This is a genomic window from Priestia sp. JNUCC 25 (assembly GCF_053667915.1).
Map to the genome: position 1 here is coordinate 1 of NZ_JBSJYE010000006.1, position 57,329 is coordinate 57,329.

Genomic DNA, 57,329 nt, shown 5'->3' on the forward strand with positions numbered 1-57,329 from the left:
ATGACGAGAAAAATTTGGATGTTTGATACGACTTTAAGAGATGGCGAGCAAGTTCCGGGGGCTAAGCTAAATCTGTATGAAAAACTAGAAGTAGCACAGCAACTAAAGAAACTGAAAGTCGATATTATCGAAGCTGGTTTTCCTTCGTCTTCAGCTGGTGATTTTAATGCTGTGAAAGAAATTGCTATGAAAATAGGAAATACAGATGACACAATCATCACAGCGTTAGCAAGAGCAGTAAAGGCTGATATTGATGCTGTTTATAATAGTGTGAAATATGCTAGAAGACCGTTAATCCATATAGTTTTAGGCGCTTCAGACATTCACGTGGAGAAGAAGTTTGGAAAATCGAAAAGTCAAATTTTAGATCTTGGTGTTGATGCAGTAAAATATGCAAAAACACTTCTACCAGAAGTACAATATTCAACGGAGGATGCGTCTCGCTCCGATTTTGAATATTTATGGGCAACGATTGAAGCTGTTGTAAAGGCAGGAGCTACCATTATTAATGTGCCCGATACAGTTGGCTATGCCGAGCCAGAAGAGTTTGGTGAACTAATCTTTAAAATAAATAATCGCTTAAAAAATTTGAATGATAAAGTGCTTTTAAGTGTCCATTGTCATAATGATCTTGGTATGGCAACTGCAAATACGTTAGCTGCAATTAAAAATGGGGCAAACAAAGTTGAGTGTACGATAAATGGCATTGGTGAACGTGCAGGCAATGCTGCACTAGAAGAGGTCGTGATGGCAATTAATACGCGCTCATCAGTTTATAATGCGTACACAAATATTAATACAAAAGAAATCATGAATACATCTAGATTGGTAAGTAGTTTAATGGGACTTGATGTACAAGTAAATAAAGCCATTACAGGTGATAATGCTTTTGCTCATTCTTCAGGTATACACCAAGACGGCTTATTAAAAGCAAGAGATGCTTACGAAATCATTAGCCCAATTGAAGTTGGTTTAGACGATATGGAACTTGTTCTAACTGCCCGTTCTGGACGTCATGCGGTGAAAAATGCCCTTGAATCATTAGGCTTTAATGAGATGACTAACATACAATTTGAAGGGATATTTGAAGCTTTCCTTGCATTGGCAGATGCGAAAAAAGAAGTATATAATCATGACTTATATGTCATCGTTGAGAATTATTATGCGAAAAATGATATTCACAATCAGGATATAATGCACTATAGTAATCATTTTTATGAACTAATCGACTTGCAAGTGATTAGTAATACAAATTTCCCGTCTGCAAGTGTGAAGATTAAAAAGGGTGATCGAATATTGAAAAGCAGTGCCGTCGGTTCTGGCCCAATTGATGCTTTGTATTCTGCTATTACAGAAATTAGTGATTTAGATATTAGATTGATTGAATATAATATCAGCAGTGTATCAAGAGGTAAGGAAGCATTAGGAAAAGTAAAGATTCAAGTGGAATACAAAGGCGAAAAGTATATTGCCAAGGCAACAGATACGGATGTTATGAAAGCAAGTGCATTTGCGTATATCAATGCTGTAAACAGTATCGTGGTTGATACTTTACTTCCGATTGAATAAATAAAAGGTAATATTTAATGGAATGTACTTAGTTTGTTAAAGTATGGACTTGGCAATATTTAATGGATATTAAGTTAGGCTACTATGACGAATGAAAAGAAACATGAATACAAAAACCTTAGAAATCTATGGATTTCTAAGGTTTTTGTATCCTGGGAATATGGATTATGGAAACTAGGCTTTTTTACTGTGTTTACCTTTTGTACCAAAGCAATTTGTTCCTATAACTCCTGCAATAATGATAATGGCCCCGACTAGATGGTAAAGGTGAAATTGTTCTTTTAAAAAAATTACTCCTGCCAAGATTGTAATGAGTGTAGCAAAATTACTGAAGACACTCATTTTAGATGCTTCTATTTTTGATAAAGCGTAATTAGAAAGATAGGAAGTAACTAAAGATGATAATAAACCTAGATAGACAATTGCAATCACAAAATCCAGATGAACAAAAGGCTTCATAAATTGATGGATAGTGTTATTCATTAGATGATTTGTCAGTGCTAAACCATTAAATGTAATAAAACCAAATAAAGTCATTATATATGTGATAGTGAATAAGGAATATCGTTGGGTTAAATTTCTAGCACATACATTGTATAGGGACGATACAAGTGCAGAAATTAAAATCAAACCACTTCCTAGTAGACTAGTATTTTTATTTTCTATATCGTTCATATACATAATATATATCACACCTACCACCGAGAAAAAAATAGCTATCTTTTGACCAGATGTAGATGTTTCTTTTAAAAATATGCTCGCAAAAATTAAGGTGAAAATTGGGATTGTTGCTTGAATAATTCCGGCTTCAGATGATGATACATTTACTAGTCCAAATACCTGAAAAGCAAAAAAGAGAGTGGGGTATAAAATAGCTAACGAAGCAATAATCACTATATCCTTTTTAGTTACTTTTAATGCTTTTCTCGTTAGTACTTTTAAGATTGTAACCCCTACAAAAGCAATAGTAAATCGATGCGCTAAGGCATCAAAAGGTGTAGCAATAGTTAATGCAACTTTGACAAACATAAATGACAATCCGATAATGATGGCATAAGTAAGTGCAGCTATATATGCTTTTTTCTTTTCAATCATGTGAATGACCTCCTTTAGATTTATCCGGCTGGTTATCACTATAGTAAGAGAAACTAACAATATCTACGATATGAAAAATACACATCTGTATCGGTACAGATGTGTATTTGGAGGAATACTATGCTTAAATATGAAACAATTTATCATTCTCTACTTCAAAAGATACAGTCTGGTGACTTTCCAGCAGGGGCAAAATTACCATCAATTAGAGGCTTATCGCTCGAATATATTTGTAGTAAAAGCACCATAATATCTGCCTTAAAACGTTTGGAAGAGCAACATATTATTTATTCGATTCCAAAGAGTGGTTATTATGTTGTAGAACATCAGGTTTTCGAAGAACCTAGATTTACTAAAGGCGTTGATTTTGCAACATCATCTCCAGCATGGCATGCATTTCCCTATAAGGACTTTCAACAGTGTATAAATAAAGCGATTGATACATATCAAGAAGAATTGTTTCGTTATGGAACACCAAAAGGTTTCTCTTTATTAATTGCAGAAGCTAAGAGGCTCTTAGAATCTTATCAAGTATTTACGAAATCTGAACAGATCTTCATCACTTCGGGGGTTCAACAGGCACTCGCTTTACTAAGTATGATGCCTTTTCCAAATAACGGATCTACTATTTTAGTTGAACAACCTAGTTACCATTTGTATATGGATATGCTGAAAACATATGGAATTCGCGCAATAGGTATTCAACGTACAGCGCAAGGTATTGATCTAGAGCAATTAGAAAAAGTATTCAATGAAGAAGAGATTAAATTTTTTTATACAATGCCACGCTTCCATAATCCTTTAGGAACGTCATATAGCAAAAAAGACAAAGCAGCTATTTTACAGTTAGCTTATAAATACAATGTGTATATCATAGAAGATGACTATTTAGCAGATTTTGAATATAACACAAAGAATGATCCTCTTTTTGCAGAGGATATAAAGGAACAGGTTATCTACTTAAAGAGCTTTTCAAAAATCATGTTTCCAGGTTTAAGAATTGGTTTAGCCGTGCTTCCTCCTCCAATTCTTAGTAGCTTTCAAAAATTTAGAATGACCTTAGATATAGATAGCTCTATGATTTCACAAGCTGCCCTATATCTTTACATAAAAAGTGGTATGTTTGAACATAATAAATCAAAAGTAAGTAGTATTTACCATAAACGTGCACAAATTCTTCATCAATCTCTGCAAAAGCATCTGGCTAATTACGAATCATCGTCAGAAATAGTTATGCATGGTCATATTTTGTTACCTAGACAAGTAAATATGAAGTTATTTATTCGTTATTTATACGAACAGGGTGTATATCTGGATTCAGTTGAAAGTAATTATTTAGCCAACTTTCACAAAGAACGGGTTTTAAAGTTAAATGTATCAAATATTGAAAATCACCGAGTTGAAGAAGGAGTCATAAAAATTGCATATGCTTTAAAAAAAAGAGATAACTATTTTTCTTAATTACCTAATGCAATTAAGGTCTTTAACACTGTTTAAGACAAAGAGACTTAAGAGTATTATTCTTGTAATGATATATATTTTTCTCCCGTGTCTTCTATAATTTCTTCCTACTGGTAATAGGTTTTATGGTAACTAAGGTTTTATATCATATATAGTCGGAAAATAGAAAAACCTACTGCTCCTGTACAGTAGGTTTCCCATGTTTAGAATAGGAAATTTGGTGTGATGCCTTACGGCTTCTTGGGTAGTTTGCTCAAGGCATTCTATAATTATCAAAAAAAGAAACAAACTAACAAAAATGTTTCTTGAAACTCCAATCCATCTTATTACTATGTCCACAACAATTTAAATTTCCCCACTATCGGCGAAAACAAGTTTCCCATTGATCTTCAACGATCGGACCCTTTCGGAATAGAGCCTATTCAACTACAGCTAGTGCAAAGTACACGTTTTTATGCGCCTTTAAGTTCACATTTAATCCTGTCATATATCGTTTCTCAATATCCGTCGGGCTTAAATTCTCAAGCAAATTCAATCCGAGTTCTGCCATTTCTTGCTTCATAACAGCTGGATCAAAACCTGTTTTCATTGGCTCTCCTATCTTATTCATCATTTTTTCTTTCTTTTTCAAATCAGTGGAAGTAGTTTCCTCATTAAATTCATCTACACTGAAGTAATCAAATACAATCATGCTCCCAGAGGGAGTCACTTTAGGTATATTAGCCAGTGTTTTATATACTTCTTTTTTGGATAAGTACATTGTAACTCCTTGCCAGCTGAAAAAACTTTTGGATAGGGCAGAGTAGTTTAGTGATGAATTGAGTTTATTTACTATATCCTCTAGAGTGAAGTCAATAGAAATGTAATGTAGGTTTTCTGGATGATCCCAATCCACCTTATCGACACATTGACGTTTAAAACTTTGCGTCGCAGGATGATCTAGTTCAAATACATTAAGACTCTTTAACAAATCAGGATATCTAAATGCAAAAGTATCTAAGCCAGCACCTAAGATTACATACTGTTCTACACCAGTTTCAATCGCCTTCATTAAACAATCTTCTGTGTATCGAGAACGAGTGATAGAGGCTGTAGAATTCATTAAAGCTTCTTTTGGCATAATCTCCTCTATTAATTTTTTTTGCTCTTCAGGAATTAGGTCATATGCCAAAAAGTCATTGAAAATTTTGGGGTTTGCATATTTTGAGTGAATACCTCGAATATAAGCTGTCATCATCGCGGTAAAACTGATTTGATTTTCTTTCATTTATGAATCTCCTTTTGCAATTACATTTGATTTTAACATTCAAATACTGTTTTACCTTTAAAGGGTTATTCCAGAAAATGGACCGTTTTTGGCATAACCTTATATTACTTTTACTATAGGAAACCCCTTCAGATGTAGGATTTAATACAATCTGGTCACCAAGTGCTTCAATTTTTAATTCTATAACTTCTACTTCGCTAGCTACCTTTAAATTCTTCCCCAATTTCTTTTATATGAATACCAATCCTAATCTGTATTTTATTGAAAAAAGATTTAAATACTAGACTGAAAAAAAGTACAAAAATATGGTATTATAGAGGTAGGAAATGAATTATTTTTAATAAAAATAATAAGTTTTAAATAGATATTTTGAAGAGAAATATGAAAAAACCTGTATTTTAAAATACAGGTTTTTTTACTTCTTATAATACCTGTTATGTAAACTGAAAATGAATATAATAGACAAAGGGTAGTTTGTTTAAAACTAAGGAGATCAGTATGAAAAAAAGAATTAAATCTCAATTAGAAATATTAGTAGGGTCTAAGTTAAGCAATATTGGAGGAGCATCTAATCTGTTTTGGCTTGAATTTGGAGAAGCATTATCTGTAACTAGAAGAGGAAGAACTCAAGAATTAGCTGAATATGCTTTAAATATTCAATGTTCATGGCGTATTACCAAAGGCAATAAAATTTTAGTAGCCTCGCGGGATTTCTATTCTCCAAGAACAGGATTAGATGATGGAAACGAGAGATTCGAATGGGATGTGCAAGGAAATAATCGATTTGATGAAAGAATTGAATACTTTATAAAAAGTTTAAAAGAACCATTTACTGTAGAAAGTGTTGATTCAGATGAAATTGGAGGACTAAAAGTTATTTTGTCTAATGGCTTTACATTAGACGTGTTTCCAGATATTTCAGAGGATGATGAATACAGTGAGTTTTGGAGATTCTTTTCTCGTGGTAAGGGTAGTTTCCATTTTGTCGTTGCAGGTGATGGTATTGAGAAGGATTTTAACTAGGAAATACATAAAACAAAAACGGTACATTTACTAAGTGCCGTTTTTGTTTTACTACCTATATAGCACATTATGGTAACTAGATTTGTATGGATAAGATTATAATTGATTTTAAACAAAAATCTTATATAGAGTTGATGAGAATGAATAAGGAAACACGTAAACAAAGAATAGAGGAACTTAAAAGAAAGAATCTAAAAAAACAATTGGAAGAAAAATTCAAATGCCTTTGTGCTCCTATAACTGATTTTGAATTCCTTACATCTAAGGAAATTGAATTGAGGTTTCAAAATGTTTTTTCTAATGATCAAGATCCCCAGATTCGATTCAGACATAATCTAAATAGAATTATGGAGGAAATGTCCTTTTTACAAGAAGAATTCGGCGCATATAGAAATGAATATATATTGCTAGATCAGAAGGAAATACTTCCTTCTTACCGATTGAAATTAAGATTTAGAGATTTTTGGAATAACCTGAATCTAATAGCTGATTTTTTAAACCTTGAAGATGAGTCTTCACTTTTTCTCTTTACCTTACTAGGACATAAAAAGAATTTTGGAATCTTTATTTATGAAGATGAGTATGGACTAGATCATATTCTATTTTGGAAGGAAAACTTTTGATTTCGCTAATTATTGTAAATAAGGGAGTCTTTTTTTCATGAGGTATTATGAATATCAATCAGTAATGAATAACACTAAATGGGCAGAAATTAGAAATGCAATGAACGATTGTTCTATAAATACAATTTGGAGAACAAAGGATGTCAAAACTAAGTATATAAGTGATTGGGATGGAGACTGGTTTTATCATTTCAAAGGTAATTACAAAAATATTCAATGGTTAGAAATAAAGGTAGAAAATTTGGAAGAGAAAAATCAAGTAATAAATACACTTAGAACAATTAACGTACCAGGAGAAACAAAAGGTGATGTTATAAAAGTTTATGGTTACGTTCAAAACAGCAATTCTGTAGACTATTTATAAATAGCTAATGGTTCTTATAATCCGTTTTATGTTAAGTAAGTACAAATCCCCTATATCTTATAATTGGACAATATCTTCTTAACACAGGACAAAATTGTAACTTTTGCTTATGTTACAATCATTAAAGTCCAAAGGGATAAACTGAGATTTTATTAGATGTATCTCGAAATAATAAAAGTATAGGTGATAATAATGGCAACAATTGAGGATTTTTTAAAATTAGATATTCGTGTCGGTACCGTAGTAAAAGCCGAACCATTTCTAGAAGCGAGGAAGCCAGCAATAAAATTAGAAATAGACTTTGGTGAGCTTGGAGTAAAATGTTCTTCAGCTCAGATTACACGACGTTATAAGCCAGAACAATTGATTGGATCTCAAGTAGTTGCTGTGGTGAATCTTCCTCCTATGCGTATTGCTGGCTTTAAATCTGAGGTGCTAGTCATGGGTGGAATTCCAGAAGAAGGAGATGTAATACTATTAAAGCCTAGTGAGTTTGTTAAAAATGGTACACCCATCTCTTAATCATGTTATTATGTTTAGACCTTTCAAAGAAACAGTGCGATATACGTGCAGGAATACATTCGTTTGGAAAAATAATACTGTTGAGAACCCTGTCTTTTATTTTAAAAAGGTTTAAGCTAAAATCAAATAATATATGTTCATGACACTAGATTAAATTTGAGGTGAAATAAATGTTTTTAGCTCCATTATTTGAAAATGATGTACCAGTAGCACTTCTCCGTCCTTAATGGAGTAAAGTGACTACTTCTCTCCGTTAGGGCATACATTGACCTACTTTTTAAATACGGAGGGTACAAAAATGAAAAACACCTTATTAGGTTCTATATATTTAGCTTTAGCTTCCAGCATTTGGGGCGGCATGTATGTTGTCGTTAAAGTTGTTGTAGCGATCATCCCACCATTAGAATTGGTTTGGATACGATATGTAATAGCTATTCTTGCACTTGTCATCATTGGCTTAATAAAAAGACAATCTTGGAGAATTAGTAAACGTCATATTCATTTGATTGTCGCTATTGGTGTAATTGGTAATGCCATTTCAATTGTCACCCAAGAATACGGCACAATGCTATCTTCAGCACAAATGGGAGCCATTATTACATCATCCACACCAGCTTTTATGGTGATTTTTGCTCGGTTAATCCTTAAAGAGAAACTGAATATAAAAAAAGGGATATCTGTTTGTTTGGCTACAATAGGAGTATTACTTATTGTCGGAAATGGACATATAAATATGTCTAGCCAGCTTGGTGGTATTTCACTACTCATGGCGGCTTTAACATGGGCTTTAATGTCTATTCTTATAAAGCGTGTGCCAAGCAATTATTCTCCAGTTGCCGTTACAACTTATTCAATTTTAGTTGCTATTTTGGTATTAACTCCTTTTGTGTATAAAGGGTTAGCTGAAATTCATATTTCCAAGTTGACTGATCCGACTATTGGTGGAGGGCTATTGTATTTAGGTATCATTTCAACAGCTTTAGCATTTATACTTTGGAATCGTGGATTACAGTTATTGAATGCTTCAAGTGGAGGTTTATTTTTCTTTTTTCAACCTCTAGTAGGAACGTTACTTGGCTGGCTTCTCCTAGGTGAAAGTATCGGTGGAACGTTTTGGATAGGTTCATTCTTAATTCTTAGTGGGGTTTTATTAGTTATCAAAGAAAAAACGAACTAATTTATAATTAAAATAAATATAAAAGAGCACTAGTCTTGGGCTAGTGCTTCTTTATTTATGCCGATAATTTTGATTATGTTAATTAAGTTTTTATATCTTAACCACTAACAAAAAGAACCTACTGCTTTAATGTAGTAGGTCTTTTTTGTTAGTTACTTATTTTTTAATTTTTTAACAAGTTTAAAACCTAGGAATCTTATTAAGCCGATAATTATTAAGAATAATAGCAACCCTGTCGGACTAAATGTACCCATAATACCATCCTTAAAATTTCTATAAATTACAATGTTAACATATTTAGATGTTTTGCACATTTCTTCGATAAGGTTTTGGTTACTGGAAAGCACATTATGGTAACTACGTGTGTATAGAGTATACAGAGTTAATATTAATCTATTATTATTACCATAAGTATGTATTTTAAAAGGGAGAGATAAGTTTAATGCACCGTGTTCCATGTCCATGTTGTGGATATTTGACTTTAGAGAATGCCGATGATTACGAAATCTGTATCTTATGTAATTGGGAAGATGATGGACAAGATGACCCTCATGCTGATGAAATTTGGGGAGGCCCCAATGGAGAGTATTCTTTAACCCAAGCAAGAATAAACTTTAAAAAGCATAATTCTATGTATGACATCTCAGAATATAAAATCTCAGTAGAAAAAGAAAATATAAAAATGAAATTAATAAATGCATTTGAAAAATTAAACTTTAATTCATTAACCAATAAGGAAGAAGTGTGGAAAGAGATACATCACTATGAGAATGCCCTACTAAATGAAAAAATATAGCAAAAAATCTAACGCTTTGTATTTACTTCTACCGGTAATGTGTCTTATGTTAATTAGGGTCATATATCATATAAAGTATAAAATTTAATAATAATTTTTCCTATTTTTCATGCAGCATGATAGGGGGGGGAAATGGAAGATAAAAAAAAGCAATATTTATTAAATGAAATTTCTCGTTTGAAGGAAGAGTTAGAAGAAGCAGATAAAACGAATGACATACTTCAACTTGAAAATGATGATTTAAGAACAGAAGTTATGAAAGCTGACCAACGTACTTTTTTAGTAATTGAGGAAATAGGAGAGAAAATTAATCAAGTATTAGAAATAGGTTCAAAGGTTGATAGGCTTTTAGAAATTTTAGACAAGGAGGGGCGAAATGAAGATTAACTCTAATAAGTTAGTCTTTTTTGAGCTACCTAGAACTTCCATTATGGTAACTAGATTTCTATATTATAGACGAGGGGAATTTATAAAATAGATGGCTTATGTATTTTCAGAATGGGAGGACATTATATGCCAATGTTGTCTGCAGTTTGTGATAACTGTAAAAGCTCTTTTCCTTCAGGAATATCTATAGAGGGCTCAAAAATAACTCTTTTGGGAAATACTGCTGGACCATGCCCTAAATGTGGTAGTATAGGCCGTATAATTGATGGTACATTCAATTTTATAGATAACAGTATTGCTAAAAGAGTAAAAAAAGAATAGTTCAGATACTGAAGAATGTAATGTGTTCCTGAAATACGTTTTATGTTAACTAAAGACACATTGCTTAAACAGTAGAAAACTACATAAAAGCCTTTATCATTTTATTGATACGTTTTTTTTGAGGATTTTTCTTTTTATGATTTCACTAATCAATATAATAATTATGGATAGTATAGATCCTATAAGAATAGCAAAATTGATTAATCCGATTCCAAAACCAGTTAATTCTCCATATTTGCCCATGAAAAAAGTAAAGGTTTAACCTTTACTTTTAACAAGATACTTTATCATTCACTTGTAATAGATGATATAGCAGTATGGATTTGGAAAGCATAAAAGTAAATATGGTTCTGGTGTAAAAAAACCGAAGTGCTTGAAAGTAAATTGAAGTTTTTACACCAGAACCAGATAGATGATTAACTTCTTCATACTATTTAAGGTTAGACTTCCCCATTTTTTGTTTGCTTCTAAATAGAAGTACTAAGTTCTCCTTTTTTATTTTTTTCATCCATTAAGCTTTTTGCAGCTCTTAACGCTAAAAGATAGCTGTCAAAGCCAAAACCGCAAATTTGTCCCTGGGCAATTTCCGCAAATACAGAATGATGTCTAAATTCATCTCGGGCATGAATATTAGACATATGAATCTCAATAAACGGGACTTCAAGAATGTCCAAAGCGTCTCTTAATCCATAACTATAGTGGGTCCATGCACCAGCATTAATGATCACTGCATCCACTTTATCAAAATACCCTTGATGAATTCGATCAATCATTTCACCTTCTAAATTTGTTTGAAAAACCTCTAATTCAAGTCTCAGCTCTTTAGCTAGTTGAAACATACTCTCATTAATTTCATCAAGAGTAATAGTTCCATAGATTTTAGGGTTTCTTTTTCCAAACATATTATGGTTTACCCCATGTAACATCAGTACTTTCCCCATCATAATCACTCCAATACTATTCAAAATAGTTAGTCTTCCATCCATGGATATACAGTTAATGCTTCTTCAACGGAACCTTCTTTTGCCTGAATTAGTTCCAGACTTAAACCATCCGGAAGCACCACCCAATTATGTCCTTTAGGTAATTCGGTAACATTCCATTTGTAAACTTCTTCCATAGTAGCCTCTAAATCTTCTACCATGATTCCCAAATGCGCCAGTCTTCCTTCGATACCTGAGAAGTTAGGGTCTGCGATCAGTTGAATTCCACCAATAGTCCATATTTGTCTAGGGTTATCTTTTGCCCCATCTATTTTACGAATCGGCATATTTAATGCCTCTTTAAAAAAACGAATGTACCAATCAATATCCTTTACACGAATAGCTGAATGTTCAAGATATGCTTTTTTCTGATAGGCCAAATTTAGTCATCCTTCCTTATCAAGAATTTATGTATTTTTCCATCCAAGTCTCAATCCCTTTCACGTTCGCAACCAACGCTTTATTAACTGGTGTTGCGACATTACTTTTCTCTCCCCATCGGACAATTGCTCCATTGATATAATCGATTTCTGTTTTTTGGCCTTTTTCCAGACTTTGCAGCATGGATGTTTTAAATTCATATGGTAATCCTGCTGCTGCTTTCAACCAAATATCTTCGGGATCCTCTGTTGATAAAATAACGCCGTTTGCTTTAGCAACATTTATACCCTCTAAAATGGCTTCAAAAGCACAATCTCTAATTTCAGGAAGTTGGTATAAATCTCCATATGGTAATTTCGTAATACCACATAAAGCCCCCGTTGCCACATTAATTAAAAGTTTGTCCCAAATCATTCCTGTGATATTACCACTAACCTCTGTTAATAACCCGCATTTTGTCAATATATCTGCGACTCTCTGAATCCTTTTTGTTTTTTCGCCATTCATCTCACCAATAAAAGTAATCTTTCCCTTTGTTCCGGCAATCACATGTCCTGGTCCAAGTAATACGCCGCCAGCATAAGTTTTTCCACCGATAACACGCTCGTTGCCAATAACCTCGGCAATGGTTTCCTCATTTCCAAGACCATTTTGCAATGACATGACCAATGTATCTTCCCCAATAATGGATAAAGCATTTTCAATCGCACTTCTTGTATGAAAAGACTTCACCAATACTAATACAAGATCTGCTGCTTCAATTCCCTCACAGTTTGTTTGAGCATTTACCCTAACAGCCCTATCATTCGTCCCATCCCTAAGAATCAGCCCCTTTGTATTGATTGCATTCACATGATCGGCCCGTTTATTTATTAAATAAACATCTTGTCCTGCCTCCGCCAGAGTGCCGCCAATGGAACTTCCTAAAGCACCTGCGCCAAGTACACAGATTTTCATTTATCTCACTCCTTTGTATTGCTTAATTTTCAAAAAACTTTAATATATGCTGTGCCACCACGCACAATTCTTTATTTTGATTGTAAATTTCAACCTTGGCACATGACTTTAATGATTCTTGATCAACTTCAGTAATCGTATAAACAGCTGTAACTGTATCGCCAAAATATACTGGTCTTGTAAAACGTAAACGATCGTAGCCATAGGACACACTTGGCATTTCTGCTCTCGCCTGGGTTTGAATTAATGTTGATGCCGTACTTCCGAGTGCAAAAGTTAATACCCCATGTACAATCCGCGTTTTATATGGCGTTGTTTTCATAAATTCTTCATTCATATGCATTTGACTAAAATCGCCGGTAATCCCAGCAAACAAATAAACATCTGATTCACTAATTGTTTTGGTATAAGAAACCGTATCTCCTACTTCAAAAGGGACTTTCTTACTCATAATCTTCCTCCTAGCGATCTTTTAATATTGTATGAACAAATCTCTTATACTTCCATTTTATCCCAATCATTTTTGATTCCCATATCATCTGCAAAAAATAATCTGCTATGCATTTCTTTTAAATCAGCAGAAATTTGAGGTCTAAATGACATTTTCTCAATGATTTGAGTTTCTATATCAATTCCAGGTGCTACTTCACATAATTCCAGTCCGTCTGTTGTTAAGCGGAAAACGGCTCTTTCCGTGATATAGAGAACTTCCTGCCCTCTTTTTAATGCATCCCTTCCATTAAAAGTAAGTTCTTCAAGTTGAGGAAGGAGTTTCTTAAATCGGCCTTCTTGTTCAATTTGTAGCTTACCTTTTTCAATCTTCGTTTTAAGGCCGCCGGCTGTCAGTGTTCCACAAAATACAATCTTTTTTGTATTTTGACAAATATCTATAAACCCTCCTGTGCCCATGATTTTCCCATTAAATTTATGCACATTGACATTTCCTGCTTGGTCCAGTTCTGCAAAGCTTAAGAAGCAGACGTCAAGACCACCGCCATCATAAAAGTCAAACTGTGAAGGCATGTCTAACAATGCATGGGTATTGATACTTGCTCCAAAGAAAATGCCTTGTGCAGTGACACCGCCAATTGGTCCAGTCTCCACCGTTAAGGTAAATTGTTCATCAACACCTTCTTCACGAGCTACACTTCCAATTCCATCGGCAATTCCAACACCAACATTTCCCACATTTCCTGGTTTAACTTCAAACAATGCACGCCGAGCGATCATTTTTCGATGATTAAGCGGAAGCCGGGTAACTTCACTTGTTTCCGCGATATAATCTCCCGACATAAAACGATTAACTCCACCCGTGTACAGCTGTGATTGTTCTTCATCAACAACGACAATATCGACGTTGTAGCCTGGAATTTTTATCGATTTTGGATGAAGAGTATTTGATTTTACTACCCTTTTTACTTGTGCAATGACAAGCCCTCCATTGTTATGAACAGCTTGGGCCATCGCTAAAGTATCCAGATACGCAATTTCATCTTCCATACTGATATATCCTTCACGATCTGCAGTTGTTCCGCGGATAATGGCAACATCAGGTCGAATCACTGGATAGAACAGCCACTCTTCACCGTTAATTTCCATTAATTTAATAAGATCTTCTTTGGTACAATCATTTAGTTTTCCACCCTTTTGCCGTGGGTCTATAAATGAACCTAAGCCAACATGGGTTAATATTCCAGGCTGTCCAGCTGCGGCGGCTCTAAATAATTGACAAAGTACACCTTGCGGGAAATTATATGCTTCAATTTCATTATTTTCAGCCATTTCACAGAGTCTTGGGGATTGTCCCCAATGTCCTCCAACTATTTTTCGTACTAGTCCTTTTTGGGCAAGTGGTGACATTCCTCTGTCCGCCCGGTCGCCTAATCCTGTTGTATGGATAAAAGTTAAATCTTTCGGCAAATGTGTTTCTTCATATCTTTTTGACAATGCTTCTATAAGCTTAGTAGGCTCTAATAGACCCCCACCAGCTCCGCAGATAGCAACTATTGCTTCATTTGGGATATACTTTACAGCCTCTTCAGCACTAAGTACTGTCACTAAATTTCCCTTTTTCTTTGGCTTTTCCAAGATAGTCACTTCCTTTCTGTTTTTTAAAACATTTGTTCCTTTACATAATCAACGGGCATTTCTTGACATGTCCAAAGTTCGAATGCTTTAGCTCCCTGCCATAGCATCATGCCCAATCCATTGATTGCTTTACAGCCAACAGATTCAGCTATTTCAAGCAATTTCGTTTTTCGGGGATTATACTCTGTCCTTCAAGAGGATTCATCCTCCCAGTTGAAAATGTAAATTTTAGATGAACCGTCAATAGCACATTGAATCGCTACAGCGGAGCCAGCACCTCCCGCGCCTATAAGTGTCATTTTCTTTCCTTGAATGTCTACACCACTTTCCTTTAATCCACGTACATACCATCTGTGTTATAGCCAATTAATTTTCCATTTTCATTCACGACGGTGCTTACCGCACCAACAAATCTTGCATCTGGTGCTACCTTATCTAAGTAAGGTGAAATTTTCATTTTGTTAGGCATAGACACGTTAAAACCACGCATGTTTAGTGCACGCAAGCCTGCCAATACATCTTCTATTTATTGATTCGCCACTTCAAAAGCCATATAAACGTAGTTAAGACCTAGTTTACGAAATGACGTATTATGCGTCACCGGTGATAAAGAGGGTCCAATTGGGGTTGCAATTAATCCTATTAATTGCGTTCTTCCATCAATTCGTCCTTGATCTGCCATAAAAAAACTTCCTTATACTATCCATGTTTTTAATACCTAATTTAGATTAATCTAACTTCTTCATAACCAATACCTATGAAAACGATTACAATTTGATCATTTAAAAAACTTAATTAAATATGAACTTACTGCCTTTTGAAATCATTTTATTATACGTTGCAATCAATAATCCAATTGGTAATTATTATTTACTTATAGGTTTTGCCTATAATTTATCAAAACAAAGTGTATTTATTACTAATGAAACAAAGAGAGCTAATTATAACAGTTTATTTTTGTTATAATTAGCTCTCTTTTAATTACTATTTCAATCAAATTTGCTGATTATTATTTTCTATGATAAAGTCTCGAAACCGTTGAACAATTGGAGGCAAATATCTGTTTTTTCTAATTGCCATGTAAATAGACTGCTGATAAATAGGCTCTTTAGTAGGGAGGATTTTTATATCAAAATAGTTCAATGTGGAAACAAGCGGAAGAATCCCAATACCTTGATTTGCTTCGACTAAGCCTATCAATGCATTATCTTCGGCTACCTCACAAGAAATTTCAGGGACAATCCCTGCTTCTGCAAATAATTTATCTAAAATCGGTCGCAGGCCACTGTTTTTATTAAAGCAGACAAGCTTGTAACTTGCTATATCTTTTAATTCAACAAATTCGCGTTCTGTTAGTGGATGATTCTTCTCAGTGATTAACACGATCTCTTGTTTGGCAAGCGGTAGCAATTCAATATCTGGTTCATTTTCAATGTTAGTGCAAAACGCAATATCATAATTTTCTTCCTTGAGACCTTTAATGACCATTTGTGTTGTCCCCTGATAACAGGAAAAAGCAATTTCCGCATTAGAGTTTTCATTTACAAACTGTTGAATCAATGACGGTACAAAATTGGTTCCCAGTGAATAAATAAAGGCAAGGTCGATTACACCAGAGGTTGTACTTATCAATTTTTGAAGGTTTTTCTCCCCCTTTTCAATTTCAGTTAGTCCTTTCTCAACATACGGTAAAAACGATTGTCCAAATTTGGTTAACTTTACATTACGCCCTTTTCTTTCAAAAAGCTTAACACCCAACTCTTTTTCAAGTTCTGAAATAGCTTGGCTAAGACTGGGCTGTGTAATAAATAGCTGCGAAGCTGTCCTTGTAAAATGTTCCGTTTTAGCTAATAATCGAAAATATTGTAATTGTTTAAGATTCAACGTGCCAATCCCTTTCAAAAGGATTAATCTCACAAAGGTATGTTATTAATCACTTTTTATTTTTTCCTTTCTTCTCTTTTTATTATTTTACTATGATGTTTCAAATACAATAAATTTTTACTAGATTGATCTAAAGTGGTCCTTTATTAAGTTAAAAATCAAATCTAAATATGTAATTGAGTATATTTGATTCTATCTGTAAGAACAAAAAAACGCAAACCACTATATATGGCTTGTGTTTTTTTGGCTAAGGAATAGCAATAAAAGAAGAATTGTCTAATAACATAGGAACGATTTAAAGTAAAAATTATTTTTGATTTATAATAATCTACATAGATTAAGTAAATGGTAAATTATTTTATGAACATTTTCATCTTTTTTTCACTATTAAATGATAACTTAAGTGTTAATCATGCTATAAAGCATTTTCTATAGATATTCCCCTTTTCATTTTCAAGCTTACCTAAAAAGGTGAGCTTTTTTTCTTATAACCCTCATTTTGTTTACAAATGTCTCTTTACATAATCCACAAAAGAAAGATGTTCACAATAGACTAGGCCCATAGCAAATTGAGGGGATGCATAAATATTAGTGCGTACTTTCAAACGTTTTTAATAGCTCCGAAATTGTGACACATTCATACCCTTTTTCTTTTAAGGCGGGCAAAATACGTTTGAGAGCTGAAATAGTCTGGCTTTTTCCATTCACATGGTCGTGTAAAAGAATGATGTCTCCATTTTCTATATCATTCAATACATTTTGAACAATATATTCCACCCCAGGTCGATCCCAATCACGCGTATCATGCTTTTGAGACCACAACACAACCTGCAAGTTAGAGTCTTCCACCACGTCCACGAGCTTTTGGTTGTAAAACCCTTGAACGGGTCGAAATAGTGAAGGCTGATACCCACTTATATTAGAAATAGCTTTCTGAGTTAATTCAATTTCCTTGATCAATTGTTTCTCGGAAACGTTGCGAGTCCAAATCAAATGATGAAATGTATGGTTTCCAACTTCATGACCTTCTCGTATTTCCCTTTCAACAATAGGTGCATAACGTTTTACACGAGACCCTACAACGAAGAAAGTCGCTTTTGCATCGTATTCTTTCAAAAGATCTAAGATTTGTACCGTTTCATCTGATGTTGGTCCATCATCAAATGTAAGAGCTATTTTCTTCTTTTGGATAGGAATAGAATGAATGACATGCTCTTGAGGTAGAGAGATAGAAAATAACGGACTCATCAATGAACAGGCATTAACTGTTTTTTCACTCATTACAAACAAGGTAAATAAAGATACCCCAACCAATAAAACCATCCGACTCATAAGCATCCCCTTCTTTAAAACATTATTCGTTAAGATAACCTGTTGAGTCGTTTTTATGTATAAGCCCTCCACCATGAGCTATGAAGGATTCAGCAGCAGAATACCAAATATATGAATGTGCAAGGAAACGCTATCTAAGGAATTTAACTTTGGTTTTACATATTATAAGGGAGGATAATGTGAAGAAGATAAAAGAAACAAATTTGTTAAATGATGTGGCTAAGTCTTTTGCATTAGGTTTACTGGAAAAAGACTCTTAGTTCAATTTCACAAGTATTAGTGTATAATGAGACTACCTTGTAGAAAATTCTTTTTTATCACACAGATGCTCCTGGCAGAGCGTCTTTTTTATTTATCCCAATAAAGATTGTAAAAGGAAATACATAGATGAGTGTAAATGATAAATGGTATTTAGCCAAATATGAACCCGCATCTTACGTAGGTTCATATAACTGGGACTACAAATTTGATAATAGCATTGAAGGAGCAAATTTAGTAAACAGATATCTAATTAAAGAAGATAAGCTTTTCCTATTTTTAAATAGTGAAAATTATTATCTTCATGTTGTAAAGCCTATTGAGGGACATAGTAAAATACAAAAACTGTTCTGTGAAAGAAATCTTCAAAAGAATGGATTTCAAGACCTACATTACTCTTATATAAGGGACGAAAAGAGCTATACACCTTATTATGTATCAGCAGACATTCGAACCATTAATTATTGTTATAAAAGTTTAACTAAGGATGATAATCCATTCACCTTAGATTTATTTGATGGGGATAACAACACAGTCATCTTATTTTCTAAAGAAGAGATTCGTAAAAATTTAATAGTCGATATAAGGCCATTCGTAATTTTAAAGTTGATAAAATGTCCTCTTTTAAAACATTTGCCGAGCTCTGTATTAAGAGACAGATGTTCACCCCAGTTAAAGCAGCTGCTCGTCAAAAATATGGACCTCTAAATACCTATGTTTCCCTATACAAGCCTTTATCATATCAAGAATCAGCTTATATGCTTCTAGATATGATAGCGGAAAAAAATACACCAAATCCAGAATTATTACTTATCAATCAAAAAGAATTCGAAGAAAAGAAACAAAAAATAGCCGAATTAATTAGTAAATTAGAACAAAGAGTATGGGCTTTATATATAAATGACTATTCATATATAGAAATTTTCAAAGCATTAAATATATCTGAAAAGTCTATTGATAATGCTATTCAACGAATAAAAAGAAAAGCAAGACGGTACCTGGAGGTAGAAAAAGCTATGTAATCTTTCTGCCTTAATAAAGGACTTAAATTTACACTATACAAAAAGCCCTTGATAAAAGCATATAGTTGCTGGTAAATTACATTGGGGTAACTAGTTTAATGCTGGTTACTAGAGAAAAATAATCAATAAAAACACCGTTTCAAATAAACGGTGTAATAAAAATTTGTTCTAAGTTATTTTAGCTTGGATCATTTTCGTCTAACGAGAGAGTCGTTACGTTAGTATATTCTCCTTTAGAAATTTCCTCTGGAGTTGCATCTTTTTGCAATTCATCTTCAGTATTCATTCCTTCTGCAATTGTTGGCTTATCAGTTGAATTTTTTTGTTTTTTCATTTAGTACACTCCTTTCGGGTATATTTTTCCCAATGATAAACAGCATTATGTTAACTAATTATGTATAGCGTATACAGCTTAAAAATCGAAAAAACTACTGAACAGGGATCAGTAGTTTTTTTTGTTTCATGAATGGTAATCAAGAGTTAGCTGACGTTGCAGAGCATCTTCGGTAGTTTGCTCAAAATACAAGATTTTATGTATTTAGTCATTAGAGTTAATTTGTTTTTTTAAATCAACCATTCTTTTTTGTCCCCATTCATACATCATTTCTACTATAGGTAACAATGTCATTCCTAGTTCAGTCATTGAGTATTCAACTCGAGGAGGAATTTCAGGAAAAACTTCTCTATGTATGATTCCATCTTCCATTAGTTCACGTAACTGGTTTGATAATATCTTATGAGATATTTTTGGAAAGAGCTTTTGAAGGTCACTAAATCGATGTGGGCCTTCTACTCCTAAGTGCCATAAAATCACAACTTTCCATTTTCCACTAAAGATAGATAAAGTAAGTTCTTTTTCACAATTAAAATCGCCATTTAGTATCTTTTTTCTAATTTCTTCTCGCAATGTATCTGACATCAATCTCATTCTCCTTTTATTCTTACAATAGTAACCTTTTAGTAACCTCCGCACAATAAAGTGCGTTCTTCACAGGCTACAAAGGCCAAGTTAAACTATGTTTAGGTTTTAAATAATTTTTATATTTCAGGAGGAAGACATACAATGAGTAAGAAAGCACTATTTATTATACCACCGGAACGATTCAATGAAGATGAATTATTTCATCCAAAAGAAGCATTAGAAAATGAAGGTATTGAAGTAACAATTGCAAGTACAAAAACAGGTGAAATCATAGGAGATTATCAAGGTAAAGTAGAATCAACTACTCTTTTTACTGATGTTTCATCTAATGATTATGATGCTGTAGCTGTTATTGGAGGTTCTGGCACAAACGATTATTTATGGAATAACCAAGACTTACAAACTTACTTAAAACAAGCTTACAAGCAAAAAGTTCTTGTAACTGGAATTTGTGCAGGTTCAGTTTCTTTAGTTCAAACAGGTCTTCTTGAAGGACGAATAGCAACATGTTATCCAGTAGATGTACAGATTAATCAATTAAAAGATAATAACGTAAAATATGTCTCAGAACATGTTGTCGCATATAACGACATCATTACTGGTGATGGTCCAGATGGTGCAAAAGAATTTGGTCAAAGTTTAGTAAAAGCTTTGAGATAATTTTTAAGTAATAAAGAGATTTTAATTAAGATAGAACTTTCTTAGATAATAACCCCTCCTTTTTTTAAGGAGGGGTTATTATCGTTTAATTCCGATAAATAGTTTTATGTTAACTAAGGGTGTATATACATATTAATTATATCGTTTAAAGAGATTTATTTACTAAAAACCATTTTTGTATATAATTGGATAAAAGGAGGTTTTTTATGACTTATAATAAGAATAAATTAAAACTAGTAGGGGCTACTTTATTTGGAGCTGGAATTGGAGCCATCTTAGGAATACTAGCTTATACGCACAATTGGCTAGGATAAATACATTAAAGAAAAATTAGCAGCAAGGGATGTGAATGTTTACCTTGAAACCAAAGAAAACTGGACCCTCTCACAATACATCTAATTTTTTTGCTAAAGCATTTACTGTTATTTTTATAACTTTAATTGTTATTATTGCTATCTCATTAATGCTAGGAGCATTTGTGTTTGGCTTTATTGGTCTATTTAAAATATTTGGGGTACAATACGACTCATTTCTATCTCTATTAATATTCCTCTTACTGTTTTTTATTATTGGATTTATAGTTGATTTACTATCAATATTTCTTATTAATACATTTTCTCAACAAATTAGAAATTCTAAAAGAAAATTCCTCGTGAGACTGGTCATTGATTGTAGCTTTTCTTGGTTTGCTATACATACTGCTGATGAATTAATTAGAAGCATTACTATTCCCTCTATAACTGAGCTTATAGCTGTCTTTCTCCTCTTTTTGTTAGAAGTGGTAATGGATATGAATAGCAAAGAAGAACGTAATAAGAGTTCACTGGTTCCTTGAAGTCTTTGGGGTTCTGGTGCAAAGATTACTTCAACCTAAAAGAACATCTTTCATAAATATAGTTATAAGAAAAAAAAGGTAATGTATACTATGTTTTATATTTCATAACACTGGCTCCAATTGTTTGTTCAATATTCAAGAGGAGGATGTTAATGAAAAAAAATTCAAAACATCATGATGTCCAACGAAAATACAGAGAAAAAATACAAAACAAACAAGAATCAAAGACATATGCTAGAGGTTGGTTCTTGTTCATTGTATTCGTTGTACTTCTCGTTGTAGTGAGTTATTTTTTTGGCGGAACGTTTATGCCTTATCGAACAATGTAGAAAAATAAACGTTAATATTTTTATAGTATTATAAATTAATTTCATAAAAAGCAGAAAGGGGATAGGCTTTTTTAGTTTTCTGGTATTGAAGTTGTTTAATATTGGTGCTTGAAGGAAATAGTAAATGATTATTCGAGAAATTAAAGTTGAAGATAATAAAAAGATAAAAGAAATCATACATGGTTCATTAAAATTACTTGGTTTAGATATTCCTGGAACAGCTTATTTTGACCCCCAACTTAACAACCTTTACCAGTATTATAATGATCTAAACCATGCGAAATATTGGGTATTGGAAATGGATCAAGAAGTTGTTGGAGGAATTGGCATAGCTCCATTTAATGAACAAGATAAAGTTTGTGAATTACAAAAGCTATACTTAAGTCCAAAAACACAAGGTTTAGGTCTTGCAACAAAGCTAATGGAAACAGCTTTGTTATTTGCTTCTAAACATTATAAAAAGTGTTATTTAGAAACACAGCAAGAATTAAAGGCTGCATGTAAATTGTATGAAAAATTTGGATTTGGACTTTTATTAAAACCACTACCAGGCTCTGAACATTCTGCTATGGATGCATGGTATATAAAAGGCTTGAATTAACCCGCGCAATTCCCTAATTAAGAATATTTTTAACGTTTTACTACGTTAAGTTTTTCTACTTCCAAAACAAAAGAGGAAAGTCTAAACTTTCCTCTTTTGTTGTTCCCAGAATACCTGTTATGTTAAGTAAATCGTAGAGTATTTCATAAAAATAATCAGTTTAACTATTTACTCTTAGTGACGACAAATGGATGAATTTCACCAAAAAGTCGGCTTACCGACCATAAACCAAAGCATAGTCATTAATAGAATGATGTAAATCCAAATAGATCGCTTTAGTTTAGTTGCCAGTTCTTTTTTATTTTGCCCTTCCTCCTTGTACTTTCGAAGTGTTGGTGAAAACGCACGGGCCAGAAAGAACAAGGAGCAAAAGAGGAAAATCAGTGTCATTATAATCCACGGAGTAGTCCACGTCCATGGGCCACACATAACAAGGAGTATCCCTGTTATAACAAGAACATGGCCTGAATGTTTTGCGAGCCTAACAACAGATTGAAATGTGCTCAAATAGGCATTTATTTCTTGTTCTCTTGAACTATGTAGTTTTTTAACGATTGGCAAGAGAATAAAGAAAGGACCAATAGATAAAATGACACTAGAAACATGAATATATACTAATATACGGTACAACAAATCCATTTCTTTTACCTATCAATCGTTAACTGATCTGAACTCATGCACCCATACCCTCATTTGCGGAAGCCAAGGCATTCCAGGATGATAAGATAAAATAGATTGCTTATATTCCTCTACTGTATCATAGCCCTCCTGGCGAGCATTTTCATCTGTTAATTCACCTAGTGATTGAGAATAAACCCGTTCCACTATAAACTTTTTATCCCCTAAGACCATTATCTCTCCTACATCAGCATACCTTCCATTTCGTCGAGTGGCTGTTTTGATGCCTTTGATTACTTTATTTACATCATCCGGCATCGTTACAAGTCGATCGATTGTACATGTTTTTGGTGGTAGTTCATATTGTGCTTCATGATTGCTCATTAAAAAACTCCTTTCATTTCTTGTCTCTTATTCAATGTATCACACTTTCGATAACAAATTTCATTTGAATTTATTAGCTTGAAATTCCCTCTAATAAATCTATTATAATTTATCCCTTTTCTTATTCGATGTTCTAATAACGGAGCCTTTTCTTTAAATAAGTTACTCCTTCACCCCACAGGTGTTCATCCCCCTCGAAATTTCCTTTTTTTGAACAGTCACTTGAATTTTTCATTTGAGTAATCCTTTTTCCTTAAATACTTTTCTTAACGCTTCATTAATTAGTTCAGATTTATAATTTTTAGGAACACTATTTATAATGCTTAATACGTCTTTATCGAAATAAAAACCCTGATACACTCTTTTGGATGGTGGTTTCGTACCTGCCAATAAAACATCTACTACGTCACTAGTGCTATTGCGACCAATTCCTTTCTTTTTATTTTCACCTTTAAGGTGGCTTAAATCCTTACTAATAGTAGGTGTTTTTCTAAATAGGGTACTGAAATCAACATCTAACGGCTGTGGTGATTTTCCTGTATATTTGTAAATAGACTTTTTGTTATCCCATTCATATCCTAGTTTCTTAATTTTTCTTTGGATGGTTTGAGTAGTAACCCTGTACATTGTGGCTAATTCTTTAATTGTCATTTCTTCTTTCATTATTTTAGTAAGCATTTCACCTATTAACATAAATAAAAGTCACCTGCTTTCATTAGGCTTTTAGGTTCATATATTCATGACTCTTAAGCCAATATCCTGCATACATGATTTCTGATAATGCTAATTATGTTAACTAAAAATGAATAACTTATACATCATAAAAATCGAAAAAACTACCTTATGCGAGTAAGATAGTTCTTCTGGTGAATGTCTAAATAGATGTATTTGACACCTTATAGTGTCTTGGGTAGTTTGCTCATTGTATTTAATATTATTCGAAATAGGCAAGTTTAATATAATGAAAAATAGACAGAATATTTTATTAATTACTTTACTTTGTAATCGCTTTCATTTATACTAAGTGTAGGTTGGATGGCATGAGTGGCTGTCATAGTATTTAGCGTAGGTGGGGCTGATACGAGGGAACAGGGCATAAAAGAAATGTCCTTTTTTGCTTAGGAAATTTTATGGAATTCTTTCGAAAGTTTTTATTTTTTCACTTAGTTGATTAATTAGAGAGGTGTTTTATATGAATAAAAATGAAGGCACTAACGTTTTTTTATTAATGTTTTCGGTAATCTTTATTTGTGGAGGATTATTATTAACAAATGTTTTTATTTATTCCCCCATTATTGGTTGGCTTCTAGCAGGATTTTGTTTAATAATGAATTTTATTTATAAAGAGGAACAGTTTAAATATAGAAAAAGAGAAGATTAGGAATATGATCTTCTCTTTTTTTACAGGTTCTTATAACGGTGGTTATCTTAACGAGAATTTTGCTCTTTTTTTTTTAAGGGCCCTTTTGTGGAATAATACTTAATGAGAGAATTAGGGAAATTTTGTTAAAATAAATAAAGAAGATTGTGAAGAAATGTACTTAAGCTAACGGGGCAGGTTAGTTTAATATTGGGACAATTTATTTTTTTAGGTTTTTCTTAAAAATGGATGGTTCTTTTTTAACGTGAAATGGCTCTTTTAAAAAGCCCCTTAAATTTCTCCCTATCTTCAGATGTAAATGGTTTTGGCCCCTTTGTACGCTTTCCGCTTTTTCGAGCCATTGCACTCAAATAACGTGTTTGTAATAATTGGTCAATGTTTTCATTTGTATAGCTAGACCCATTATGGTGAAGTACCGCGCACCCTTTTGCTAAACCTAGCGAAGCAAGACCATAATCTTGCGTAACGATTATATCTCCTTTCCCTGCTAACTTCATAATCCGGTAATCCGCAGCATCTGCTCCAGAATCAACATAAATGGTTTCCACTCCTGATGGTTGTTCCACATTAGAAAAATGAGAAAAGCTAGTAACAAGGATAACAGGAATTTCGGCATTCGTACCTTCAGAGATAATGATATCTTTTACCGGACAAGCATCTGCATCAACATAAATTTTCATCTTTAGCTCTCCCCGTAAATAAGTTTGAGTTGATGATAATGGAAAATTTAGCCTTTGTCAAACAATAAAGATGGTTTACCTAAAATTATTAAAAAACAGTTATTCTATTAAAGGGCGCGTTTAATGCTCTCTTTTTTAAAAGGAGAAGCTAATTTGATCTTACGTAACCTTCTAAAGTATGAAAAAGATGTTATTATCACTTATGAAACCCATAATAATAATGATGTGGTTGCTATTTATTGGGAGTGTGATGATATTTGTTTTTAATTCATTTATGTGAACCTTGTAATGTTGAGGAAATAACAACTCAAATAGATCCGAAATATAAATGCCCTAAGTGTGGGCTATTGACTGAAGATAGATGGATTGATGAAGAAAAGGAGTATGAATCGTGAGTTTTAAGAGGGAGAATTAAATACTTTATACATATAAAATATACGTAACTAAGCGTCCTTAAAGGAGTCATTTAATGAACCTTCCTAATGGAGTAACCGGTTTTCATAGTTCAATAGATAATAAACCGAATGAAATAGATGAGAAACATTTTAAAGATATATGCTTCAATTTAGTTAGAAAAAATCAGGGAAGAATATTAGACATTGATGAATCAAATTATGTTCTTTACAAACTTATTTAATAAGGAAAAATGCAAACATAATACATATAAATTAGAAGCTGATTTCTCCGCAGATCCCATCTGGTGTAATGATTGTGGAGAAAACCTTGATCTTGAAGAATTTCCTTTGTCTGAAAATCTTAAAGGTGAGCTTGAAGAGTGGATTGATGATTATGGAAACTGGATTGATTTTGATACCGATTCTTTAAGAGAAAATGGAATAGAAATGGAAACTGAATATAACCAAAAAGGTCTACAGTTCTTTGGACAAGTAAAAAAACAATTAGGTATAGACTATCCGATTGTTTTTGTTCCTTCTAAATCAGGAGAACTATACAAAGACCTATAAGAAAAATAAGCAGTCCTTAATAAGAGGACTGCTTATTTTTCACGACCGATAACACGTTTTATGGTGCGACAAGAAGTCGCTTTCTTACAGTGTAGCTAACGCTACTCATTTAGACGCAAAGATGATCTCCATCCGAAACGGCATTCTTGGTAACGAGTCTGTCGGTTGCATGAGGAAATGTGGAAACAGAGGACAAATGCATGGTCCAGAATACTGCTAGGAGAAAATAGGTACGGCAAACGAACGTGAAGGTTTGTAAGCTTCGTAAGCGTTAGCTCAAGATAGTGCATAGTTTTTGCTTGGGTCTTGGCAAGAGGAACAGTAGAATCATAAAGCTACTCTGATGCGTCCCGCATCTTGCCCGGAGTAAAGAACCTGCCTTCCCCTATTGCATCTGTAGAAAGTGGAACTTGGTAAGCCCTATGTCATCTGCATAAGCAGTAGGATGACTGCAAAGTCAAACAATGTGACAGAGGGTATGGGATATGAGAAAAAGCGAAAGCCGTTACCCTGAAAAGGAACAGGAAAGCAGAATGATTGTATAACTGGACGGATACTGTCGGCTTTACAGACAATGACAGGCTCGAAAGAGCGCCCACTTCTCATTGGTCTTCAACACGAAAATAAATTTGTGGCTATCTTCTAACGAAAAGGAGCGTGCTGTTATGAATACCTCTCTACGAGCGTCGGCGCACGTCTCGCATAAAGGTTGGTACTCTATTGATTGGAGTATTATACAAAAATATGTAGCGAAGTTACGACAAAGAATTTATCGTGCCGAACAACAAAATAAACAAAGAAAAGTAAGGAAACTTCAACGTTTACTCCTTCGGAGTAAAGCAAATCTACTGCTTTCTATTCGCAGAGTAACACAACAAAATAACGGTAAGCGAACACCTGGTGTGGATGGCTATACGGCCTCAAAACCAAGCGAACGTATCAAACTGTATAAACAACTAGTTAAATGCAATGTCTTTCGACATCGTCCAAAGCCAGCAAAAAGAACGTTTATCCCGAAGAAAAAAGGAAAGCTAAGGCCTTTGGGCATTCCTACGATGCGAGATCGAGTCTATCAAAACATAGTAAAAAACGCACTTGAACCCCAATGGGAGGTTAAGTTTGAGCCTACTTCCTACGGTTTTCGTCCTAAACGAAGCACACACGATGCTATAAGCAACCTTTTTAATAAGCTTAACACCAATAGTAAGAAAAAGTGGGTGTTTGAGGGAGATTTCTTAGGATGTTTCGACCATCTTAATCATAATTGGATAATGCAACAAACATCTATGTTTCCGGGAAGCACTCTCATTAAAAGGTGGCTTAATATGGGATACATAGAACAGGATATACTTCGTACGACAACAGAAGGAACCCCTCAAGGGGGAATTGTGTCTCCACTTCTAGCTAATATCGCCTTATGTGGTATGGAAGAAGAGATTGGTATTGTTTATAAAAAGACATACAAACCAAACGGAGGATACGCAATTGATCCAAAATGTAAGATAGGGCGTGTTCTCTACGCAGATGACTTCGTCATCGTAACGGAAACGAAGGAACAAGCTGAAAGTATGTATGGGAAACTAACCCCTTACCTACGAAAACGAGGAATTACACTTAGCATGGATAAAACTAGGGTTACACATATTGAGGACGGGTTTGATTTTCTTGGCTTCTCGCTACGTCAATACAATACGGAACAAGGAAAGAAGTTATTTATCAAACCTAGCAGAGACAGCATTAAAAAGGCTAAAAATAAGATAAAAGATACGTTCTCTGTGATGAGAGGACGACCAGTAAAAGAAATCATACGTGTTCTAAACCCGATTATTCGTGGCTACGGACACTATTGGAAACATGTCGTATCCAAAAAGACTTACGACTACATGGACAATTATATTTTCCTAAAAGCGAGAAAACACCTTAAACAATTGCATCCAAAGAAATCGAGAAAATGGATTAGCAAGCGTTATTTTAAGAAGCCCTACCACGGTGGAAATAATAAATGGATTCTCACATGTCCACTTACTAACATTCAATTGTTAAAGATGTCCTGGATTAAGATAGAACGACATGTCATGGTAGCCTACAAAAACAGCCCAGATGATCCGAGTCTAAAAGAGTATTGGGAAAAACGAGACCGTAAGGTCTTTAACAATGAAAATACATTCGATAGGATGAAACTTGCAAGAAAACAAGGATATCGTTGTGCATTGTGTAAGCAGACTCTACAAAATGGAGAAAAAGTTACAGTGCGAAACCTAGAGGTTTCTACAGGTCAATTTGCTAAATTAGTACATGTACCATGTATTAAATAAGTTGTTCGGATAAAAAGAAGGCTTGAGCCGTATGACGGGAAATCTGTCACGTGCGGTTCTTAGGGGGGCGGGCGCTCGTGAGAGTGCCTGCCTACCCGACTTAACTAAACTTGTATATTACATATAAGAATTTTGAAGAATCCTGCCAGGATATAACCATCAATTTATAGTTTTACCACAATATGTTAGAATTATAGAAAACGGTGGTGGGACAATGAGTGAGGGTAAAGAAACACCTGAAAGAAGAAGAGAGAACTTAAAACAAGAAGAGTTAAAAAGAAATCCAACCGGAAATATTAATGACGCATTTAATCGAAATGAAGCTGGAAACCTTTCTGGTTTAGCAGGTAGCTTAGGTTGGAAAGGTCTAGGTGTACTTATTCTTGTGTTTATTATAGGTTTCATCGTTGCATCCATATTTTTAAAGTAATATAGATCAAATCTAAAAGAAGAACATCATATGTGATGTTCTTCTTTTAAATTACTACCTAAAATTTACATTATGGTAACTACATATGTATGTAGTTTAAATTTAAGGATAGATACCTCACTTTATACAGTTTTCATCATATTATTTAAAATATCATAAACCAATTTAAAAGTAATGAAACCATCCTCTTCTAGAAAATGACCACCCTTTTTAACAGGATAAAATGATGTATCCAATTGTTTTGATAAATTTTCACTTAATTGAAAAGGAACAATATAGTCATCTTTAGCAGCAATAACAACACGTGAATTAGTTGCAGAAATTATTTTTTGATTATCTACTTTTTTAACTGTAAATGGATCTAGTGAGGGTAAAGACGATAATTGCTCAGAAAAGCCGGAAACAAGAATAAAGCCTCCAAAGTCTGGTAATGGATCTAATTGTTCTAGATAGTTTAATAGTGTAATAGAGCCTAAGCTATGTGCTACAAAATAAGTGTTGTTATCTAAATCCTTTATTTTATTAGTCAGTGTCTTCAACCATTCTTCTTTCTTCGGGTCAGACGAATTTGGCATATGAAGAACCGAAATTTGATGATCATCTGCTAGTAATTTCTCTTTTAGCCAAGGAAACCAATGATTAGATGGTGAGGCTCCGTATCCATGGATAATATATACTTGTTTTCCCATTGTTACTCCCCTTTTCTTTTTATAGATATAAAAGCAGTATATTACTAATCCAGGTCTATATGGTAGAAGAAACACCTGAATGAGTAGTTAAAAGGATCTTTTTCAGGTCCGATAATGGTGATTATGGCAACTAAAAAGCCTACTTAATACTAGCTTTCCATTAAAAATAGAGCCCCATTGACTTTGAGGCTCTATTTTTGATGAAAAGTAAATGTTTCCTGATATTCTCTTTCCTCGCCTTTTTCTTTCCACGTTATCACAATATTTAAGTCGGTTGCTTCTTCAGATAAACCAAAATTGGAAACATGTAAGGGATGTCCATCTTTCTGAGAAAGCTCTGGCGATTCCATAGCTGGTAAAAGTCCATATTTAGTATTTGAATTGGATTCATTGCGAAATAATTGAACTTTTACATCGCGTACGTCCTTCCCTACGTTTTTTACGTTTAAACTATATGTGTGATACACTCCCCTCTTAGCTTGTGCTAAATTAGGGTAATCGTTGTCAGGATTATTGACCTCCACGGCCCATTGTTTAGACGTTTCTGTCGTTGGTAATTCAGGAATAGTTAGAGCTTTAACTTGCATGCTTTTACCAAAAGTTAAGAAACTAGCTAGGACAAAGGCTGTAACTGCTATTTTTTTCATCATTACACCTCCATTATATAGTTTTAATATGTCGCTCATAGCAAAATATATGTAGATGAACAAATGATTCCGTATATATCCCACTCCGGAAGATGAAAATCGTACATGGGCTGGCCGATTCGATCTAATTACAGCAGATATGAAAAATGTAAAATTATAAGTTCGTCTTTCGAATTCAAAAACAGAAAAACTCGGCCCTCCTGTTTTACAAAATATAATAAAAATCTGTAAATAACTATTTTGTGAAACGTGAACAAAGATGTCGTTTTACTTATCATCATATCTCAACCTATCCTCTACTTCCCTTTTAAGAAATTGTTATATTTATGATAACCTAATAGAAATATTACAGGTATTTAACGATAATACATTTTTGATAATATAATCTTTATTAAAAATACAAGGTAAATGTTTTTTTATATAAGGAAGTAAAATAATAAACTCCGTTATAAAAATTAAGGTTTTACTATTTACTCTTAGTGATGACAAATATGATCTTTTTCTACAACATATGTAACGTTTAACACTATTTTAAGAAAATATGTTAATTATTACTTATATTAATAAAAGTAAATTACAATTACTCTAAAACACATATTATTTTTAATCTCGTATCGTTTTTCGTAATATTATACAATTTATACATATATAGAATAGTTACCGACTTGGCGTTGCTAAGAGTAAATGATAAACTTTATTTTTTATAAGTTAGTTTTAATATTTACTTCTACCTAAGTAATACCTGCCATAGCTTAATTGCGTAATTTACTCCTTCCCCAACTTAATATTAACAAGCACAAAGGAAACAAAAAGCCATACGTAATCGAATACGATATCCAGGTAGAAGAGATAAAATTACCTAGGTATATGTTATTAGAAATAAAAAGAATGGAACAAACAAATATGAGCATACCAAGTGGAAACGTTAGAACCTTATATTCTTGGACTTTTAATAGTTCAGATAAGCCTTGCGTTAATACAAAAAAGCAAATGACTACTTTAAAAAACAAACTGATAAACCAAATAATAGCTATGACAACCTCAATATGATTAAAGAAGCTAAGTTGCAAAGTCTGCCCTAACATATAGCTTGGATAGAGCTGCATTTTTAAAACAGCAAAACCCGAAACAGCTAATGCAAATATAGAGATAACAATTAATAAAAACAGGCCTGCCGTAACCCCTTTTATATAAGCTTGAGTAGCCTTTTCTTTCTTTGTTACATAGGGAAAAAGAAAAAGAAGAATAACCGTTTCTAACGTATAGGATATGATTGAAAAATTACCTTTTAAGATTAGGTAGGTCCCTTTCTCAAACAAGGGTTGGAGATTCTCAAATGTAGCGTTAGATACGTTAGAAAAAATAAGCAAGAGGTACAGGCCTATAAACCATGGAAAAAGGATTTGAGCAGCACGTACGATGGTTTCTAGTCCTAACCTCCCCCCGATAATAACAACTAGTAGGAAAGCAACAATAACATATTCAATGGGTGTTTCCGTAATAATAATGGTCACCATAAAAGATCCCATTTCATAGATCATTAAAAGAAGGTCAATAAATATATATAATAAAAAAGATCCTCCAAGTGTTTTTCCAAACCATTTACCACTAACCCTTTCTAAAAACTCCATAAGGCTATTTGTTTCAAGCTGATTTCCCAGTTTAGCATACAAAAAGGCCAATAATATCCCTTCACATAAGCTGAGTAATCCAACAATCCACATACTGTGACCTGCTTCTTTTATAATAAGCGCTGGGACATACAAAATGGCATCCCCTACGATAAATAGAATCGTAATAATAAAAAACTGTTTTGAACTAATATGAATGGTACTCATTTCATAAGGATCCTTCCTCATATTTGTTTGCACCTTCTAAGAATCTTTAAGGTAAAAGTTTATTTGGATAATGAAAGACTGTGGTTAATCCATTTAAAATATTAGGAACATGTATGTGTAGTACATCTAAGCTGGATAGAATTAGGGGGAAGCACAAGAAAAACAAGAAAATTGAACGTTCTTTCTTTGAACTGCCTGATTTAAAAAGATGTTTCTCTGAAATTACCCCTATAGTTCCAAGTAATAAAACAGAAAGAATCATAATTTTTTCCTACCTTTTTGTTATTACATAATGTATATACATCTACTCCTATTTTTCAAACAATATACGTTTATTTTTTCCCATAAATATAGATTTATACGGTTTATTAAAGGCAGAGTAAAGTAAGTAGCGTTATCTAATAATTTCTATTTAGGAATTCTCTCCTTTGCAAATTCAAGATCATAAAAAAGAAAAAACACCTTTCCTTCAAGGTGTTTTTTAGAAAAAGATAAATAAAATATGAAAAATATACTTAAGTACTACTTTTCTTAATTGGTCGAGCTATCTAGATTATCCTCTTGCTATTTTTTACCCAAACTAACCTTGCTCATCTCTATGGATACAATTCTACGCGTATAGCAAAGTGAAAAAATCGCATAAATGAATGCCTATATTATTAATTGGCCCGTTTTTGAATGAAAGTACATTACTATAAGCAAACTAACCACGACACCGTGAGGTATCACATAAGTAATTCTCCTATACTCCGTTTACAAGAACAGAAAAACCAACCTCTAGAACATCCATTTGATTTTGTTGCTTATTTCAATATATATCCTTATATTAAATAGTACTTAGGAACAATTAATTTAAATCATTTAGGAGGAATATTAATATGAGTACACTTTTATTGAATAGAACTGATGTTAAGCAATTACTTGATGTACCAAAAGTGTTAGATCTTTTAGAAGATGCTTTTCGCCTTTATTCGTCTCATAAATCTATACCTTCTCAACGTTCAAGTTCTTCCTTACCTTTAGAACATGCAAGTTCCATGGTTGTATTCCCTGGTTTATTACCTGAAATCCCTGCTTATACAGTGAAAGTTCATGCTAAATACCCTAATAAGAATCCTTCTATAAAAGGTGTAATTCATCTTCATGACATTTATACAGGTAAGTTACTTTCTATGATGGACTCTACATATATTACAGCAGTACGAACAGGTCTAGCCGGAGCAGTAGGAACACACACATTAGCAAAGAAAAGTGCTAAAAAGATAGCTATTATTGGATGTGGAGTTCAAGGGGAAATGCAACTAAAATCTATACAATATCTTAGAAGAATAGAGAAAGTATGGGTATTTGATAAGGATTATGAAAAAGCAAATATGTTTTCAAAGAAAATGCAAAATGAAATAAAAGTACCTATTAAGATTAGTGTCTCTGTTCAGGATGCAGTACGTGACGCTGATATTATTATCTCTGCTACTTGGTCTAGAGAGCCTTTTATATTCTTAAATATGATTAAACCAGGTACGCATATTACAACATTAGGAGCAGACGAACTTGGTAAGTGTGAGGTAAGTAGAGAAGTAGTGAAAGCTTCTATTTTTATTAGTGATGATAAAAAATTAGTAGCAAAATCAGGGGCTATTCAATCATTAGATTTATCTGAGAATGATATACAAGCTGAGCTAGGAGAAGTGCTAATGAACCCTTTATTAGGGAGACGAAATGATGAGCAAATTACTATATTTGGAGCAGTGGGCTTAGCTTTTCAAGATTTAGTTTCTGCCTGGTATGTTTATCAAAAAGCAAAGCAAAATAATATAGGGTTAATATATAACTTTATGGGTTAATTCATGTAATACTAATTGGTAAATAGGCTATTTATTTGATAAATAGTTAGGTCATCCAGGATTTTTGTTAGTTGTTTTTTATCTTATATCCTTTAACTTGCAAGTAATGATTAACTTATTCCATTAAAAATAGTGTTAACTATTACACACATTGTTTAGAATTGAAAAAGCGTCTATTTGTCGTCAGTAAGAGTAATTGATAAAACTTTATTTTTTATAAAGAAGTTTATATATTTACTTCTTTGTATAGAATACATTTTTTTATATTTTTAGTTAAATATATATTTTTTAAAAAGATAATAACATTGAATGTTTATAAATTTTATATTTGGTTGTCTTTAATATAACAATTTCTTAAAAGCTAAGTAGAGGACAGGTTGGTATACCATAAGAGGTAAAAGACGCCGTTTGTCATTATTAAATAAAACAACCAGTGTAAGACTTATAAGTGCATGTTCTACACATTTTAATAAGTTATTTTTTTCTATATCTTCCCATGTATGAAATAGGGTCAGGATGGTGGATCCTTCCTGCTATTGTGGGTGGACTTGTAAGAATTGGTATTAGTAAATTTAATTATGGAGAAAAATTTTTTATTGTAACAAGAGTTAAAAAATAACTACATCCAAATTTTTAAGAAGTATGTAGATAAGAGATGGCATCAATAAATAAATTATTATTAATTGGAACAAACTCCTCAAGATGACTTGAAGTATTAATCCTTAAATAAGGTATGTGTAACAGAAAAACTCCCCTTAACGCACCAGGGAGTTTTTCTATTTTTCTAATGAATTATTTATCTTCTTCTTTTAATTAGTCAAGGCAATTGTGACGTATGTCTTTTATATTGTGTTAGTTATTCTGTTTCACCAACAACCGTAAATCTTTCATTCACATGTTGTGGCTTTTCGATTTCATCTATTACGGCAATAGCATAGTCAGCATAACTGATATAACTTTGACCTTCACTATTTAGTATGACATGATCTTTTCCTGTTTTATAAGAACCTGTTCTCTTTCCTTGTGGATCAAAAAAACCTGCAGGACTAATGTATGTCCATGCAATAGACTCTGAATTTTGTAACTCCTCAAGTTGTTTTCCTGCATTAAATGCCGTTGGTAGAACAAAATCTGGAAAATCAGGCGTGTCCATCAGTCTTTTTGTCTTCTCTTCGTCTACAAATAGACTTCCAGCACCACCCACGACGATTAATTTTGTATCTAAATTACCTTTAAGAGCTTCAACTAAAACTCTTCCTGCTTCTATATATAACTGTTCTTCTCCTTGGGGTGCTCGATATGTGCTAACTACAACATCAAATGCTTTTAGGTCTGAGGCTGTAAGAGTAAAAATATCGTTCTCAAGAATAGTCACATTTGGTTCTGTGACTTTTGAAGCATTTCGAACAATTGCGGTTACGTCAAATCCTCTATCCATAGCTTCTTTCATAATAAGCTTTCCAACTTTACCAGTCGCACCAATAATCGCGATTTTCATCATAAATCCCCCTTAGTTTTATTGTTTATTAACGTATATTCATATATTATGACATTAGAAAAGAAAATAAAAGTAGTCATATTTTTATGACGTAGTCACAAAAATATGACCATTAAGAAAAGAGAGGGTTTGAATATGGCACGAACTCGATTTGAGGGTGAAACACCCCCAGAACAGATAGAAGTCTGTCCGGTCACGGCAACGCAAAATATCATCGCAGGAAAATGGAAAATTATCATTCTTTGGCATTTAAGTAAACAGACCCTACGATTTGGGGAACTTCAACGACTGGTTCCTGGTATTTCAAAAGGAATTTTAACTAGCCAGTTAAGAGAACTAGAAAGAGACCAAATGGTTATAAGAAAAGTATACCAACAAGTACCTCCAAAAGTAGAATACTCCTTAACAGAAGCAGGAAAGGGGTTTACACCTATCCTAGAAAGTATGGGGAAATGGAGTAAAAAATATGAAATGATGAAATAAAAATGAAGAAGAAGTTTTAAAAGGGAAGTTCTCTGGAATTACAAAAAATTGATATTTCATATAAAAACCATAATAAGCATTCTAAGAAAGAAGCAAATAAAAAAGAAACACTTCATCAAGAGCTATTTTCTTAAAAATAAGAAGGCTACCTACATTTGTAGGTAGCCAAAGCCATCAAGATTTATTTAATTATCTAGCGATGTTAAATGAATAAAAATAAAGTAAGTACTCTATTTTCTCATATTTTTAATGACTTATTAGCGAGAAGTACCAGATTGTCCTGAGACACCGCCAGCTAATTGTTGTTGAGCTGTAGCTACAAGACGTTTTGTGATTTCTCCACCAACTGAACCATTAGCACGAGCTGTTGCTTCAGCACCAAGGTTTACACCAAATTCGCTAGCGATCTCATATTTCAATTGATCGATTGCTTGCTCAGCACCACGTACTAATAATTGATTACGACTACCACTGTTGTTGTTTGACATATTAATTCACCTCCTTGTACGCTTTTAACATTCCTTTTGTTCGCAAAAACGATTCAAGGTAAATATTGGATGGATAATAGGGAGATATTCAGCGATAATAAACCTGTTGAAAGAAAAGAATTTCACTAAGAAATAAAGAAATTCATTGCCTTTCATCTCCTTGTCAATTTCAAACTCATATTTGCCATGTGTGAAAAGGGTTATAACGATGTCGTTATAACCCTTTTTTCCTTAAAAGAAAGAACGTTAACTGTCCTAAACACTATGAATGAACATAGTCAATTAGGTAAAGAATGCCGTACACTCCTACATACTAAAACGTCAGTATTTTTTCTTGGTTATATTGCTTATTAATATGATGTGAATTTTCGGAAGTGACTTATGTATATAAATGTATAGATCCCCTTGAAAGCTTTCGTACTGGTATTCTCCACAAAAATACACAACAAAAAGATATCCTATTTTTAACAAGGCATAATTATAGTTTCTCCTTTTGTTTCGACGAAAACTTTATAATAGCGTAACTGATAGTTAACACAAGAATAGCGCAAGTGTGCAAAAGTGTATTAACTGGGTTATCATGCTCCACAATAACCAGACGTATCAATGCAGTAATGCCAATATAAAGAAAGTAACGTAGAGGAAAGTGATAATTCTCTTGAAAATATTTTACGATCATTGCAATGAATTCAAAGTACAGAAAGAAAACTAAGATACTTTCAAGAATTTTGTAGTGAGTCTCAATTCCTCGATTAAAAATAGAAAAATGAATGAAATGGAAAATTTCCTTACCAAGCAAAACGGATAAAGTAACAGCTAGTAAAATCAATGCTGTATTTAAGATAAGCCGGAGAACGTGTGAAACCTTAAAGTTCGGTCTTTTGCTTTGTTGTATCATCAATATTCCTCCTACATACATAGCCTCTTTACTTTATTATATCTCCTGTTTTAGATTTATCATTAGCCGGTACAAATTGTTTGTTAGAATGTTTATTTTAATTCATACATTACACTAAATGAAGACGTATATATTATACGTTATTAGTTAACATAACAGGTATTATAAGAAGCAAAAAAAGCCTGAATCATTTAGAAACAGGCTCTTTTTGCTTTGAATATATAAATTCTTTTATTTCTGCAATTGAAAGACCTAAATAATATGCTTCTTCAATAAGACTTATCCATTCCTGATCGAACTTTTCACCTTCTTCTTTTAACATTCATGATTCCTCCAACTCTTCTAATTAGGATTTATAAGGTATTATCAATAAATTACAAAATATTCTAAATAAGTAATTTTCATTCGACGAATTTCTTAAAAAACCTTCAATACGAGCCTTTTTTATGTAATTAATTGAGACTTAATGTAAAAAAAGGAAACTAGAAGAATTATTATTGATACGATGAGCAACTACTCAAGATGATGTAAATCCTCATTCCGTATAAAATTAAGTGTAAACAGAATATATGTGATATGAACCATTAGTTTACATAATTAAAATTATCGGTAATATAGAAAAACAACCCTAGAGTTATATCTCTAGGGTTATCCAAGTAATTATTTCTAAGCTAGAATAGAATTTATTTCCTTTTTCAATACAAATGTATTTTCGCAAACTCATCTGCATTTCTGTGTATAGAGAAACCTTCTCTATTTCTTCTAGAGGCGGTCCTGTTCTAAATATTCTTTTAAAGTTTGTTGTAACGTCCCTTTTGCTTCTGCCTTATCCTCAAAAGAGATTCCTGAGTGAATCATTGTCCTAACTAGATCAGCACGTAGACCTGTAAGAATAGCTTTACTTCCCATCATTGAAATACCAGTTAATATTTTTTGGAAATGGTCAATAACATACATCTCCATGTTGGCAATGCCGGACAAATCTATAATTAATGTTTGAATCTTTAAATCTGAGATGGCTATTAAAACTTTCTCCTCAATGGTTTGGATACGGTAGGTATCAACCTTTCCAATCAACGGTAATACAGCTACAGATTGACTGAGTGGTATAACGGGCACCGATAGATGTTCAACTAAGTTCTTCTGTGAGGCAATTAATTCATCTTTATACTTTGAATAACTAATGAGAAACGTGTTAAGAAATTGATCAATCCCATCATTAATACGCTTCTCTAAGGCATAAAATTCTTCACGGCTATTAAACAGATTATTTATTCGATCATATTGATAGAGAAAATGCCACAACGTTCGCCTAATGGCCTGTACCCATTCTAGTTTAAAAGCAAGAGTTAAGGCGTGTTCTGCCCAGGCTACGCCTTCTTGCTGAGCGAATGCAATGAGCTGTTCTTCTTTTTGTTCTACAACGTATAGAGCTAACTTTTGAGCATTTTTTAAAAGGTCGATATTTCCGGTTTCTAAAATGTCGTTAATCTTAGAGGCTACGTTAACCGCCTCAGATAAGAGCTTATCCTGGAAATTCTGTTTGTTATCTCTAATAAAATCAGTCATTTTCTCTCTCTGATTATAAATCGCTTCCATTTTGAATACGCCCCCTATTTTTTGCTGGTTATTTTTATCCCTAATTAACCCATATCAATAAATGAATTATTATCTATCTTCGCTTTCAATCTTTGTATACAAAAAAGTCCTCCTTCCTTGTACTAATGACAATAGACATACTTTTAGAGAAGACTCTCTATATTTTTACCCTCAAAACATGCATTTTACATCCATCTTTTTTACCATATATATTGAAACTTGCTAATTATGTTGTATTTATCATATATCCTTAAATCAAATACAAGAATTACATTTGAAGGATATCGTATTTTTCATCTTTAAGAACACGTATATAATTATTTTTTATATCTACACTTTTAGGTAACATATTATAGTATTACTTAATCTATACAAGTAAAAGTTTTTCTTGAAAAGAAGGGCTTTCTATTTATATAAAGAAATAGATAATAATGTGTAGTTCTTTATATAAATAGGAAAAGGAGACAAGCGATATGCAACTTATAAAAAATGGGCATTTACAACCTATTAAAAAAATTATTATAGAACGTAGAAAAGAACTTGCTGAAAGAAAGAGGCAAGACTCGTCTGATGTTTATAACATTGGTACAGACTTGACAACATTTCGAATTAATCTTCTTACGTTTTATGCTGAGTCTATCGTTTTAGAGAAAGCTGGAGCTGCTGAAATGCTTTGCCAATGGGATCAAGAGATGTCTAATTTAATAGTAGAACATGGACTTCCCTTAGACATAGCTTTAGAAGAGATTAGTTTTTATCGAGATATAATTGGACAAATTATTAAGGAAGAAGCAAGTAATAAAAAATTCTCTCTTAACACTTTTTATGAGGTTATTTCTCATTTTAATAAAGTTGTAGATAGTGCTGTACAATTGGTGAGTAATTCTTATCTCCAAGACTATACAAATAAAATTAAACAAGCTCAGTATGCTATCGATGAGCTTTCAGTACCTATTGTTCGTATGACTGAAGAAATCGGTATCCTTCCTCTAGTAGGAGACCTAGATACAAAAAGAGCACAGATTTTGATGGAGAATGCATTAGCAAAAGGGAGTGACTATCATTTAAAATTGCTTATTATTGATTTATCAGCTGTCCCTATTATTGATACTATGGTTGCAGATCAGATTTTTAAAGTCATCTCAGCACTGAAATTAATAGGAATTAGTGTTATTCTTAGTGGAATTCGTCCAGAAATCGCCCAAACCATGGTCAACTTAGGAATAGAAATAAATAGTATTAAAACGTTCTCTAGTCTGCATCAAGCTGTGTTATATACAAATTAATCTATGATTGGCATATTTTTATACATAACGGTCACTATAAAAAGTTTATAAAATCAAGCACACTTCCTTAAAAGTTCCAGCCAAAAGAGGCAACTTTTCTGCGTATTGAATATTAGTTATAAGCTGGCGTTTTAAATTGTCTTAAGTATAGAGGGGGGAGTTTTTAATAAGGGAGTAGTAACAAATTACAGAAATATGAATAGAAGAGAGAAATTAGTATGAGATTTTCTTCTGATCAAAGAAAAATGGTGAAAGAAAAAGTAAATTCACCATTAAAAGACAGTATAAAGTTCTTATAGACGTTTTAAAGGATATTTTAGAAAATAAAAAGAAGGAATATTATGCAAAATAAAAAGGTATGCGGATAACCTTCCTATGTATACTTTTATTAAGTTTGTTAATGATATCCAAAAGTAAACTACGAGAACAAGGAAAAGAATAGTTAAAAGGTGATTACGATTGAAAGAAAAGGAACTTCAAGAAGTAAATCAACATCTAGATAATTTATTTAAAGACTTGCTAGAGGGGAAAATAACAAAAGACGAGTTTCATATTCTATCTGATAATCTCTACAAAAAGCAAACAAGATTAAGATATACACTTGAGTATGAAAATGGAAAATATTACAGAAATTATTTTAACTCATAGTATTATATATATTCAAAATAATACTCTTCTATTAAAAGTTATTTCAGTTGTTAGACAAAAAACTATAACAAATGGGTTGTTTTTTACTAACTGCTAACAAGCCTTCTAAAAAGCAGGTTAGCCTGTTATTAACGTATTTAAAGGTTGGAATTTCGGTGCTGGATTTTTTATTATTATCCTCCCTACAACTACAAAGAGATCAAAAGAGGTGAAGATATATTTAGGAAATATCAAGTTGATCAATGAGCTCCATTTATTCTGTACATTTAACGCTATTTATAGATTAGCCTATTTCAACTGAATGAAAAATCACTTTGAAGGGCTATGTTAGTGAGTTTAAGGAAAAACTCTTAGTTTATTAACATCAAAACTCAATTGAAGTTGACGGAGGGATATGAGTGAGTAGAAGCATCGAAATAAAGCCGTCTCAAAATTATTCTAAGCTAGAGGATAACGTATTATTGGAGATGATCTATGATGGGGATGATAAATCATTAGATTTCTTAATTAACAAATATCAGAAACTTGTTCAAATGAAGGCAAGAACCTACTTTTTAATTGGTGCTGAGAAAGAGGATATTGTTCAAGAGGGAATGATTGGCTTATGTAAGGCTATTCATAACTTCAGGGAAAACAAAATGTCCTCCTTTAAGAGCTTTGCTGAACTTTGCATTACTAGACAGATTATAACTGCCATCAAAATGGCCACCCGTAGAAAGCATGGCCCTCTAAATTGTTATGTTTCTCTTAATAAGCCTCTTTATGATCAAGAATCAAATGATATACTGATGGATACAATATGTGGAGGAGAAATAACAAATCCGGAAGCATTAATTATTGATCAAGAAAAAGCTAATGATAGAAAACAAAAAATAGAAGAATTACTTAGCAATTTAGAGCGAAAGGTACTATTGCTGTATATGGATGGATACTCGTATGTAGAAATTTCTCAAAAGCTAAACATACATGCAAAGTCCATTGATAATGCCCTTCAACGAATAAAAAGAAAGCTAGGTCAATATACAGAGGAAAGAAAGGTTATTTCATAGCTTCCTAGAAAACTGATTCATTTGTTCTTATAGGATATGAGAACGAATAGTAAACGAAGTTTTAATAGCTTCTTATTTTTAATTACGATGGTGAACAGTGTAACAAAAAGCTCTACGTATGCTATCGTAGAGCTTTTCAATTAAGCGAATAATAAAAGAATTTATTTAACAGCTTCTTTTAATTCTTTTCCGACTTTAAAAGCTGGAACTTTTGAAGCTGGAATTGTTATTTGTTCACCTGTTTGAGGATTACGCCCTGTGCGTTCTGCACGTTTACGTACTTCAAATGTACCAAAGCCGACTAGCTGAATTTTTTCTTCTTTCGCAAGTGCATTAGAAATTGTTTCAAACAAAGCGTCTACAGCCTTTTTTGAATCCTGTTTCGTTAGTTCAGATTTTGTTGCAACAGCATCTACTAGTTCAGTTTTATTCATATTCAAACACCTCATTTTTTATTTTAGATAATATGTAGAGATGCTAACGTATCATAGTTTTCATACACTTGTCACTCGATAAGGCTAGATAAAAAAGAGAAATTCTTGTTTGTTGCTCGGAAACTTTCATCTTTTTTTCACTATTAAATGATAAATTACTTGTTAATCATGCTGTAAAGCATTTTTTCATAGATGTTTCCCTTTCCATTTTCAGGCTTACCTATAAAAGGTGAGCTTTTCTTCTTATAATCTGTATTTTATCTACATAATGGGATCTTCCGGGAAAATAAACTTTAGGGTGCACTCCCATATATGCCTTTCTCTCTACCACTAGTCTTATTAAAAAATTATGTTTTCAAAAATTCTAAAAAACTTTTTAAACCTTTAAATTGCTATCTCAGACATATTATATGTTTAAGGAAGCACTCCTTCGTTTAAAAGTATTGTATGGGGTAAGAGGAACCTTTTATAAATCATTATAATGTCTATGGCATTTCAAACATTGTTTTTTACATTCACTTAAGAACGGAAAGGGGATAATATATGAGACCTTCTACTGAAGCACAAAAGAGTTTCGTTCAAACACCATTAAAAGGAAGAAACATTTTATTGAGCCCTAATTTAAACAAAGGATCTGCATTTACAAAAAGAGAAAGAGAAGAACTCGATTTAGATGGATTATTACCACCCACTGTACTGACATTAGAAGAGCAAGTACAACGTGCTTATCAACAGTTTAAAAATGCATCAAATGATTTACAAAAAAATAATTTATTAAACGATCTACATAATCGAAATGTAGTATTGTTTTATCGATTATTAAAAGATCATTTAAGTGAAATGCTACCCATTATTTACACACCGACCGTTGGAGAAGCTATTCAGGAATATAGCCATCAATATCACCGTCCCGATGGTCTTTATTTATCCATTGATGAAGCAGACAAAATAGACAAAGCAATAGAAAATGTAGAAGTAAGCTCAGAAGATATTGATTTGATCGTGGTTACAGACTCTGAAAGCATTCTTGGAATAGGGGACTGGGGGGTAGGCGGAATTAACATTGCAGTGGGTAAATTAGCAGTATATACAGCTGCTGCTGGTATTGATCCAAGTCGTGTTCTTCCTGTTGTGTTAGACGTGGGAACCAATAATAAAGAATTACTTAAAGATCCACTTTATTTAGGTAATCGTCATGAGCGTGTGAAAGGTGAGGCTTACAATCAATTTATTGATCAATTTATAAATAAAATAAGAAATAAGTTCCCAAAAGCATTGTTGCATTGGGAGGACTTAGGAAATAGAAATGCCAGACGCATTATAGAAGAGTATGGAAATCACCTTTTAACATTTAATGATGATATCCAAGGTACGGGTGTGATTACATTAGGTGCTATATTGACTGCTTTAAAAATTACAAAGACCTCTCTAAAAGATCATCGTGTTGTTATTTTCGGACCAGGTTCTGCAGGTATTGGAAACGCTGATCGGATCCATAGTGCTATGGTTCTTGAAGGTCTTTCGCAAGAGGAAGCATATGATAGGTTTTGGGCCTATGATTATAGAGGACTACTAACAGAGGAGTTAAATGATTTAGCTTCATTCCAGCAGCCTTATGCTCGTAAATTAGAAGAAATAAAGAGCTGGGAAAAAGATAAGGAAAATAAAGTACCTTTATTAGAAGTGATTAAACAAGTAAAACCTACTATCCTAATTGGTACATCAGGCGTGTCAGGTGCGTTTAAGGAAGAAATTATTAAGGAAATGGCCCGTCATGTAGAACGACCTGTGATTATGCCTCTATCTAATCCTACTAAATTAGCTGAGGCTATTCCAAAAGATATTATAAATTGGACAGATGGCAAAGCATTAATTGCAACAGGAAGTCCATTTGATCCAGTGGAGTATAGAGGAAAAACATATGACATTGGCCAGGCTAATAACGCATTTGTATTTCCTGGTCTTGGCCTAGGTGCAATTGCTGTAGAAGCTGAAAAATTTACAGAGGCCATGTTTGCTGAAGCTGCAAATGCAGTCGCCCATATGGCTGACACTCAAACCAAAGGTGATACGTTACTTCCACATATTAAGGATCTCCAAGAAGTATCGAAAACAGTGACTATCGCTGTAGCAAAAGTTGCTATTAAAGATGGCGTATCTAAAGTTCAAGAACAGGATGTAGAAAAGTTAATAGACAAAGCTATGTGGAAACCAGAATATAAAACGATTCGACCAATGAGTAAGGTAGGAGTAAACTGACCTCCACGTAAACCTTTTTAGGATGTTTTATAGCTGGTGTCACAAAACATCGTTCAAACAACAAATATAGCAGAAAAAACCTACCTCTTTTGACTGGGAAGAGATAGGTTTTTCTGTTTTTTAAGATGACTATGATATACAACCTTAGTTAACATAGTGTGAATTATCGGCAGATTAGAAATTTGTAATATAAGTGCTTAAGCTTTTATAGAGTGAGATTCTTGCTCCGTTACAGTTTTGATATTATAATCCCTTAAAGTTTTTGATGATAAAGCCAGGATAGCTGAACCACAATACAGAGCAGCTGCCAAAATAAAAACAAGTTTCACACCTAACATATCTCCTAAATATCCCATTATTAAATAGGTAACACCTGTCCAAGGAGTAAGTATGATGTTTCGAGCAGCTGTGACTTTAGCAAGTTCAGACTGTTTAATAATGTCTTGTAAGACCGTTACCTGACATGTGTCTCTGATTTGATATAAAGGACCCATCAGTAAACAAAAAATAAGCGCAAGTATTCCACTGGAAGTTGTTGAAAACATAAATGTGAATAGTGCCATAGACAAACCACTTAAGGCTATAATGTATCCCATTTTCATTTCTAAAATTCTTGACAAATATACAACAATTAATCCTCCTAGAATAGCACCAATGAAGTAAGATGCATTAATAAACCCCCACCAATCTTCTCCCTCTCCTAGTACATCGTGAGTAAATGCTAATAGTAAAGCAGAAGACCATATAGCATTGGCTAAAGCTTCAAAAAAGTCCATAATAGTAATATTTATAAGGATGGGGGATTTATAAATTGAACTCCACAATGGTTGAGCTTTTTTCTTAACTGTTAATGTAGTGTCTTTATGAGGTAATGTAATCTTATAAATTAGAAAACCGGAGACAAAAAAAGAACCCGTTATTAAAAGAATCATAGTAAACGGAGAGATAAGTAAGGTTAAGATACCTCCTCCTCCCCAAAGGCCAGCCAATAATATTTGATTTACAACAGATAGACTACCATTCGCTCTAATATATTCCTTTTTTTCTACAACTAGAGGAATGACTGACATTCGAGCAGGTGCATACCAAGCCCCAATAAAATTTAATACAAATAAAACAATCAATAATAAAGTGAATGAGAATGTAAAATGAGTTACAATTAATCCACCTAATATTAAAGTTAAAACTCCTCTAGACCATCCTACAAATCTCAATAAAGCTAAGGTATGAAATGAATTAATATACTTAGCAGCATATAAATTGCTTAGAAATCCTGCAAGAGAAGTTAATGCTAGTACAGCACCTGAACCTAATACCGAATTAGTTTGCTTGTAGACATTAACCATAACTGAAATGGTTAATAAGGTATTTGCTAACGTCTGTAAAATCTGAGAGGTCCATAAAATTTTAAAATTTTTATTTAAGAACAACGATTTTTTCATTTTATCAACCTTTTCATAAAGATTTTAAGCCTTTAAACTCTTCCACCTCATAAAATTCCTTATATTTACACCTTATCAAATATAAGTATTAAAATCGTTATTTATGACATATATAGATTTAGTTAACATAGTGTAATTTCTAGGTATTAATATAAAAATATTAACGTTTATTTTCCTACATTGTTCGATAGGGCATAAACGTTCCACCAAAAAAATAACTTAATACAACGAGAAGTACAGCAAATAAAATGAATAAGAACCAACCTTTGGCATATGTGTTTGATTCTTGTTTGTTTTGTATTTTTTCTCTGTATTTTTTTTGGACAACATGATGTTTCGATATTTTTCTCATTAACATCCCCCTCTTGAATATTGAACAAACAATTGGAGCCAGTGTTGAGTAGCGATTATTCAACTTTATTTATTTTTTAAAATAATCTCTTCTTTTTTATCATTCCATTTCAAAATTATTATAGGCTTATCCGATTTTAACGTTTCTCTATTGACGATTGCGTTAGTTTTTTCTTCAAAATTCCCCTCTTTATCTAACTCTATAATTGAAACACCCCATTGTCCGTTTGGTGCTTCTAATTTAAAACTGAATTCTCCAACTGATTTCATATCTTTACCGGTATAAGTTAATTTAATAGTCTTTGGTTCTCCTTTATCTTTATCAGAGCTTGGCTTTACAATCTCTTTTACTGTCCAATTATCGCTTTTTCCAGTAAAAACTAAAGGTTCTTTATCTTTATCTTGGCACCCCCACATTAGAAACAGTGTAAAAACAATAAAGGATATCCTTTTCATCTTTCTCCCCTTAAATAAACACCTTTTTATTACATTTTATCAAGTATATAGAAAATATTCACCCTGTATATGATATACACCTTTAGTTAGCATAAACAAAGTTCTAGGCACGAAAAAAGGTAAGAAGGTATTTTGAATTTAACAAAATACCTTCTTACCTTTTTTTCTTACTTAACAAAACAACGATCCATATTAAAGCAATCGTATTGATTAATTCCAATATGGGTCCAATTCTCGCTAAAAATAAACTGATAACATTCCATAACATTTGCTTTTCACAACCTTCTAATCCATGCTTAATTTCTAACACTTTGGCATTCATACATTGTCTTTCTCCTATGAATACTATATACAACAGCAGTTTGCATAATACCTTTTTTAGGAATCCAACAAAACTAGCTTTATAAACAAAGGAAAACTATTTAGGCCTTAATAAATAGTTTTCTCTCGTTTTATTTTATTGTTAAAAGAAAAGAGGCATTAACATGACTCAATTGTTTAGAAATCCTAGAACACTCTAGTATATGCACTCTAAAATGAGCTTGTCCTAGACAAATGACTATTTATTCAATATTATAATGTTATTTTTATCCAAATCTAGTTTAAACCGGGCGATTTCTTTTATATCTTGTGAAACAACTAGAGTAGCCTTCAAAGCATTATCTTTTATCTCTTGTAAGGCTTCTTTTGATGGCAAAGGCGAAAATATAACATTGTTCTGTTCTTCACCTAAAATATAAACAAGACTAAATTCAATCACCTTTTTAGGCTCGATCTCTTTTACTGTTTGACTCCAACCTAACTTATTTTCATCTGTATCATAAATGTTCCATCCTAAAGCCTTATTTATAACTGTTAACAATGTTTTATCTGGTTCTATTGTTAGCTTTACATTATGTAGGTCAGAACAAAAGATAGACTCATGACAAATGTTTTTTACCGTAAATCTATAATATAAAGATGTGGGAACAATAAAGTCTGTTTGATAATTTTCTTCAGTTATTCTTATTGACCCTATAATATCTTCATTATCTGTTATCATTACATCTACTTTTTCTAATAAAAGAAATTTCTTCATAACTAGCACCTCCATATATTAAGTTATATATTTAAAAAGTATTTATATAATGCATTTAATTTTATAAACATTTTTACACACGAATAATATCGGATGATTTGAGCAAACTACTCAAGACGCCGTGAGGCATCTAACCAATCCTGTAAAATTCTTGTTGTTTAAAAGCAGAAAAACTCCCTTACTCGCATAGGGGAGTTTTTCTGCTTTTTAAGCTGTATATACTATACATGTTTAGTTAACATAATGTCTCTTTCCGGAAGACACGCAAACAAAAACCCTTGGGAGTGAACTGCGCCCCAATTGTTAGACATAATCTAACCAATTGGAGGCGCAGTTTTTATGAGGAGATTTTCAGAAGAAGAGAAACTAATGGCTGTGAAAAAATATTTATCTAATGAAGGGTCTTTTAAAAGAATCGGAGATTCTATAGGGGCAGATGAAGGAGATGTGCGCAGTTGGGTTCAACGCTTTCAATATCATGGGAACGAAACGTTTAAAAATTCCTATGCAAGGTACTCAGTAAAAGATAAACTAGATGTACTCACCTATATGAAAGAACAGGGTACGTCAATAAGAGAAACAGCTGCCATCTTCAATATTAAATCTAGAAGAACGCTTAAAAGGTGGCAAACTCTTTATGAGAATGGTGGTATTGATGCCCTAAAACCTAAGGGAAAGAGGCGTCCATCCATGAAGAAGATAAAGAATAAACAAGAAAACCCTACTACTCAATCAATTGATGCTCTACAAGCTGAGCTAGAATATTTACGTGCAGAGAATGCTTATTTAAAAAAGTTGAAGTCCTTAGTTCAGAAAACATCTCAACACGAGAAAAAGCAGAAGTAGTACACGAACTAAGGAAGCAATTTGACTTAAAATTACTACTACTTGTATCTAACCTTGCGCGCAGTACCTATTATTATTGGGTAAATGCTTCTTCCAATCGTATTGATAAATATGGAGATATGAAAAACCTTATCCAAGATATATTTCATCATCATAAGGGACGTTATGGATATCGTCGTATTACGCTAGAACTCAGACGCCAAGGCTATGTACTAAATCATAAAACTGTACGTCGTTTAATGAAAGAACTAGGATTAAAATGTTTAGTGCGAGTTAAAAAATATCGTTCTTATAAAGGAAATGTTGGAGAAACAGCTCCTAATGTCCTGCAGCGTGATTTTCAAGCTACTCACCCTAATCAAAAATGGGTAACGGATGTGACAGAGTTTCACCTGTTTGGTAAAAAGCTTTATTTATCCCCTATACTGGATCTTTTTAACGGTGAAATCATCTCTTATCACATCGAATCAAAGCCTATCTATCCTTTGGTAGGTAAGATGCTTGATCAAGCATTAAAATGCTTAAAACAGGGAGAAAAAGTCATTCTCCATTCAGACCAGGGTTGGCACTATAGAATGTCAAAGTACAAAAAAGCACTCCAACAAAATAATATTATTCAAAGTATGTCCCGTAAGGGCAACTGTCTAGATAATGCCGTCATAGAGAATTTCTTTGGCTTATTGAAGTCAGAGCTTTTATACCTTCAACAATTTAAAGATATGGACCATTTTGAGAGAGAGCTAAAAGAATATATACATTACTACAATAACACTCGAATTAAGGAAAAATTGAAAGGCATGAGTCCAGTCGAATACCGTACTCATGCCAACTATGTTGCTTAAATATAAATTGTCTAACTTTTTGGGTTCAGTTCAGAGGCAAGGGTTCTTCGGAGACGTCTTTTTCTTTTTTATGCACCTTTTATACATATGCTTACAAGGGGAAATATAGTCTTTGTGGAAGAATTATATTATTCCACAAAGACTATATTTTGGCACCTTATAATTGTGAACCCTAATAAAAAGCTACCTCCAATCTAATAGTAAATGAGGTAGCGTACTTTTTATTTTTCTATCATCTTTTTAGAGATTAGCTCTTCTTATTTCTTCGTAAGCTTAAAAGTAATGAAATAACGCCTAATACTAACGCAATAATAGAAAGAGTAGTAGGAAGTGTAGAATTTGAATCATTGTTAGTAACTTCATTACCGGCAGTGGTTTGGTTAGTAGCTGATGTATGAGAATCTTCTTCTGTGCCATTGTCTTTTACCACTGTCGTAATAGATGCAGGTGTTTCTGCATCAGCTGGTCCTTCCCATGCTACTGTTGATCCATCTTTATATGTTTGATACGCTTTCCAAACAATTTTCTTAGCATTGTCTCCTACTTTTCCTTGCATGTTAAATTCACCAAACTCAGTAGATGATAAACCTTCTCCAGTTGCTGTCCAAGTGACACTTGTAATTAAGCCTGAAGAATCCTTTTGGATGTCATATTTCCACCCTTCCATAGGTTCGAATCGAGAAACCTCTACATCCTTCGGAATCTCAATTTTCACTTTAGTAGTTGGAATATCTTTTTCAGTTGGAACGCGTACAGTGAATTTTTCATAAGAGCCTTGTGTCGCTTCTTGAGGATACACGACAACATGAGCACTTGCAGTCCCCGCAAATGCAATCGTTGAAAGAACTAATGTAGATAAAAGAGCTGTTACTTGTTTTTTCATTTCTTTTCCTTCTTTCCAAAATCATTCTTTAATATCATAGACAACAATGTCTTTATGAATCACAACCTCATCTAGGTTTGATGTAACAAGACGTACGGCAATCTGCCACCTTCCCGCATAGGGAATCACAAGGTTGTTCGTTACATACACTTTAGGTTGCAATTGCTTTTTCTCCTGATTCTCTTCTTTCTTTACTTGTAAAGGTACTTCAATTGGTGCAAGTTCACCTTTATTTTGAGGAGAAAGGGCAAGATCTACAGATTGAATAGAAGATCCATCCTTTGGTGAAGATGCTTTCACAAAAAGAGAAGCCTTCCCAGGAGATAATGTTGACGTTTTTACTATGAATTCAATGCCTTGCTGCTTTTCTTTCCAAACCAAAGGTTCATTCTGTGGAATTGGATTTAAATGCGTAATCGTTCCTACAATTACTACAATGATCAGCATAAAGCTTATGTCAGGAATTAAAAACTTTGCAAGACTTGGTTGATCATGTTTTCGTAGATGTTCTCTAATGAGTATGCCTACTCCTGCAACTAACATGACGATAAATATTTTAGCTAACAATAAAAGCCCCCATGTGGTTTTGAAGAGTGCCGTTATATCAGGAAGGAGCTTTAATGTGTACAGAATACCCGAAAGAATTAATAACATAAGACTAACAAAAGCTGTTCGCGAAAAAATTGGAAGGAACGCTAATGCTTGTTCTTTTTCCTTACGCCAAGCGATGAAGAGGTAGATTAAACCTGCTGACCATAAAGATGCTGTAAGCAAATGGATTAAATCGAGAACCATTGTATAGGCTGGTATGTTTGATGCTACAGCGTGACCGTTTAACGTAGTAGCTACTAACAGTAAACCTACCCATGTAAAATCAACCCACTTATTTCTTAATAGGAAGAGAAAACCTACACATGCAAGTAGAATACACGTTATCCATGACCAACCTGTGGTGGAATGAATCACAAAAGTTTTTATTTGGGAAAGACTAGAACCTTTCAGTAGCTCATTACCTTGAACGCATATACTAATTAACAAGAAAATTATGTAACTAGCTTGAAGATACTTTACAATTTTTCGATATTGTTGCGTTTGCTGGTGTGCTTGATAAGGAACATACCATTTCCATAATACAAAACCAGCTAGCCATAACAAAGCCATATAATATAATGTTTTAATCAACGAAAATCCTACATTATAAAAAAGACTCTGCTTGCCGTTTATATTCTTATTATTGTTGTCATCTACACTAGATTGATCCAGTTTTTCCCCTACTGAAAAGACGTATGTTCCTTGTACAGGGTGGCTATCTGCAGAAATGACTGAATAGCTAACGGTATAAATGCCTTTCTTAGAAGGAGGGACATCTAAAGAAATCGTTTGATGAGCGCGATTCATTTTTGCTTTTTTAGTTGTAATAAGTTTTCCTTTACCATTACGTACTTGAAGGCTAAAAACGCCCTCTCCTAGACGTTCATTAAACGTCAATGACACTTTGTCAGGCATTTGCTTTAATTGACTTCCTTCTTTCGGTGATGCATCTAGAAGGATAGCATGTGCTGACACGTTAAGAGGTGTAACTAAAGCAAAATAAGATATCAATACGAGTAAAAATATTTTTTTAAACATATGTTTTTCACCTATATATCCTTGATTATTACATTCAGTCCTAGTATAGATTAGGTCTTCAAAAAGGAAAATCACTCAAAAGGGTGATTTTCTTTCCATTATGGACAAAACATTGAACATTTTAAAACAAACGCTCAACTATACACACATCTTAAGAGAAAAAGCTGAAGTTTTGAATACAAACACATAACGTTACTTATTTTACTTCGGGGATGAACATAAAAAGACTTGCTTTAGATAAAAGCAAGTTAAAAGAAGGATAATCACGTTGGTTATTCCATTATAATCCAATTAATACAACAAAGCATTAAAATATGGTTAAAAACTAATTAAAAGTAAATTAATCCTTTTTTGAGAGAATCTTTGACTTTATTCCTTTAAATTTTTGAAACAGAGTGAAATTTCCTATCCGTAAAAGTATAAGTTCACAAATAATAATAGCTTTATCATAGAAGAAATAGATCATTTTACCATGTTGTTGCAAATGAAATTCATTATGATGATTGACTTTTTTAGATAGCAAGCTTTTCTTAAATCATTAATATAAGTAATAACAATATCTTGTATAAATAATCAAGTTTTAAATGAGAAAGCTCCGTTATGAATCAACAAGCTCTGAAACTGTTAATTATCTATTTTTTTAATTTAAAGTACACATATGCACTCAACATGATAGCTACCATCATTATACAAGTAAGAGGAAACAGGATAGTATTAACAAAATGATCATAAAACCAACTATACAGAAAAATCACCTCACATAGTTTAAATTCACATTGATAAGCACTAGTTTAGAAGGATTCACGGATTGTAAGAGTTATTTCCTCCTCAGAAAAATCAAGCAAATGAACCTGTTACTCTCTCTGCTTCTTTCTATTTTTCAAGAAAGCAACAAGAAGCAGCAGAAAAGGAATAATCGCAGTGAGGGGCATATACAAAACAAACATTTCTATCCCCAATCCTTCAGAGAGGTGTTCTTGAAAATTGCTGGAAATAGCCAGAGACATAAATAAAATGATGAGCCCTATAGGATATGACAGTCGTAAAGATGATTTAATCTTAAACAAGTTAGCCGTTCCTATGACAGCCGCATAAAGTAACACGCTTATCTTAAAGAAACCACCGGTAACTAAAGCAATCATAAAAAAGACGTCAAGCCGTTCTAAAAAGTTAGCTACTTGGATGCTTTGTATGGTACTAAGAAGAGGGAATTGGGAACGTTCCGTCAAATCAACCCCTAGTACACTAATGTTAATAAGCATGGTAATAGTCAAGTTAATGCCAGCTAATCCTGATGCACATAACATGGTCACTTTGGCCTTCTTTGGGTTTTTTAAATACGGTAAAATCATGGTAAACACAATCGCTTCACTAAAAGGAAAATACAAGATTTGAGTAAAAACAACTTTCAAGGGTGGGAATACCCCTTCTTCAAGTACTGGTTGTAAGTTCGCAATATCGATTAACCCCGAACATACAATCAGAATAAAGCCAGTGATGGCTAGAATATACATGATGATAAAAAAGATTTCTCCTGATCGGGCTATTACTTCGATACCTTTGCGAACTGTATAAATAATAACAAGGATCAATAAAGCATTCGCGATAAACAAAGGGGTATCGGGATAAGCAAAGGTTAACAGCATCTCGCCGATATCACGTAGAACCCTTGCTACATTATAGATAAAATAAAAGATATAAAGAAAGGCCAGTACGCTTCCTACTGTTTTACCTAAGATTTTTTGCATATACTCTGTAGGTAAAACATCTGGATAGTACGAGTAAAGTTTATTATAGACTAGAAACAGAACAAAACTGAATACTGTTCCAAGCAGAATCGCAAGCCAAGAGTCTTGTTTTGCGTCCATGGCAATAGGTAACAATAAAGTAGTACCAAGCTCAAACAAAACCATTAAGATAAAAAGCTGGCTGGCACTAATTTTAGCTTTTTCCATTCAATACGCCTTCCTTTTCAACTATATTCAAGGGAATATTTACTTTTCTTGGATTACTCTTTATTGTTTTCACCACTTCCGATTTTTCGAACATTATGTAATAGATAGTAGATTTGCTTTAAGGTTAATTCTAGGCTAAAAGTATTCTTTCCACGGGTAAGAACTTTACTGAAGAATTTAACAAGAATGATAATATTACATATAAAAATTAGCTAGTTCATGTGTTTTCTCCATGCTTCTTCCTGTTTTTAAAGAAAGCTACAAGAAGAAGAAAAGGAGGAACAATTGCAAGAAGAGGAATATGTATAACAAACATGGCCACCTTTAGTCCTTCATGGTTATGCTCTTGAAGATTGCTCGCAATGGTAATAGACAAAAAGAGAATGATTAGTCCCAAAGGATATGATAACCGTGAAGGTGATTTAATCTTAAATAAACTAGCAGTTCCTACGACAGCTGCGTAGAATAATACACAGATTTTAAAGAAGATCGTGATGATTAAGGCCAGCATAAAAAATACATCAAGTCGTTCTAAAAAATTAGCTACTTGGATGCTCTCAATTGTACTAAGAAGTGGGTATTGGGAACGTGCAGTTAAATCAACCCCGAGTACACAGACATTAATAAGCATGGTAATAATTAAATTGATTCCACTTAATCCTGTTGCGCATACCATAGTTACCTTTGCTTTCTTGGGGTTGTCTAAATAGGGTAAGATCATCGTAAATACAATGACTTCTGTAAATGGGAAATACAACGTTTGAGTAAATACCACTTTTAGGACAGGGAATAAACCTTCTTCCAAAATAGGTTGTAAATTTTTAATCTCGATTAATCCAGAAGATACAATTAAAATAAACCCAGCAACCGCAAGAACATACATAAAAATAAAAAGCAGTTCTCCGGATCGAGCTATGACCTCAATTCCTTTTCTAATGGTATAAATAATGACAAGCACTAATAATGCATTCGCGATGAATAAAGGTGTGTCCGGATAGGCAAAGGTTAACAGCATCTCACCAAAATCGCGTAGAACCCTTGAGGCATCGTACATAAAATAAAGAATGTAAACAAAAGCTAGTACGCTTCCAAGTACTTTTCCTAGAATCTTTTGCAGATATTCTGTAGGCAAAAGATCAGGATAATAGGTATAAAGCCTATGATAGACTAATAAGAGAACGAAACTGAATACCATTCCAAGCAGAATAGCAAGCCAGGCATCTTGTTTTGCATCTATTGCAAGAGGTACCAGTAAAGCACTCCCTAACTCAAACAGGACCATTAAAATAAAGAGCTGACTAGCACTAATTTTAGCTTTCTCCATTCAACTGGCACCTCCTTTTCCTTACTTTTGATTCTCTTTTACCCCTGACAGAAACGATTTGTTTCGTAAGCCAGCGCGACGTACATAGGCTTCCACCGTAATATCTACATCTAACTTCGGAAAGTAGACATCATTCCATTCCATTTTTAATTTCTTAAATTGATTTGGTCTAGTACGATGGACTACTTCGCCAAATCCCAAAATATCCGTTTTGTTTTTTTGCGCCCGTTCAATAGCTGTCTTTAGCTCTTTTTTAATTTCTTTCCTCACCGATTGTTCGATTTTTGTAATGACCTTTGGATTGGTGATATCAACAGGTACCTCCATGTCACTGATGTCTCCTTCAACACGCGTATGAACAGAAATATGAGGTTGACCATTCTTCACTTGGGCAGACATACTTGTTTTTTGGCGTACAGCTTGATAAGCAATAGCTTCTTTCTTTCCTGCCCAATCAATATTAATATCCGTTCCTTGGATTTTGTCGAGAATCCATACCGTTCCTCTTGCTGGTTTTCCATACAGCCAATCCACTAATTTTCCCTGTTTTAAAACCGCAATTCCGGAAGCGCGAAGCGTTGCTGCAGGTGCACTTTCCTGAAGGTTATCCAACTTTTGAGCTTGCTGAGGATTCCCAACTAGACGAAATCCTGATACGACGGTTCCTCTTCCAGGAGATTCCAAGCTCCTCATTACCTCTTGAAGGGATGTTTTTACATTCTCTCCCCATTTCCTTTGTGTGAATTCCAATGTTTTTAATATTTTATTCGCTGGAATTTTATCAACAGGTGTTAACGTTTTAACAATATCAGCTGCGGTTGAATGGTTCGCAATCACAATGGTTGAAGTATTTCGAAATTCTGGATCCCGATCTAGACCATCAATTAATGTATCAAGCCCTTCTTCTTTGGCCAACTTTTCTCCAACTACGACCAAGTTTGTATGTGCATAATACAATCGTCGAGAAATTCTGCTTGAAGCCTGTCTACTTGCTTCGACTATATTATTTCCTGAAGCCGAGTAAATGGTAATAGGAGGGCTCTGAGTACCGCCGCCGCCTCCTTGCATACCTCCTGCCACATTCCCTGGATTAATAATTTGAAGTGTTAGATGATATCTCCCATTTTTCGTTTTATCGATACCCATGGCTGATACAATAGCAAGGTCCGTTAACTCTTTTTTACTCCAGCAACTTGTAAGTAAGAGCGTCATTGTCATTATTAATAAGAGAAA

61 protein-coding genes and 2 pseudogenes (1 of these 63 running past the window's edge) are annotated in these 57,329 nt (G+C 33.3%); 28 read left to right on the forward strand and 35 right to left on the reverse strand.

The genetic code is table 11. The features are described from left to right. A complete protein-coding gene (locus JNUCC25_RS27895; RefSeq protein WP_454223503.1) occupies positions 1-1,569 on the forward strand; it encodes a 2-isopropylmalate synthase in 1,569 nt (522 codons plus the stop codon). A gap of 174 nt (positions 1,570-1,743) precedes the next feature. Here the strand turns inward: JNUCC25_RS27895 and JNUCC25_RS27900 are convergent, their stop codons facing one another. Beyond that, on the reverse strand, positions 1,744-2,664 hold the full coding sequence (locus JNUCC25_RS27900) for a DMT family transporter (RefSeq protein ID WP_454223504.1): 921 nt from the start codon (positions 2,662-2,664) through the stop codon (positions 1,744-1,746). A gap of 120 nt (positions 2,665-2,784) precedes the next feature. Between JNUCC25_RS27900 and JNUCC25_RS27905 the strand changes: the two genes are divergently transcribed. Continuing rightward, positions 2,785-4,125, forward strand: coding sequence for an aminotransferase-like domain-containing protein (locus JNUCC25_RS27905; protein ID WP_454223505.1), 1,341 nt, complete (start codon positions 2,785-2,787; stop codon positions 4,123-4,125). 418 nt (positions 4,126-4,543) lie between these two features. Here the strand turns inward: JNUCC25_RS27905 and JNUCC25_RS27910 are convergent, their stop codons facing one another. Then, positions 4,544-5,392 (reverse strand): class I SAM-dependent methyltransferase, encoded by an 849-nt coding sequence (locus tag JNUCC25_RS27910; RefSeq protein ID WP_339998594.1) that lies wholly within the window; start codon positions 5,390-5,392, stop codon positions 4,544-4,546. 498 nt (positions 5,393-5,890) lie between these two features. On the opposite strand from JNUCC25_RS27910, the gene JNUCC25_RS27915 reads away from it, so the two are divergent. The 8 genes from JNUCC25_RS27915 (at position 5,891) to JNUCC25_RS27950 (ending at position 10,605) form a co-directional block, all read left to right on the forward strand. Continuing rightward, positions 5,891-6,415, forward strand: a complete 525-nt coding sequence (locus JNUCC25_RS27915; protein WP_454223506.1) for a hypothetical protein — start codon at positions 5,891-5,893, stop codon at positions 6,413-6,415. A gap of 86 nt (positions 6,416-6,501) precedes the next feature. Next, entirely contained in the window at positions 6,502-7,038 is a 537-nt protein-coding gene (locus JNUCC25_RS27920) for a hypothetical protein (RefSeq protein WP_454223507.1), read from the forward strand. A gap of 37 nt (positions 7,039-7,075) precedes the next feature. After that, positions 7,076-7,402 carry a DUF6678 family protein gene (locus JNUCC25_RS27925; RefSeq protein WP_454223508.1) on the forward strand — a complete coding sequence of 109 codons (327 nt, stop codon included), beginning with the start codon at positions 7,076-7,078 and terminating at the stop codon, positions 7,400-7,402. 192 nt (positions 7,403-7,594) lie between these two features. Continuing rightward, on the forward strand, positions 7,595-7,924 hold the full coding sequence (gene csaA / locus JNUCC25_RS27930; protein ID WP_420743511.1) for a chaperone CsaA: 330 nt from the start codon (positions 7,595-7,597) through the stop codon (positions 7,922-7,924). A gap of 298 nt (positions 7,925-8,222) precedes the next feature. Then, entirely contained in the window at positions 8,223-9,101 is an 879-nt protein-coding gene (locus tag JNUCC25_RS27935) for a DMT family transporter (protein ID WP_454223509.1), read from the forward strand. Between the two features lie 442 nt (positions 9,102-9,543). Next, complete coding sequence (locus tag JNUCC25_RS27940) at positions 9,544-9,897, forward strand: CPCC family cysteine-rich protein (protein WP_454223510.1); 354 nt, start codon at positions 9,544-9,546, stop codon at positions 9,895-9,897. 132 nt (positions 9,898-10,029) lie between these two features. Then, positions 10,030-10,284 carry a hypothetical protein gene (locus JNUCC25_RS27945; RefSeq protein ID WP_454223511.1) on the forward strand — a complete coding sequence of 85 codons (255 nt, stop codon included), beginning with the start codon at positions 10,030-10,032 and terminating at the stop codon, positions 10,282-10,284. A 126-nt stretch (positions 10,285-10,410) separates the two neighbouring features. Then, positions 10,411-10,605: a PAAR domain-containing protein gene (locus JNUCC25_RS27950; protein WP_416045835.1), complete on the forward strand. Its 195-nt coding sequence runs from the start codon at positions 10,411-10,413 to the stop codon at positions 10,603-10,605. Between the two features lie 467 nt (positions 10,606-11,072). On the opposite strand, the gene aroQ is transcribed toward JNUCC25_RS27950, so the two are convergent. From aroQ to JNUCC25_RS27990, 8 genes and pseudogenes are all read right to left on the reverse strand, one after another. Continuing rightward, positions 11,073-11,546: a type II 3-dehydroquinate dehydratase gene (gene aroQ, locus JNUCC25_RS27955; protein ID WP_454223512.1), complete on the reverse strand. Its 474-nt coding sequence runs from the start codon at positions 11,544-11,546 to the stop codon at positions 11,073-11,075. A 29-nt stretch (positions 11,547-11,575) separates the two neighbouring features. Beyond that, positions 11,576-11,968, reverse strand: a complete 393-nt coding sequence (locus JNUCC25_RS27960) for a VOC family protein (protein ID WP_454223513.1) — start codon at positions 11,966-11,968, stop codon at positions 11,576-11,578. 19 nt (positions 11,969-11,987) lie between these two features. Next, the gene (locus JNUCC25_RS27965; RefSeq protein WP_416045832.1) at positions 11,988-12,926 is read right to left on the reverse strand and encodes a ketopantoate reductase family protein; all 939 of its coding nucleotides are present in this window, start codon (positions 12,924-12,926) and stop codon (positions 11,988-11,990) included. A gap of 22 nt (positions 12,927-12,948) precedes the next feature. Next, on the reverse strand, positions 12,949-13,377 hold the full coding sequence (locus tag JNUCC25_RS27970; RefSeq protein WP_454223514.1) for a MaoC family dehydratase: 429 nt from the start codon (positions 13,375-13,377) through the stop codon (positions 12,949-12,951). 44 nt (positions 13,378-13,421) lie between these two features. After that, positions 13,422-15,014 carry an acyl CoA:acetate/3-ketoacid CoA transferase gene (locus JNUCC25_RS27975; protein ID WP_454223515.1) on the reverse strand — a complete coding sequence of 531 codons (1,593 nt, stop codon included), beginning with the start codon at positions 15,012-15,014 and terminating at the stop codon, positions 13,422-13,424. Between the two features lie 23 nt (positions 15,015-15,037). Further along, positions 15,038-15,696 (reverse strand): annotated as a pseudogene (locus JNUCC25_RS27980) (quinate/shikimate dehydrogenase). A 311-nt stretch (positions 15,697-16,007) separates the two neighbouring features. Beyond that, entirely contained in the window at positions 16,008-16,898 is an 891-nt protein-coding gene (locus JNUCC25_RS27985; protein WP_454223516.1) for a LysR family transcriptional regulator, read from the reverse strand. Positions 16,899-17,486: 588 nt separating this feature from the next. Further along, complete coding sequence (locus tag JNUCC25_RS27990) at positions 17,487-18,230, reverse strand: polysaccharide deacetylase family protein (RefSeq protein WP_454223517.1); 744 nt, start codon at positions 18,228-18,230, stop codon at positions 17,487-17,489. A gap of 387 nt (positions 18,231-18,617) precedes the next feature. On the opposite strand from JNUCC25_RS27990, the gene JNUCC25_RS27995 reads away from it, so the two are divergent. Continuing rightward, on the forward strand, positions 18,618-19,196 hold the full coding sequence (locus tag JNUCC25_RS27995; RefSeq protein WP_454223518.1) for a hypothetical protein: 579 nt from the start codon (positions 18,618-18,620) through the stop codon (positions 19,194-19,196). Next, on the forward strand, positions 19,148-19,510 hold the full coding sequence (locus JNUCC25_RS28000; RefSeq protein ID WP_454223519.1) for a hypothetical protein: 363 nt from the start codon (positions 19,148-19,150) through the stop codon (positions 19,508-19,510). Before JNUCC25_RS27995 ends, JNUCC25_RS28000 begins: the two co-directional genes overlap by 49 nt. 178 nt (positions 19,511-19,688) lie before the next feature. On the opposite strand, the gene JNUCC25_RS28005 is transcribed toward JNUCC25_RS28000, so the two are convergent. Continuing rightward, positions 19,689-19,844 (reverse strand): hypothetical protein, encoded by a 156-nt coding sequence (locus JNUCC25_RS28005; protein WP_168797088.1) that lies wholly within the window; start codon positions 19,842-19,844, stop codon positions 19,689-19,691. Positions 19,845-20,048: 204 nt separating this feature from the next. Next, positions 20,049-20,429, reverse strand: coding sequence for a winged helix-turn-helix transcriptional regulator (locus JNUCC25_RS28010; protein ID WP_416045825.1), 381 nt, complete (start codon positions 20,427-20,429; stop codon positions 20,049-20,051). 144 nt (positions 20,430-20,573) lie between these two features. On the opposite strand from JNUCC25_RS28010, the gene JNUCC25_RS28015 reads away from it, so the two are divergent. The 4 genes from JNUCC25_RS28015 (at position 20,574) to JNUCC25_RS28030 (ending at position 22,857) form a co-directional block, all read left to right on the forward strand. Further along, a complete protein-coding gene (locus tag JNUCC25_RS28015) occupies positions 20,574-21,092 on the forward strand; it encodes a DJ-1/PfpI family protein (protein ID WP_416045824.1) in 519 nt (172 codons plus the stop codon). Positions 21,093-21,441: 349 nt separating this feature from the next. Continuing rightward, on the forward strand, positions 21,442-21,927 hold the full coding sequence (locus JNUCC25_RS28020; RefSeq protein WP_143256253.1) for a YrvL family regulatory protein: 486 nt from the start codon (positions 21,442-21,444) through the stop codon (positions 21,925-21,927). A 152-nt stretch (positions 21,928-22,079) separates the two neighbouring features. Further along, positions 22,080-22,256 (forward strand): hypothetical protein, encoded by a 177-nt coding sequence (locus JNUCC25_RS28025; protein ID WP_308355077.1) that lies wholly within the window; start codon positions 22,080-22,082, stop codon positions 22,254-22,256. 124 nt (positions 22,257-22,380) lie between these two features. Further along, positions 22,381-22,857 carry a GNAT family N-acetyltransferase gene (locus JNUCC25_RS28030; RefSeq protein ID WP_454223520.1) on the forward strand — a complete coding sequence of 159 codons (477 nt, stop codon included), beginning with the start codon at positions 22,381-22,383 and terminating at the stop codon, positions 22,855-22,857. Positions 22,858-23,055: 198 nt separating this feature from the next. On the opposite strand, the gene JNUCC25_RS28035 is transcribed toward JNUCC25_RS28030, so the two are convergent. The 3 genes from JNUCC25_RS28035 to JNUCC25_RS28045 all read right to left on the reverse strand — a co-directional run bounded on the left by JNUCC25_RS28035 (position 23,056) and on the right by JNUCC25_RS28045 (position 24,552). Further along, positions 23,056-23,496 carry a DUF2269 family protein gene (locus JNUCC25_RS28035; RefSeq protein WP_098288009.1) on the reverse strand — a complete coding sequence of 147 codons (441 nt, stop codon included), beginning with the start codon at positions 23,494-23,496 and terminating at the stop codon, positions 23,056-23,058. Between the two features lie 12 nt (positions 23,497-23,508). Beyond that, complete coding sequence (locus JNUCC25_RS28040; protein ID WP_098239996.1) at positions 23,509-23,859, reverse strand: ASCH domain-containing protein; 351 nt, start codon at positions 23,857-23,859, stop codon at positions 23,509-23,511. Positions 23,860-24,090: 231 nt separating this feature from the next. Further along, positions 24,091-24,552 carry a hypothetical protein gene (locus JNUCC25_RS28045; protein WP_143256254.1) on the reverse strand — a complete coding sequence of 154 codons (462 nt, stop codon included), beginning with the start codon at positions 24,550-24,552 and terminating at the stop codon, positions 24,091-24,093. 499 nt (positions 24,553-25,051) lie between these two features. Here JNUCC25_RS28045 and JNUCC25_RS28050 point away from each other — a divergent pair, with 499 nt between their 5' ends. Then, entirely contained in the window at positions 25,052-25,240 is a 189-nt protein-coding gene (locus JNUCC25_RS28050) for a hypothetical protein (RefSeq protein WP_143256255.1), read from the forward strand. Between the two features lie 239 nt (positions 25,241-25,479). Here JNUCC25_RS28050 and JNUCC25_RS28055 read toward each other — a convergent pair whose 3' ends face one another. Beyond that, the gene (locus JNUCC25_RS28055) at positions 25,480-25,920 is read right to left on the reverse strand and encodes a YaiI/YqxD family protein (protein WP_011106179.1); all 441 of its coding nucleotides are present in this window, start codon (positions 25,918-25,920) and stop codon (positions 25,480-25,482) included. Positions 25,921-26,522: 602 nt separating this feature from the next. On the opposite strand from JNUCC25_RS28055, the gene JNUCC25_RS28060 reads away from it, so the two are divergent. From JNUCC25_RS28060 to JNUCC25_RS28070, 3 genes are all read left to right on the forward strand, one after another. Continuing rightward, positions 26,523-26,885 carry a hypothetical protein gene (locus JNUCC25_RS28060; protein ID WP_308355089.1) on the forward strand — a complete coding sequence of 121 codons (363 nt, stop codon included), beginning with the start codon at positions 26,523-26,525 and terminating at the stop codon, positions 26,883-26,885. 665 nt (positions 26,886-27,550) lie between these two features. Next, positions 27,551-29,200 (forward strand): group II intron reverse transcriptase/maturase, encoded by a 1,650-nt coding sequence (ltrA, locus tag JNUCC25_RS28065; protein WP_454223521.1) that lies wholly within the window; start codon positions 27,551-27,553, stop codon positions 29,198-29,200. 214 nt (positions 29,201-29,414) lie between these two features. Further along, positions 29,415-29,630, forward strand: coding sequence for a DUF6366 family protein (locus tag JNUCC25_RS28070; RefSeq protein ID WP_454223522.1), 216 nt, complete (start codon positions 29,415-29,417; stop codon positions 29,628-29,630). Between the two features lie 122 nt (positions 29,631-29,752). Here the strand turns inward: JNUCC25_RS28070 and JNUCC25_RS28075 are convergent, their stop codons facing one another. Both JNUCC25_RS28075 and JNUCC25_RS28080 read right to left on the reverse strand, forming a co-directional pair. Then, positions 29,753-30,319, reverse strand: coding sequence for an RBBP9/YdeN family alpha/beta hydrolase (locus JNUCC25_RS28075; protein WP_454223523.1), 567 nt, complete (start codon positions 30,317-30,319; stop codon positions 29,753-29,755). A gap of 191 nt (positions 30,320-30,510) precedes the next feature. Beyond that, complete coding sequence (locus JNUCC25_RS28080) at positions 30,511-30,966, reverse strand: hypothetical protein (protein ID WP_143256258.1); 456 nt, start codon at positions 30,964-30,966, stop codon at positions 30,511-30,513. A gap of 67 nt (positions 30,967-31,033) precedes the next feature. Here JNUCC25_RS28080 and JNUCC25_RS28085 point away from each other — a divergent pair. Next, a pseudogene (locus JNUCC25_RS28085) lies at positions 31,034-31,201 on the forward strand (hypothetical protein); the annotation flags it as partial. Positions 31,202-31,718: 517 nt separating this feature from the next. Here the strand turns inward: JNUCC25_RS28085 and JNUCC25_RS28090 are convergent. Further along, positions 31,719-32,825: a GerAB/ArcD/ProY family transporter gene (locus JNUCC25_RS28090; RefSeq protein WP_029325321.1), complete on the reverse strand. Its 1,107-nt coding sequence runs from the start codon at positions 32,823-32,825 to the stop codon at positions 31,719-31,721. Between the two features lie 857 nt (positions 32,826-33,682). Here JNUCC25_RS28090 and JNUCC25_RS28095 point away from each other — a divergent pair. Continuing rightward, on the forward strand, positions 33,683-34,648 hold the full coding sequence (locus JNUCC25_RS28095) for an ornithine cyclodeaminase family protein (RefSeq protein ID WP_454223524.1): 966 nt from the start codon (positions 33,683-33,685) through the stop codon (positions 34,646-34,648). A gap of 856 nt (positions 34,649-35,504) precedes the next feature. Here the strand turns inward: JNUCC25_RS28095 and JNUCC25_RS28100 are convergent. Continuing rightward, positions 35,505-36,146: an NAD(P)-dependent oxidoreductase gene (locus tag JNUCC25_RS28100; RefSeq protein ID WP_029325323.1), complete on the reverse strand. Its 642-nt coding sequence runs from the start codon at positions 36,144-36,146 to the stop codon at positions 35,505-35,507. Between the two features lie 135 nt (positions 36,147-36,281). Between JNUCC25_RS28100 and JNUCC25_RS28105 the strand changes: the two genes are divergently transcribed. Continuing rightward, positions 36,282-36,629: a winged helix-turn-helix transcriptional regulator gene (locus JNUCC25_RS28105; RefSeq protein ID WP_029325324.1), complete on the forward strand. Its 348-nt coding sequence runs from the start codon at positions 36,282-36,284 to the stop codon at positions 36,627-36,629. Positions 36,630-36,886: 257 nt separating this feature from the next. On the opposite strand, the gene JNUCC25_RS28110 is transcribed toward JNUCC25_RS28105, so the two are convergent. The 4 genes from JNUCC25_RS28110 to JNUCC25_RS28125 all read right to left on the reverse strand — a co-directional run bounded on the left by JNUCC25_RS28110 (position 36,887) and on the right by JNUCC25_RS28125 (position 39,614). After that, positions 36,887-37,117 (reverse strand): alpha/beta-type small acid-soluble spore protein, encoded by a 231-nt coding sequence (locus JNUCC25_RS28110; protein ID WP_029325325.1) that lies wholly within the window; start codon positions 37,115-37,117, stop codon positions 36,887-36,889. A 478-nt stretch (positions 37,118-37,595) separates the two neighbouring features. After that, positions 37,596-38,015, reverse strand: coding sequence for a phosphate-starvation-inducible protein PsiE (gene psiE, locus JNUCC25_RS28115; protein WP_029325326.1), 420 nt, complete (start codon positions 38,013-38,015; stop codon positions 37,596-37,598). A 187-nt stretch (positions 38,016-38,202) separates the two neighbouring features. Beyond that, positions 38,203-38,337, reverse strand: a complete 135-nt coding sequence (gene sinI / locus JNUCC25_RS28120) for a DNA-binding anti-repressor SinI (protein ID WP_454223525.1) — start codon at positions 38,335-38,337, stop codon at positions 38,203-38,205. 440 nt (positions 38,338-38,777) lie between these two features. Then, positions 38,778-39,614 (reverse strand): STAS domain-containing protein, encoded by an 837-nt coding sequence (locus JNUCC25_RS28125; protein WP_454223526.1) that lies wholly within the window; start codon positions 39,612-39,614, stop codon positions 38,778-38,780. A gap of 473 nt (positions 39,615-40,087) precedes the next feature. On the opposite strand from JNUCC25_RS28125, the gene JNUCC25_RS28130 reads away from it, so the two are divergent. From JNUCC25_RS28130 to sigH, 3 genes are all read left to right on the forward strand, one after another. Continuing rightward, complete coding sequence (locus JNUCC25_RS28130; RefSeq protein ID WP_454223527.1) at positions 40,088-40,900, forward strand: STAS domain-containing protein; 813 nt, start codon at positions 40,088-40,090, stop codon at positions 40,898-40,900. 459 nt (positions 40,901-41,359) lie between these two features. Further along, positions 41,360-41,548 carry a hypothetical protein gene (locus tag JNUCC25_RS28135; RefSeq protein ID WP_454223528.1) on the forward strand — a complete coding sequence of 63 codons (189 nt, stop codon included), beginning with the start codon at positions 41,360-41,362 and terminating at the stop codon, positions 41,546-41,548. A 398-nt stretch (positions 41,549-41,946) separates the two neighbouring features. Beyond that, positions 41,947-42,597 carry an RNA polymerase sporulation sigma factor SigH gene (sigH, locus tag JNUCC25_RS28140; protein WP_454223529.1) on the forward strand — a complete coding sequence of 217 codons (651 nt, stop codon included), beginning with the start codon at positions 41,947-41,949 and terminating at the stop codon, positions 42,595-42,597. A gap of 161 nt (positions 42,598-42,758) precedes the next feature. Here sigH and JNUCC25_RS28145 read toward each other — a convergent pair whose 3' ends face one another. Further along, positions 42,759-43,031, reverse strand: a complete 273-nt coding sequence (locus JNUCC25_RS28145; protein WP_454223530.1) for an HU family DNA-binding protein — start codon at positions 43,029-43,031, stop codon at positions 42,759-42,761. A gap of 543 nt (positions 43,032-43,574) precedes the next feature. Between JNUCC25_RS28145 and JNUCC25_RS28150 the strand changes: the two genes are divergently transcribed. Further along, a complete protein-coding gene (locus JNUCC25_RS28150; protein WP_454223531.1) occupies positions 43,575-45,290 on the forward strand; it encodes an NAD-dependent malic enzyme in 1,716 nt (571 codons plus the stop codon). Positions 45,291-45,487: 197 nt separating this feature from the next. Here the strand turns inward: JNUCC25_RS28150 and JNUCC25_RS28155 are convergent, their stop codons facing one another. The 5 genes from JNUCC25_RS28155 to JNUCC25_RS28175 all read right to left on the reverse strand — a co-directional run bounded on the left by JNUCC25_RS28155 (position 45,488) and on the right by JNUCC25_RS28175 (position 48,617). Then, positions 45,488-46,732 (reverse strand): MFS transporter, encoded by a 1,245-nt coding sequence (locus JNUCC25_RS28155; protein WP_454223532.1) that lies wholly within the window; start codon positions 46,730-46,732, stop codon positions 45,488-45,490. 175 nt (positions 46,733-46,907) lie between these two features. Further along, the gene (locus JNUCC25_RS28160) at positions 46,908-47,084 is read right to left on the reverse strand and encodes a hypothetical protein (RefSeq protein WP_454223533.1); all 177 of its coding nucleotides are present in this window, start codon (positions 47,082-47,084) and stop codon (positions 46,908-46,910) included. Positions 47,085-47,149: 65 nt separating this feature from the next. Continuing rightward, positions 47,150-47,539, reverse strand: a complete 390-nt coding sequence (locus JNUCC25_RS28165; protein ID WP_454223534.1) for a hypothetical protein — start codon at positions 47,537-47,539, stop codon at positions 47,150-47,152. A gap of 154 nt (positions 47,540-47,693) precedes the next feature. Beyond that, a complete protein-coding gene (locus JNUCC25_RS28170) occupies positions 47,694-47,861 on the reverse strand; it encodes a hypothetical protein (RefSeq protein ID WP_454223535.1) in 168 nt (55 codons plus the stop codon). 237 nt (positions 47,862-48,098) lie between these two features. Continuing rightward, entirely contained in the window at positions 48,099-48,617 is a 519-nt protein-coding gene (locus JNUCC25_RS28175) for a hypothetical protein (RefSeq protein WP_454223536.1), read from the reverse strand. Positions 48,618-48,956: 339 nt separating this feature from the next. Between JNUCC25_RS28175 and JNUCC25_RS28180 the strand changes: the two genes are divergently transcribed. Next, positions 48,957-50,305 (forward strand): IS3 family transposase gene (locus JNUCC25_RS28180; protein ID WP_454223148.1). Its coding sequence is split into 2 segments (ribosomal slippage): positions 48,957-49,404 and positions 49,404-50,305, totalling 1,350 coding nucleotides; the frame shifts between segments, so codons are not numbered across the junction. 247 nt (positions 50,306-50,552) lie between these two features. Here the strand turns inward: JNUCC25_RS28180 and JNUCC25_RS28185 are convergent. The 5 genes from JNUCC25_RS28185 to JNUCC25_RS28205 all read right to left on the reverse strand — a co-directional run. Beyond that, positions 50,553-51,188, reverse strand: coding sequence for a YcnI family copper-binding membrane protein (locus JNUCC25_RS28185; RefSeq protein WP_454223537.1), 636 nt, complete (start codon positions 51,186-51,188; stop codon positions 50,553-50,555). Between the two features lie 21 nt (positions 51,189-51,209). Beyond that, positions 51,210-52,817 (reverse strand): copper resistance protein CopC, encoded by a 1,608-nt coding sequence (locus JNUCC25_RS28190; RefSeq protein ID WP_454223538.1) that lies wholly within the window; start codon positions 52,815-52,817, stop codon positions 51,210-51,212. Between the two features lie 854 nt (positions 52,818-53,671). Beyond that, positions 53,672-54,772 carry a GerAB/ArcD/ProY family transporter gene (locus JNUCC25_RS28195; RefSeq protein ID WP_029325676.1) on the reverse strand — a complete coding sequence of 367 codons (1,101 nt, stop codon included), beginning with the start codon at positions 54,770-54,772 and terminating at the stop codon, positions 53,672-53,674. 217 nt (positions 54,773-54,989) lie between these two features. Beyond that, complete coding sequence (locus tag JNUCC25_RS28200) at positions 54,990-56,096, reverse strand: GerAB/ArcD/ProY family transporter (RefSeq protein ID WP_454223539.1); 1,107 nt, start codon at positions 56,094-56,096, stop codon at positions 54,990-54,992. A 21-nt stretch (positions 56,097-56,117) separates the two neighbouring features. Beyond that, positions 56,118-57,329, reverse strand: partial view of a Ger(x)C family spore germination protein gene (locus tag JNUCC25_RS28205; protein WP_454223540.1) — the 3' portion only. It continues 18 nt past the right edge of the window; only the last 1,212 of its 1,230 coding nucleotides appear in the window; its start codon lies off the right edge, out of view; the stop codon is at positions 56,118-56,120.

What these genes read in the sequence shown, in the direction of transcription:
- JNUCC25_RS27895 (WP_454223503.1), top strand. Translation starts at nt 1, where the DNA reads ATGACGAGAAAAATTTGGATGTTTGATACGACTTTAAGAGATGGCGAG.
- JNUCC25_RS27900 (WP_454223504.1), bottom strand. Translation starts at nt 2,664, where the DNA reads ATGATTGAAAAGAAAAAAGCATATATAGCTGCACTTACTTATGCCATC.
- JNUCC25_RS27905 (WP_454223505.1), top strand. Translation starts at nt 2,785, where the DNA reads ATGCTTAAATATGAAACAATTTATCATTCTCTACTTCAAAAGATACAG.
- JNUCC25_RS27910 (WP_339998594.1), bottom strand. Translation starts at nt 5,392, where the DNA reads ATGAAAGAAAATCAAATCAGTTTTACCGCGATGATGACAGCTTATATT.
- JNUCC25_RS27915 (WP_454223506.1), top strand. Translation starts at nt 5,891, where the DNA reads ATGAAAAAAAGAATTAAATCTCAATTAGAAATATTAGTAGGGTCTAAG.
- JNUCC25_RS27920 (WP_454223507.1), top strand. Translation starts at nt 6,502, where the DNA reads ATGGATAAGATTATAATTGATTTTAAACAAAAATCTTATATAGAGTTG.
- JNUCC25_RS27925 (WP_454223508.1), top strand. Translation starts at nt 7,076, where the DNA reads ATGAGGTATTATGAATATCAATCAGTAATGAATAACACTAAATGGGCA.
- csaA (WP_420743511.1), top strand. Translation starts at nt 7,595, where the DNA reads ATGGCAACAATTGAGGATTTTTTAAAATTAGATATTCGTGTCGGTACC.
- JNUCC25_RS27935 (WP_454223509.1), top strand. Translation starts at nt 8,223, where the DNA reads ATGAAAAACACCTTATTAGGTTCTATATATTTAGCTTTAGCTTCCAGC.
- JNUCC25_RS27940 (WP_454223510.1), top strand. Translation starts at nt 9,544, where the DNA reads ATGCACCGTGTTCCATGTCCATGTTGTGGATATTTGACTTTAGAGAAT.
- JNUCC25_RS27945 (WP_454223511.1), top strand. Translation starts at nt 10,030, where the DNA reads ATGGAAGATAAAAAAAAGCAATATTTATTAAATGAAATTTCTCGTTTG.
- JNUCC25_RS27950 (WP_416045835.1), top strand. Translation starts at nt 10,411, where the DNA reads ATGCCAATGTTGTCTGCAGTTTGTGATAACTGTAAAAGCTCTTTTCCT.
- aroQ (WP_454223512.1), bottom strand. Translation starts at nt 11,546, where the DNA reads ATGGGGAAAGTACTGATGTTACATGGGGTAAACCATAATATGTTTGGA.
- JNUCC25_RS27965 (WP_416045832.1), bottom strand. Translation starts at nt 12,926, where the DNA reads ATGAAAATCTGTGTACTTGGCGCAGGTGCTTTAGGAAGTTCCATTGGC.
- JNUCC25_RS27970 (WP_454223514.1), bottom strand. Translation starts at nt 13,377, where the DNA reads ATGAGTAAGAAAGTCCCTTTTGAAGTAGGAGATACGGTTTCTTATACC.
- JNUCC25_RS27990 (WP_454223517.1), bottom strand. Translation starts at nt 18,230, where the DNA reads ATGAGTCGGATGGTTTTATTGGTTGGGGTATCTTTATTTACCTTGTTT.
- JNUCC25_RS27995 (WP_454223518.1), top strand. Translation starts at nt 18,618, where the DNA reads ATGAGTGTAAATGATAAATGGTATTTAGCCAAATATGAACCCGCATCT.
- JNUCC25_RS28000 (WP_454223519.1), top strand. Translation starts at nt 19,148, where the DNA reads ATGTTCACCCCAGTTAAAGCAGCTGCTCGTCAAAAATATGGACCTCTA.
- JNUCC25_RS28005 (WP_168797088.1), bottom strand. Translation starts at nt 19,844, where the DNA reads ATGAAAAAACAAAAAAATTCAACTGATAAGCCAACAATTGCAGAAGGA.
- JNUCC25_RS28010 (WP_416045825.1), bottom strand. Translation starts at nt 20,429, where the DNA reads ATGTCAGATACATTGCGAGAAGAAATTAGAAAAAAGATACTAAATGGC.
- JNUCC25_RS28015 (WP_416045824.1), top strand. Translation starts at nt 20,574, where the DNA reads ATGAGTAAGAAAGCACTATTTATTATACCACCGGAACGATTCAATGAA.
- JNUCC25_RS28020 (WP_143256253.1), top strand. Translation starts at nt 21,442, where the DNA reads ATGTTTACCTTGAAACCAAAGAAAACTGGACCCTCTCACAATACATCT.
- JNUCC25_RS28025 (WP_308355077.1), top strand. Translation starts at nt 22,080, where the DNA reads ATGAAAAAAAATTCAAAACATCATGATGTCCAACGAAAATACAGAGAA.
- JNUCC25_RS28030 (WP_454223520.1), top strand. Translation starts at nt 22,381, where the DNA reads ATGATTATTCGAGAAATTAAAGTTGAAGATAATAAAAAGATAAAAGAA.
- JNUCC25_RS28035 (WP_098288009.1), bottom strand. Translation starts at nt 23,496, where the DNA reads ATGGATTTGTTGTACCGTATATTAGTATATATTCATGTTTCTAGTGTC.
- JNUCC25_RS28040 (WP_098239996.1), bottom strand. Translation starts at nt 23,859, where the DNA reads ATGAGCAATCATGAAGCACAATATGAACTACCACCAAAAACATGTACA.
- JNUCC25_RS28045 (WP_143256254.1), bottom strand. Translation starts at nt 24,552, where the DNA reads ATGTTAATAGGTGAAATGCTTACTAAAATAATGAAAGAAGAAATGACA.
- JNUCC25_RS28050 (WP_143256255.1), top strand. Translation starts at nt 25,052, where the DNA reads ATGAATAAAAATGAAGGCACTAACGTTTTTTTATTAATGTTTTCGGTA.
- JNUCC25_RS28055 (WP_011106179.1), bottom strand. Translation starts at nt 25,920, where the DNA reads ATGAAAATTTATGTTGATGCAGATGCTTGTCCGGTAAAAGATATCATT.
- JNUCC25_RS28060 (WP_308355089.1), top strand. Translation starts at nt 26,523, where the DNA reads ATGAATCAAATTATGTTCTTTACAAACTTATTTAATAAGGAAAAATGC.
- ltrA (WP_454223521.1), top strand. Translation starts at nt 27,551, where the DNA reads ATGAATACCTCTCTACGAGCGTCGGCGCACGTCTCGCATAAAGGTTGG.
- JNUCC25_RS28070 (WP_454223522.1), top strand. Translation starts at nt 29,415, where the DNA reads ATGAGTGAGGGTAAAGAAACACCTGAAAGAAGAAGAGAGAACTTAAAA.
- JNUCC25_RS28075 (WP_454223523.1), bottom strand. Translation starts at nt 30,319, where the DNA reads ATGGGAAAACAAGTATATATTATCCATGGATACGGAGCCTCACCATCT.
- JNUCC25_RS28080 (WP_143256258.1), bottom strand. Translation starts at nt 30,966, where the DNA reads ATGAAAAAAATAGCAGTTACAGCCTTTGTCCTAGCTAGTTTCTTAACT.
- JNUCC25_RS28090 (WP_029325321.1), bottom strand. Translation starts at nt 32,825, where the DNA reads ATGAGGAAGGATCCTTATGAAATGAGTACCATTCATATTAGTTCAAAA.
- JNUCC25_RS28095 (WP_454223524.1), top strand. Translation starts at nt 33,683, where the DNA reads ATGAGTACACTTTTATTGAATAGAACTGATGTTAAGCAATTACTTGAT.
- JNUCC25_RS28100 (WP_029325323.1), bottom strand. Translation starts at nt 36,146, where the DNA reads ATGAAAATCGCGATTATTGGTGCGACTGGTAAAGTTGGAAAGCTTATT.
- JNUCC25_RS28105 (WP_029325324.1), top strand. Translation starts at nt 36,282, where the DNA reads ATGGCACGAACTCGATTTGAGGGTGAAACACCCCCAGAACAGATAGAA.
- JNUCC25_RS28110 (WP_029325325.1), bottom strand. Translation starts at nt 37,117, where the DNA reads ATGTCAAACAACAACAGTGGTAGTCGTAATCAATTATTAGTACGTGGT.
- psiE (WP_029325326.1), bottom strand. Translation starts at nt 38,015, where the DNA reads ATGATACAACAAAGCAAAAGACCGAACTTTAAGGTTTCACACGTTCTC.
- sinI (WP_454223525.1), bottom strand. Translation starts at nt 38,337, where the DNA reads ATGTTAAAAGAAGAAGGTGAAAAGTTCGATCAGGAATGGATAAGTCTT.
- JNUCC25_RS28125 (WP_454223526.1), bottom strand. Translation starts at nt 39,614, where the DNA reads ATGGAAGCGATTTATAATCAGAGAGAGAAAATGACTGATTTTATTAGA.
- JNUCC25_RS28130 (WP_454223527.1), top strand. Translation starts at nt 40,088, where the DNA reads ATGCAACTTATAAAAAATGGGCATTTACAACCTATTAAAAAAATTATT.
- JNUCC25_RS28145 (WP_454223530.1), bottom strand. Translation starts at nt 43,031, where the DNA reads ATGAATAAAACTGAACTAGTAGATGCTGTTGCAACAAAATCTGAACTA.
- JNUCC25_RS28150 (WP_454223531.1), top strand. Translation starts at nt 43,575, where the DNA reads ATGAGACCTTCTACTGAAGCACAAAAGAGTTTCGTTCAAACACCATTA.
- JNUCC25_RS28155 (WP_454223532.1), bottom strand. Translation starts at nt 46,732, where the DNA reads ATGAAAAAATCGTTGTTCTTAAATAAAAATTTTAAAATTTTATGGACC.
- JNUCC25_RS28160 (WP_454223533.1), bottom strand. Translation starts at nt 47,084, where the DNA reads ATGAGAAAAATATCGAAACATCATGTTGTCCAAAAAAAATACAGAGAA.
- JNUCC25_RS28165 (WP_454223534.1), bottom strand. Translation starts at nt 47,539, where the DNA reads ATGAAAAGGATATCCTTTATTGTTTTTACACTGTTTCTAATGTGGGGG.
- JNUCC25_RS28170 (WP_454223535.1), bottom strand. Translation starts at nt 47,861, where the DNA reads ATGAATGCCAAAGTGTTAGAAATTAAGCATGGATTAGAAGGTTGTGAA.
- JNUCC25_RS28175 (WP_454223536.1), bottom strand. Translation starts at nt 48,617, where the DNA reads ATGAAGAAATTTCTTTTATTAGAAAAAGTAGATGTAATGATAACAGAT.
- JNUCC25_RS28185 (WP_454223537.1), bottom strand. Translation starts at nt 51,188, where the DNA reads ATGAAAAAACAAGTAACAGCTCTTTTATCTACATTAGTTCTTTCAACG.
- JNUCC25_RS28190 (WP_454223538.1), bottom strand. Translation starts at nt 52,817, where the DNA reads ATGTTTAAAAAAATATTTTTACTCGTATTGATATCTTATTTTGCTTTA.
- JNUCC25_RS28195 (WP_029325676.1), bottom strand. Translation starts at nt 54,772, where the DNA reads ATGGAAAAAGCTAAAATTAGTGCCAGCCAGCTTTTTATCTTAATGGTT.
- JNUCC25_RS28200 (WP_454223539.1), bottom strand. Translation starts at nt 56,096, where the DNA reads ATGGAGAAAGCTAAAATTAGTGCTAGTCAGCTCTTTATTTTAATGGTC.